Here is a 57,671-nt window from a genome sequence, read left to right as displayed (position 1 = left end):
AGCTGAAGAGCACCGAGGTCGCGCCGGGCGTCTACGGCACCGACCGGGACGAGTCCTTCACGGTCGGCCGCTCGCAGATCTCCACCGCCGACGCCTCCACCGACAAGATGACCGTCACCCGGGACGGCAAGGTCGTGCAGACCATCCCGATCACCGCCGGCAACGACGACAACCCGTCCTACAACGGCACCATGGTGATCGAGGAGAAGGACCGGACCACCCGGATGAACTCCGCCACCGTGGCCAACGTGGTCGGCGGCGAGTACGACGTGCCGGACGTGCCGCACGCGATGCGGCTCACCGACACCGGCACCTACGTGCACGGCAACTACTGGGGCAACGCCTTCGGCGTCTCCAACGCCAGCCACGGCTGCATCGGTCTGCAGGACGCCAAGGGCGGCGACGACAACTCGGTGGCCGGCAAGTTCTTCAACTCCTCGATGGTCGGCGACGTGGTGATCATCAAGAACGCCAAGGGCAAGACGGTCGGCGGCGGCAACGGTCTCAGTGGCTGGACCGTTCCGTGGGGTAGCTGGTAATCCGCTGGCAGTTCGCCGACGCGTGCAACCCGGGGCCCGTACCAGGACGTTCACTGGTACGGGCCCCGGTGTCTTCCGGGGCGGGTGCGGCGGGACCGGTGAGCAGACGAACGGTTCCTCAGGGACCGGTGTAACAATCGGGCGATACGCGCGCCCGGGCGGAACCGGGGCGGGGTCCGCCGCGTGTGGGCAGTTGGGGACCGAACAAGGAGAACGATCGATGCGTGCGATACGCGTGGGCGCGGCGCTGGCGGTGGGCGGGGCGCTGCTCGCGGCCTCCACGGCCTGCAGCAGCGGGGGGAGCAAGGGCGGCACGGACACGCCCGGCAAGGCGGCCGGGGCAGGCCAGAGCAGCCCGGCGGCGGGCGGCGGCCCGGCGAGCAGCGCGGCGGCCTCGCCGAGCGCCTCGACCGCCGTGGTGGACATCGAGCCCAAGGACGGCACCCAGGGGGCCGCGCTGGACGCGCTCAAGGTCGGCGTCAACGGCGGCAAGCTGACCCAGGTCTCGGTCACCGACAAGAGCGGCGCCGCGGTGCAGGGCAGCATCTCGGCCGACGGCGCCAGCTGGGTGCCGGCCGCCGGGCTCTCGGTCGCCGACTCCTACCAGGTGAAGGCCCAGGCCACCGACGCCAACGGGGTCTCCACCACGGCCAGCAGCGCCTTCACCACGCTGACCCCGAGCAGGACCTCGCGCAGCCAGGACAACATCGTCACCGGCACCACCTACGGCGTCGGCATGATCGTCTCGGTGGACTTCGGGATGCCGATCAAGAACAAGAAGGCGGCCGAGGCCGGGATCACCTTCGAGGCCTCGGACGGCTCCCCGGTCAAGGGCCACTGGATGGGCGACAACCGGCTGGACCTGCGCCCGCAGAACTTCTGGAAGCCGGGCACCACGGTCAAGGTGCACTTCCGGCTGAAGAACGTCGAGGTCTCGCCGGGCGTGTACGGCAACTCGGACCGCGACGAGTCCTTCACCATCGGCCGCTCGCAGGTCTCGGTGGTGGACGCCGGCAAGCACACCATGACGGTGACCACCGACGGCCAGCCCACCCAGACCATCCCGATCAGCTCGGGCTCGGACGAGCACCCGACCTACAACGGCACCATGGTGATCGAGGCGCGGGAGGGCACCGCCCACATGACCTCGGCCTCGGTGCCCGGCCTCAAGCCCGGCGAGTACGACCTCCAGGTGCCGCACTCGCTGCGGCTGACCGACTCCGGCACCTACGTGCACGGCAACAACTGGTCCTCGCACGACACCTTCGGCTCGGAGAACGTCAGCCACGGCTGCATCGGCCTGGAGGACGCCCCGGGCGACCAGGGCGGTCCGGACACCCCCGCGGCGAAGTTCTACGCCTCCTCACTGGTGGGAGATGTCGTGAAGGTCGTCAACTCCAAGGGCGGCGCCGTGGCGGCCGACAACGGCCTGAGCGGCTGGAACATGGACTGGGGCACCTGGTAGGGCGACACCGGCTGCTCGGGTCATATGCCAGTTGAATACTGATCGTTTCGTCATTGTCAGTACGCGGGCGGGTGCGAACCGCGATGATGGTGCGCATGGCGGGATGGGGCGAAGTCGATCAGTCATCACCTCTCGGGCTAGGCCTGGCGGCTGACGCCCCATCAGGACCTGGCCGGTCCGCTCTGGCGGACCTGGAACGGCTGTCCGACTGGGAGCTGGAACGGGTCGTGCTGCCCCGGCTGCGCGACCCGGCCGGCGAGGAGGAGGTCCGCCTCCCGGCCCGCGGCGAGTCCGGCCCGCTGGCCCGCCGGCTGGTCCTCTCGGTCCTCCAGTCCTGGGGCCTGCACGCACTGCTGGAGACCGGCGAGTTACTCACCGCCGAGCTGGTCGCCAACGCCGTCCGGCACACCGGCGGCCGCACCATCGGCCTCAAGCTCCACCGCCGCCCCGGCTGGCTGCGGGTCGAGGTCCGCGACTCCTCCCGGGCCCTGCCCTGCCTGGTCCTCGCCGAACCGGGCCTGTCCGAAGGCGGCCGCGGCCTGCACGTGATCGAGGCGCTCGCGGACCGCTGGGGCGCCGACCTGCTGCCGCGCGGCAAAGGGGTGTGGTTCGAGCTGAAGGTGCGGGAGCGCTCCTGAACGCCTGCGGTGAGACACTACGAGGCGGCGCCACCGGACGTGGTCTCGGCGATCGTCGCGTTCCTGGTCGGTCTGCGGGAGACTTTGGAGAGCGGCCGCCACCCGGAGCACGCCGAGGAGATCCCAGGTCTGCCCGGTGCCTACCTCGCCCCGCTGGTGAGGGACCTGGGATTGGTTCAGTACCACTCGACGGAGACCGCTTACGGCCCGGGAATCCATGTGGCCCGGATCGTACGGACCGACGACTACCCGGAGAGCTTCCGAAGCCGCCTGTGCCTGGTGGAGCCCGGGCCGCAGACCCACCAGGCACAGCTCACTGCTCTAGCACTCGATGACGTTGACCGCGAGCCCGCCGCGGCTGGTCTCCTTGTACTTGATCTTCATGTCCGCGCCGGTCTCCTTCATCGTCTTGATCGCCTTGTCCAGCGAGACGTGGTGCCGGCCGTCGCCGCGCAGGGCCATCCGGGCGGCGGTGATGGCCTTGACGGAGGCCATGCCGTTGCGCTCGATGCAGGGGATCTGGACCAGGCCGCCGACCGGGTCGCAGGTGAGGCCGAGGTTGTGCTCGATGCCGATCTCGGCAGCGTTCTCGACCTGCTCCGGGGTGCCGCCGAGGACCTCGGCGAGGCCGCCTGCGGCCATCGAGCAGGCGGAGCCGACCTCGCCCTGGCAGCCGACCTCGGCGCCGGAGATGGAGGCGTTCTCCTTGAAGAGCATGCCGATCGCGCCGGCCGCGAGCAGGAAGCGGACGATGCCCTCGTCGTCGGCGCCCGGCACGAAGTTCTGGAAGTAGTGCAGGACGGCCGGGATGATGCCCGCCGCACCGTTGGTGGGGGCGGTGACCACGCGCTGGCCGGAGGCGTTCTCCTCGTTGACGGCCATCGCGTAGAGGGTGACCCACTCCATCGCGTTGGCCGGGCCGATGCCCTCGGCGCGCAGCGCGCGGGCGCCGGCGGCGGCCCGGCGGCGGACCTTGAGGCCGCCCGGCAGGATGCCCTCGCGGGCCATGCCGGCGCTGACGCACTCGCGCATCACGCCCCAGATCTCCAGCAGCCCGGCCCGGATCTCGGCCTCGGTGCGCCAGGCCTTCTCGTTCTCCAGCATCAGGCCGGAGATCGACAGCCCGGTTTCCCGGGTCAGCCGCAGCAGCTCCTCGCCGGTGCGGAACGGGTAGCGCAGCTGGGTGTCGTCCGGCACCACGCGGTCCGCGCCGATGGCGTCCTCGTCCACCACGAAGCCGCCGCCGACCGAGTAGTAGGTCTTCGCCAGCAGCTCGGTGCCGGCCGCGTCGTGGGCCACCAGGGTCATGCCGTTGGCGTGGTAGGGCAGCGACTTGCGGCGGTGCAGCAGCAGCTGGAGGTCCGGGTCGAAGTCGATCGGGTGGGTGCCGAGCAGCGCGAGCCGGCGGTCCTCGCGGATCCGCTCGACGTCGAGGTCGGCCTTGGCCACGTCGACGGTGCGGGGCGAGTTGCCCTCCAGGCCGAGCAGCACGGCCTTCGGGGTGCCGTGGCCGTGCCCGGTGGCGCCGAGCGAGCCGAAGAGCTCGGCCTTGACCGAGGCCACCCGGCCCAGCAGGTCCTCGGAGCGCAGCCGGCGGGCGAACATCCGGGCGGCCCGCATCGGGCCGACGGTGTGCGAGCTGGAGGGGCCGATGCCGATGGAGAAGAGGTCGAAGACGCTGATGGCCACGGGGGACGTCCTTGTCTGGTCTCGTGGACCGGTGGGTTTGCCGAGCCGGAGGGCGGAGGGTTGACGGGTACGGGCATGGCGCGGGGCACCGGCTCACGATCCAGTGTGCGCGGTGCCCCGGAGGTTGCGGCCGGCCCGACCGGGTGAGGTCGGACACGGCACGCGGGTCGGGTCAGAGCCCGGGGTAGAGCGGGTACTTCTCGGCGAGCGCGGTGACCCGGGCCTTCAGCGCGGCCTTCTTCTCCTCGTCGAAGGAGGGCAGCAGGGCCTCGGCGATGACGTCGGCGACCTCGGTGAAGTCCGCGGCCTGGAAGCCGCGGGTGGCCAGCGCCGGGGTGCCGATCCGCAGGCCGGAGGTGACCATCGGCGGGCGCGGGTCGTTCGGCACCGCGTTGCGGTTCACGGTGATGCCGACCTCGTGCAGCCGGTCCTCGGCGTCCTGGCCGTTGAGCTCGCTGTTGCGCAGGTCGACCAGGACCAGGTGGACGTCGGTGCCGCCGGACAGCACCGAGACGCCGGCCGCCTTGGCGTCCTCCTGGAGCAGGCGGGCGGCCAGGATCTTGGCGCCCTCCAGGGTGCGCTCCTGGCGCTCCTTGAACTCCGGGGAGGCCGCGACCTTGAAGGCCACCGCCTTGCCGGCGATCACGTGCTCCAGCGGGCCGCCCTGCTGGCCGGGGAAGACCGCGGAGTTGATCTTCTTGGCCAGCTCGGCCTTGGAGAGGATCACACCGCCGCGCGGGCCGCCCAGGGTCTTGTGGGTGGTGGTGGTGACCACGTCCGCGTAGGGCACCGGGGAGGGGTGCAGGCCCGCGGCCACCAGGCCGGCGAAGTGGGCCATGTCCACCATCAGGTAGGCGCCGACCTCGTCGGCGATCCGGCGGAACTCGGCGAAGTCGAGCTGGCGCGGGTAGGCGGACCAGCCGGCCACGATCAGCTTGGGCTGGTGCTCCTTGGCGAGGCGCTCGACCTCCTCCATGTCGACCAGGTTGGTCTGCTCGTCCACGTGGTAGGCGACCACGTTGTAGAGCTTGCCGGAGAAGTTGATCTTCATGCCGTGGGTCAGGTGGCCGCCGTGCGCCAGGTTCAGGCCCAGGATGGTGTCGCCCGGCTGGATCAGCGCGAACATCGCGGCGGCGTTGGCCTGCGCGCCGGAGTGCGGCTGCACGTTGGCGGCCTCGGCGCCGAACAGCGCCTTGATCCGGTCGATGGCGATCTGCTCCACCACGTCGACGTGCTCGCAGCCGCCGTAGTAGCGCTTGCCGGGGTAGCCCTCGGCGTACTTGTTGGTCAGGACCGAGCCCTGGGCCTCCATGACCGCCACCGGGGCGAAGTTCTCGGAGGCGATCATCTCGAGGGTGGTCTGCTGGCGGTGCAGCTCGGCGTCGACCGCGGCGGCGATCTCCGGGTCGAGGGTGTGCAGGGATTCGTTCAGAACCGTCATGGGGGCGTCTTCCCATCGATGCGGTCGCGCGTGCCACGCCGGGGCGGGCGACGGGCGAGGGGGTCTCGACACCGGGCGGCCGCCGCGCTGCGGCCGCCCGTCGCTTCGGTCAGGAACCGGTGAGGGCGCTGTACTCGTCGGCGCTCATCAGGTCGGCCTGGGCCTCGGTGACCTTGAGCTTGAAGAGCCAGCCGCCCGCGAAGGCGGCCGAGTTGACCAGTGCCGGCTCGTCTATCACGTCCTGGTTGACCTCGACGACCTCGCCGGAGGCGGGGGAGTAGAGGTCGCTGACCGACTTGGTGGACTCGAGCTCGCCACAGGTCTCACCGGCGGTGACGGTGTCACCGACCGCGGGAAGCTGCACGTAGACGATGTCGCCGAGGGCGGTGGCCGCGTGCTCGGTGATGCCGACGGTGGAGTTGCCGTCAGCGTCGGCCGCGGTCAGCCACTCGTGCTCCTTGCTGTACTGCAGGTGCTGCGGGTTGCTCATGGTGCTCATTCTCCATCAGTGGGAAGCGGGAACCGCGCGGCGTCCGCTGTGCGGGACGTCGCGGGAGGGGAAGGGGCTCTGCCCCAGGATCAGCGGGCGCGCTTGTAGAACGGCAGCGCGACGACCGTGACCGGCTCGTGCTTGCCGCGCACGTCCACCGCGACCTCGCTGCCGGGGGCCGCGTGGGCGGCGTCCAGGTAGGCGATGGCGATCGGCTTGCCCAGGGTCGGGGAGGGCGCGCCCGAGGTGATCCGGCCGATCACGGCGCCCTCGGCGTCCACCACCGAGTACTCGGCGCGCGGGACCCGCTTGCCTTCGGAGACCAGGCCGACCAGCACCCGCGGCGGGTTGGCCTCGGCCTGCGCGGCGGCGGCCTCCAGCGCCTTGCGGCCGACGAACTCGCCGCCGTTGGTCGTCTTGTCGAACCGGACGACCCGGCCCAGGCCGGCGTCGAACGGGGTCAGCGTGGTGTCCAGCTCGTGCCCGTAGAGCGGCATGCCGGCCTCCAGGCGCAGCGTGTCGCGGCAGGACAGGCCGGCCGGGACCAGGCCGTGCGGGGCGCCGGCCGCGGTCAGCGCTGTCCACAGGTGCTCGGCGTCGGCCGGGGCGCAGAAGATCTCGAAGCCGTCCTCGCCGGTGTAGCCGGTGCGGGCCAGCCAGACCTGCCGGTCGGCGACGGTGGCGGGCAGCAGCGCGTAGTACTTCAGACCGGGCAGGTCGGCGTCGGTGACCGAGGAGAGGATGGCGTTGGCCTCGGGGCCCTGCACGGCGAGCAGCGCGTAGGCGTCGCGGTCGTCGCGGACCACGGCGTCGAAGCCGGCCGCGCGCTCGGTCAGCGCGTCCAGCACCACCTGGGCGTTGGAGGCGTTGGCGACCACCATGTACTCGTCCTCGGCGGTCCGGTAGACGATCAGGTCGTCCAGGATGCCGCCGTCCTCGCGGCAGATCATGGTGTAGCGGGCGCGCAGCACGCCGAGCGCGGAGATGAAGCCGACCAGCGCGTGGTCCAGCAGCTCACCGGCCTGCGGGCCGGAGACGGTGATCTCGCCCATGTGGGAGAGGTCGAAGAGACCGGCCTTGGTGCGGACGGCGAGGTGCTCCTCGCGCTCGCTGCCGTAGCGCAGCGGCATGTCCCAGCCGGCGAAGTCGGTCATGGTGGCGCCGAGGGCGCGGTGCAGGGCGTCGAGCGCGGTCAGGCGCGGGGACATGGCGGTACTCCCGGTCTGGAAACAGGCAGGTCAGGGGTGAGTCTCCCCGTCTGTCGTCACAACCTGAGAGCTTCACCGCACATCACCAGGATGACGCGGCTTGCACCGTGGGTGGGCGCACGGCACGGCCGTGTTCCACTTTCCAGATTCGCCTCGCCCACGCGGTATCGGGTGCCTGAGAGATTCCGGGGAGGACTTGCTCCTTCGGCGCCGGTCCGTGCCCTGGGGCACCTCCGGACTCTCCCGCGCGGGTTCGAGCGGCCAGTATGAAGTTCGTAGCGCGGGCACATCATCGCACGTCTGTCCGCCCAGTGGGAGAGGGGTCGGTGGGTCAACCGCAGACCGGTACCCTGCTGCGGTGGAGACTCAGGGGTTGGAGCAGCCGCTCATGGGCGGCGGCTGGCCGGCGAACGAGCTGGAGCAGGTGCTGAGCGCGGCGATCGGCGACCCGGGCGCGACGCCCCGGGTGATCGAGGTGCTGGCCCGCAGCCAGGTCTGGATCCCGCTGCCGGCCGGTGCCGACCCGCAGGGCACGGCGCTCGACCTGCCGACCGTGGAGCTGGCGGGGCGCCCCTACGTGCCGGTCTTCTCCTCCGAGGAGCAGTTCCTGCGCAACGCCCCCGGGCTGAGCTGCGCGGTCGCGCCGGCCTGGGAGTTCGCCCGCGGGCTGCCGCTGGGGATCGGGATCGCCGTCAACCCGGAGGCGCCGGTGGGCATCCCGGTGCCGCCGGAGGGCGTGGGCGAGCTGCGCCGCGGGCCGCGCGAGCAGCGCTGGGACCCGGCCACCGGCGCGCCCATCGGCGACGGCGCCCGGGTGGCGCTGCGCGAGCCGGAGCCGGCCGAGGAGCCCGCGGCCTTCCTGGCGGCGGTGCGGGCCGAGCTGGCCGCGCTGCCCGGGGTACTGACGGCCCGTCGGGCGCTGGCCTCGGTCGAGGGCGAACCGACGGTGCTCTTCCTGGGGGTGCAGCTGGATCCGGCGGCGCCGGCCGACCCGGCGGAGGCGAACGCGGCACTGGGCCGGGCGCTGGGTGTCGCCCCGCTGCCCGGCGGCGTGCACATGGTGCTGCTGGACCTGGCGGCCGACCCGGTGGTGGACTGGATGCTGCACCGGGTCCACCCGTTCTACCAGCGCGGTTGAGCCGGCCGGGCACGGCACGGTGACGGCCGTCGGCCGGGCGCCGTAGGGTGCTGGCGGGAGTGGTACTAGCAAGGGGAGAACGACAGCGGTGACGACGGGAGCGGCGGGCGGCGGCGCGGGGCCGTGGGGCCCGGCACCGGGCGCTGACCCCGGGGCCCTGGAACGGGCCCTGGGCGAGGTCGCCCCGGAGCGGTACGAGGCGTACGAGCAGCTGCTGCGGGAGCTGTCGGCGGGCCGGGTCTGGATGCTGCTCTGGCAGGGCACCCCGGGCAGCCCGGACGCGCAGTACGGGAACATGGACATCGGCGGCCTCGGCTACGCGCCGGCCGTCACCTCGCCCGGTCAGCTGGCGGCCTGCGGGTGGACCAGGGCGCACGAGGTGATCACCGGCCAGGAGATCGCCGGGGCCCTCTACCGGACCCGCTGGGGCCTGTGGCTGAACCCGCACGCCCCGGGCGGCGGGGTCGGGGTGCCCTGGGCCGACCTGCGCCGGGTGGCGGCGGGACTGGACCGGGTGCCGGCCGGGCCGCTGCGGCTCAGCGACCCGCAGCAGCTGCCGGGCACCGAGGCGTTCTTCGCGCTGCTGGCGCACCAGGCGCCGTCGGTGCGGCCGGTCCGGGCGCTGCGCCGGGCCTGGGTGCAGCCGGCCCTCGGCGAGCCGTACCTGGCGATCGGGCTGGAGCTGTACGACACCTCGCCGCCGGCCGTGGAGGCGGTGCGGGCGCTGATGCAGCGGGCGATCGGGCAGGCGCCGCACGGGCTGGCGGTCTCCACGGTGGCGATGAGCGACGACTTCGACCCGGTGGCGCTGTGGATGCGCGCCAACTCCCGGCCGTTCTACCACCGGGAGGCGACCCCGCCGCCGGCCGTGCCGTCCTACCCGACGGGGTACGGCTACCCGGGCCAGGCGTGGCCGCAGCAGCCCTGGACGGGGCGCTGAGCGGATCGGGACGGAGCGCGGGGCGGCGGGAGCCGCCCCGCGCTCCGCTGTTTCCGGTGGGGCCCGGTGCGCGATCTGAGCCTGCGTTGAGCTTGAGTGACATCCCGCCGCGGTGACCGGAGGCCGGGCGGAGGCACCGAACGTTCCGTCGGCCGGGAATCTGATATTCCGTCAAGTTCTGCTGATTCCAAGGAGATTGCTGCCAGGTCGGGCACTTGTCATGCACTCCTTGGTTTAGTGATCTTCGAATTCGGTAGATCACAGTTGGGCATCCTTCACCAATCAGGGCTGGCGCCGCCATGGCGTGTGCGTGAAGAGTTCTGCGCACCGCACCAGCCGAGCAGATCGCAGCGGCCTGGCCCACCGGTCCTGACCTGGACCTGACAGTGCCATGCCTCCCTGCGGACTGCCATGGGCCGACGACCGTCGGCGAGGGGACGCCAACTGCCCATGAGCACACCGATCGACACCACCGAAGCCGCACCCGAGCCGGCTCTCCCGGCCGCGGCCGGCATCCGGATCGAGGGCCGATCGCTCGGCCGGATCGCGTGGATCCGCTTCAAGCGCGACAAGGCCGCCATGGCGGGCGGGATCGTGGTCATCCTGCTGGTGCTGCTGGCCGTGCTGGCCAAGCCGCTCGAGTCGGTCCTCGGACTCGACCCGAACGCCCAGAACCCCGACCTGCTCAACGCCGACCTCGGCGGCCTGCCGAACGGCTCGTTCGGCGGGATGAGCGGCAGCCACCTGCTCGGGGTGGACCCCGGCCTCGGCCGCGACCTGCTGGCCCGGATCGTCGAGGGCTCCTGGGTCTCGCTGCTGGTCGCCTTCGGAGCCACCGTGCTCTCCAACACCATCGGCACCGTGCTCGGCGTGATCGCCGGCTACTACGGCGGCTGGGTGGACACCGCGATCAGCAGGGTGATGGACACCTTCCTGGCCTTCCCGCTGCTGCTCTTCGCGATCTCCATCTCCGCCTCGCTGCAGGGCGGCGCGTTCGGGATGCACGGCCTGCCGCTGCACATCTCGGTGCTGATCTTCGTCATCGGCTTCTTCAACTGGCCCTACATGGGCCGGATCGTGCGCGGCCAGACGCTCTCGCTGCGGGAGCGGGAGTTCGTCTTCGCGGCCCGCTCGCTCGGCGCCCGCGGCCCGTTCATCCTCTTCAAGGAGCTGCTGCCGAACCTGGTCGGTCCGATCCTGGTCTACTCGACCCTGCTGATCCCGACCAACATCCTGTTCGAGGCCGCGCTGAGCTTCCTCGGCGTCGGCATCCAGCCACCGCAGGCCTCCTGGGGCGGGATGATGAACGACGCGATCCACTACTACCAGGTCGACCCGGAGTACCTCGTCGTACCGGGCCTGGCGATCTTCCTCACCGTGCTCGCCTTCAACCTGCTCGGCGACGGACTGCGCGACGCGCTCGACCCGCGCAGCAACTGACTTACCTTCACATCCCTTTCCCCACACGACACTCCAAGGGGTTGATCCTGCAATGCGCCGATCCCGTTCCCTCGCCCTGGCCGCGGTGGCCGCCACCGCCGCGCTGGTGGTGACCGGTTGCTCCAGCAGCAGTAGCGGCAAGGGGTCCAACCCGACAGGCAGCAGCGCGTCCGGTTCGGACGCTGCGACCAAGGGGATCGTCAACGCGTCCGACCACAAGGGCGGCACGGTGACGTACGAGATGAAGGGCACCCCGGACTCGCTCGACCCGGGCAACACCTACTACGCCTACATCTACAACTTCTCGCGGCTCTACGCCCGTCCGCTCACCACCTTCGCCCCCGGCCCGGGCAAGGACGGCACCAAGCTGGTGCCCGACCTGGCCTCCGGCATGGGCCAGTCCAGCGACGGCGACAAGACCTGGACCTACAAGCTGCGCTCGGGCCTGAAGTACGACGACGGCACCCCGATCACCTCCAAGGACGTCAAGTACGCCGTGGAGCGCAGCAACTTCGCGCCCAAGGTGAACTCCAACGGGCCGACCTACTTCCAGGAACTGCTGGTCGACAACCCGACGCCGTACCAGGGCCCCTACGACGACAAGAGCCCCGACGGCCTGAAGTCGATCGAGACCCCGGACGACACCACCATCGTCTTCCACCTGAGCCAGCCGTTCGCCGAGTTCGACTACCTGGTGAGCGCCCCGGAGACCGCCCCGGTGCCGCAGGCCAAGGACGACGGCTCGGGCTACGTGAAGCACATCGTCTCCAGCGGCTCCTACAAGTTCCAGGCGTACGACGAGGGCAAGGGCGCGACCCTGGTCCCCAACACCAACTGGGACCCGACCACCGACCCGATCCGCAAGCAGCTGGCCGACAAGATCGTGCTCAAGGAGAACATCGACCAGGCCACGGTCGACAACGACCTGCTCTCCGGCAACGCCCAGGTCGACCTGGTGGGCGGCGGGGTGGACCCGCAGACCCAGGCGAAGATCCTGCTCGACCCCTCGCTGAAGGCGCAGACCGACAACGCCTACGGCGGCCGGCTCACCTACCTGGCGCTCAACACCAAGGTGGCGCCGCTGGACAACGCGGACTGCCGCAAGGCGGTGCAGTACGCGATCGACAAGGTCGCGGTGCAGACCGCCCAGGGCGGCCCGATCCGCGGCGCGATCGCCAACACCGTGCTGCCGCCGGACATCCCGGGCCAGCAGCCGTTCAACCTCTACGCCAGCCCCGGTGACAAGGGCGACCAGGCCAAGGCCAAGGACGCGCTGAAGGCCTGCGGCCACCCGGACGGCTTCAAGACCACCATCACCGCGCGCAGCGAGCGCACCGCGGAGGTCACCGGCGCGACCGCGATCCAGGGCGCGCTGGCCAAGGTCGGCATCCAGCTGGAGATCCAGCAGTACCCGCAGGGCAAGTACTTCTCCGACTACGCGGGCGTGCCGGACTTCATCAACTCCAAGGGCATCGGCATGATGATGATGCAGTGGGGCGCCGACTGGCCGAGCGGCTACGGCTTCCTGCAGCAGATCACCGACGGCCGGGCGATCAAGGCCTCCGGCAACAGCAACCTGGCCCAGCTGAACGACTCCAGCGTCAACCAGCTGCTCGACCAGGCGGCCGCCAGCGACGACGCGACCACGCGCAACGGCGACTACGCGCAGATCGACAAGCAGGTCATGCAGGACGCGGTCTACGTGCCGCTGACCGACTTCAAGGTCTTCCTCTACCGCCCGTCCAGCGCCACCAACCTGGTCTCCACCTCGGCGTTCAACGGCGAGTACGACTACCTCAACATCGGCTCCACCAAGTAACAGTCGGCTCACCATCCCCTGAAGGCAGGTGAAGGCGAGCGGCGTCCCGCTCCCGGCCGCGGTCCCCACCGGGACCCGGCCGGGAGCGGGAAGTCCCAAGCCGTCCAACCGTGTTGGCCTACATCATCCGCAGGACGCTGGCCGCCCTGGTACTGCTGCTGGTCGTCAGCGCGGTCACTTTCGGCATCTTCTTCCTGCTCCCGCACCTGGCGGGCGAGACCACCGACCAGCTGGCCGCCCAGTACATCGGCAAGAACCCCAGCCCCGAGGCGCTGGCCGCGGTCAAGAAGAACCTCGGCTTCGACCAGCCGGTCTACGTCCAGTTCGCCCGGTTCATCAAGCAGATCTTCGTCGGGGCGCAGTACAAGTACGGCCCGGACGCGACCACCTGTCACGTGCCGTGCTTCGGGTACTCGTTCAAGAACCACGTCGAGGTCTGGCCGGAGATCCGCACCCGGATCCCGGTGACCTTCTCGCTGGCCATCGGCGCTGCGGTGATCTGGCTGGTGGCCGGCGTCGCCACCGGTGTGGTCTCGGCACTGCGGCCGAAGTCCTTCTTCGACCGGTTCTCGATGGGCATCGCGCTGGCCGGCGTCTCGCTGCCGATCTTCTTCACCGGGGCCGTGCTGCACTACCTGTTCAGCTACAAGTGGACCGTGATCGGCAACCTGCACTACGTCAACTTCACCGATGACCCGGTGGGTTGGGCGGTCAACCTGATCCTGCCGTGGATCTCGCTGGCCTTCCTCTACTCCGCGCTCTACGCCCGGCTGACCCGGGCCGGGATGCTGGAGACGATGAGCGAGGACTACATCCGCACCGCCCGGGCCAAGGGCCTGGCGGAGGGCAAGGTGGTGGTCCGGCACGGACTGCGGGCCGCGCTCACCCCGATCCTCACCATCTTCGGCATGGACCTGGGCCTGCTGCTCGGCGGCGCGGTGATCACCGAGCAGGTCTTCTCGCTGCAGGGCATCGGCTTCTTCGCGGTCTCCGCGATCTCCGACAACGACCTGCCGAAGATCCTCGGCGTCACCATGATCGCCGCCTTCTTCATCGTGCTGTGCAACCTGCTGGTGGACCTGCTGTACGCCGTCATCGACCCCCGGGTGAGGCTTTCATGATCGTCGAACCCGTGACCGACAGCCGCGGGACGGCCGGCGACGCCTTCCTCTCGGTGCGCGACCTGCGGATCCACTTCGACACCGACGACGGCCTGGTCCGCTCGGTGGACGGGGTCACCTTCGACCTGGCCCGCGGCCGCACCCTGGGCATCGTCGGCGAGTCCGGCTCCGGCAAGTCCGTCACCTCGCTGGGCATCATGGGCCTGCACCGCTCCAAGCGGGCCCGGATCACCGGCGAGATCTGGCTGGACGGCCAGGAGCTGGTGGGCGCCGACCCGGACGCGGTGCGCCGGCTGCGCGGCCGCTCGATGGCGATGATCTTCCAGGACCCGCTGACCGCGATGCACCCCTACTACACGGTGGGCGCGCAGATCATCGAGGCCTACCAGGTGCACCACCCGAAGGCCTCCAAGCGGGACGCCCGCAGGCGCGCGGTGGAGATGCTGGACCGGGTCGGCATCCCGCAGCCGGACCGCCGGGTGGACGACTACCCGCACCAGTTCTCCGGCGGCATGCGCCAGCGCGCGATGATCGCCATGGCCCTGGTCAACGACCCCTCGCTGCTGATCGCCGACGAGCCGACCACCGCGCTGGACGTCACCGTGCAGGCGCAGATCCTGGACCTGATCCGGGACCTGCAGCAGGAGTTCGGCTCGGCGGTCATCATCATCACCCACGACCTGGGCGTGGTGGCCGAGCTGGCCGACGACATCATGGTGATGTACGGCGGGCGGTGCGTGGAGCGCGGTGCTGCCGAGCAGCTCTTCGACTCGCCCGAACACCCCTACACCTGGGGCCTGTTGGGATCGATGCCGCGGCTGGACCGGGCCCTGCAGGACCGCTTGGTGCCGGTCCGCGGCACCCCGCCGAGCCTGATCAACGTGCCGGCCGGCTGCGCCTTCCACCCGCGCTGCCCGTACGCCGAGCAGACCGCCGGGCGCTCGCACAGCGAGCTGCCGGTGCTGGCCGAGGCCGCCCCCGGGCACTTCGCCGCGTGCCACCTGCCGGCCGCCGAGCGGCACCGGATCTTCACCGACGAGATCGCCCCGCGGCTCTGAACCGACGGCCCTGAACTGGACTGGAACTGATTGATCATGACGGACATTCAGAAGCTGGTGCCGGCCCAGGCACGGCCCGCCGGTGAGCCGCTGCTGCGGGTCACCGACCTCGAGCGGCACTTCCCGATCAGGGGCGGCCTGCTGCGCGGCACCCGGGGCGCGGTCCGGGCGGTGGACGGGATCAGCTTCTCGGTCAACGCCGGCGAGACGCTGGGCGTGGTGGGGGAGTCCGGCTGCGGCAAGTCCACGATGGGCCGCCTGGTCACCCGGCTGGACGAACCCACCGGCGGCAAGGTCGAGTTCGAGGGCCGGGACATCACCCACCTGTCGACCGGCGCGATGCGGCCGCTGCGCCGGGACGTCCAGATCATCTTCCAGGACCCGTACTCCTCGCTGAACCCGCGGCACACCGTCGGCACCATCGTCAGCGCGCCGTTCAAGCTGCAGAAGGTGGCCACCGAGCACGGCGTGAAGCGGGCGGTGCAGGACCTGCTGGAGCTGTGCGGGCTCAACCCCGAGCACTACAACCGCTATCCGCACGAGTTCTCCGGCGGCCAGCGGCAGCGGATCGGGATCGCCCGGGCGCTGGCGCTCAAGCCCAAGCTGATCGTGGCCGACGAGCCGGTCTCCGCGCTGGACGTCTCCATCCAGGCCCAGGTGGTCAACCTGCTGGACGACCTGCAGCGCGAACTCGGCCTGACCTATCTGATCATCGCGCACGACCTCTCGGTGGTCCGGCACGTCTCGGACCGGGTGGCGGTGATGTACCTGGGCAAGATCGTGGAGATCGCCGAGCGCGAGGCGCTGTACGCGGGGCCCGCGCACCCGTACACCAAGGCGCTGATGTCGGCCGTGCCGGTGCCGGACCCGCGGCGCAGGGAGCGGCGGGAGCGCATCCTGCTGACCGGTGACGTGCCGTCGCCGATCAACCCGCCCAGCGGCTGCCGGTTCCGCACCCGCTGCTGGAAGGCCCAGGACGTCTGCGCCGCCCAGGAGCCGCCGCTGGCCGAGCTGCGGCCGGGCCACCTGACGGCCTGCCACTTCCCGGAGCTCCAGGACGCGGCCTGATCAGCGCCTGACGCGCTTCTTCCTGCTGCGGTTCCTCGCGCCGACGACGGCCGCGGCCGGGCCGCCCGGAGCCCTGGGCGCCGGGGCGGCCGCGGCCTCGCGCAGGGCCAGCCCGCGGACCCGGCGGACCAGCAGCTCGTAGAGGCCGACGGCGAGCGCGACGACCGCCAGGCCGACCGGCTTCGGACCGCGGTCGGCGCCGGCGGTCTTCGGCTCCACCCAGCCCGTCCGGTCCACCAGCAGGGTCCGGGTGGTGCCGGCGTCCCGCGAGCCGTCGCAGCCGTCGGTGATCTCGGCATGCGGCAGCGGCCGGCCGTCGGTGCGCTGCAGCAGGCAGGTGTAGACCGGGCCGTTCCGGCCCGAGCTGCGGTGGACCGCGGTGACCCGGACCTCGGTGAGCTGCCCGTTCTGCTGCTCCCAGGCGGACTCGAAGGCCAGGCCGGCGCCGAGCATGACCGCCAGCGAGGCGATCAGCCCGCCGAAGAAGACCAGCCCCCTGGCGGCCAGGCCCATCAGCAGCGAGAGCGCGGCCACCGCCACCACGATGCCGAGGAAGAAGGCGGCCCAGAACCAGTCCGGGCCGGTGCCGAGCACCCCGACGCCCAGCATCGGCAGCGGGGCGAAGGCGGCGTAGCGGGCGAGCCGCCGCACCGTGGGCGCGGGCCAGACGGCGTTCCCGCGGGAGCGGGCCACCGCGCTCACCGCCCGCCGGTGCGGCGCAGGCCGCTGCGCCGGGCCAGCCAGATCAGCAGCTCGAAGAGCAGCACCGCCACCGGGAGGAGGGCGGCCGCGACGTCCACCCCGCCGTAGTCGGTGTCGACGAGCTGCGGGGCGGTCCAGCCGTGCGGGTCGACCAGCACGTCCTCGGTCCGCCCGACATCCAGCGGCCCGTAGCAGGAGTCGCTGCCCAGCTCCGCGTGCGCGAGCGGCTTGCCGTCCACCCGCTCCAGGTGGCAGGTGTACTCCGGGCCGTGCTTGCCCCGGTACTTCGTGACCGAGGTGATCCGCACCTCCACCCGCTGCCCCTGGTGGGCCATCACCTCCGCCTGCAGCAGCGGCCCGGGCACGGCCAGCACGGCGATCCCGACCAGCACCCCGCTGACCACGAGCCACCCGTTGGGCGCCGCGATCAGCATCAGCATCAGCGTGCCGACCAGCGCCAGGGTGCCGAGGATCAGCCCGAGCGCGCCGAAGTCCGGGTTGGCGGCCAGCAGCGCCAGCGCGACGATCAGCGGCGGACCGAAGAAGGCGGCCAGGGTGAGGCGGCGGACCTGACGGGGCGTGGTGGCGTTGGCTATCCGGGACACGGGCGTCAGTGTGACGAACCGAAGGCGGATGCGGAAGCCCAGGGTCCGGGGTGACGGCGGGCCTGTACCGCGAGCCGGTGGGCCAGCCAGACCAGCAGCTCGGCGAGCAGCAGTGCCGTCAGCGCCGCCACCATCGCGGGAGCGCCGTCGCCCAGGTCGTCGCCGGCCGACTGCGGGGCCACCCAGCCGGCCGGGTCGATCAGCACCTGCTCGGTCCGGCCGACCTCGTCCGTGCCGGTGCAGTCGTCCGTCCCGGAGTGCGCCAGCGGCACGCCGTCCACCCGCTCCAGCACACAGGTGAAGGTCGGGTTCCCGTTCCTGGCGTACGCCGTCCGGACCGAGGCGACCCGCACCTCGACCTGCTGCCCGCGGTGCTGCAGCACCAGGTCGGTGAACCCGACGTTCCCGAAGATCAGCACCCCGATCGTGAGCAGCAGCACACCGAAGGGGATCAGCTTGCCCGGCCGCAGCAGGAGGAGGGGAACGGGTGCGGCGCAGGCCAGGACCAGCCCGAGCACCAGGCCCGGCGTCTCCCAGTCGGGATCGCTCATCAGCACCGCGAGGGCGAGGACCACGGGCGGGACGAGCGCGCCGGAGAGGGCGGCCCAGCGGATCGCCCGGCGGCTCTCCAAGGGCGCGGGCGTGGACGGCGGCGGTACGAGTACGGACACGGCGGCCAGTGTGCTCAACGCGTACCCGGCGCGGAAGGCCGGGATCCGGAAACTTCACGACCCCTCCGGTGCCGGGGTCACACTAGGGCGGTGACTTCGCAGATCTTCAGCCATGACGTGCAGCAGACCCTCGACCTGATCGGCATCTTCGTCTTCGCCCTCTCCGGCGGACTGCTCGCGGTGCGCAAGAACATGGACATCTTCGGCATCTGCGTGCTGGCCGAGGTCACCGCGCTGGGCGGCGGGGTGCTGCGCGACGAGCTGATCGGGGCGGTGCCGCCGGCGGCCTTCACCAACCTCGGGTACTTCATCACCCCGCTCGCCGCCGGCCTGGTGGTCTTCTTCCTGCACCCCGAGGTGGAGCGGATCAACCGCAGCATCCAGACGCTGGACGCGCTGGGCCTCGGGCTGTTCTGCGTGGTCGGCACCGCCAAGGCGCACGACTACGGGCTCGGCACCGTCGCCTCGATCGCGCTGGGCATGCTGACGGCGGCCGGCGGCGGGGTGATCCGCGACCTGCTCGCCCAGGAGGTGCCCGCGCTGCTGCGCTGGGACCGGGAGATCTACGCGGTGCCGGCGCTGGTCGGCTCCACCATCGTCGCCCTGCTGATCGCCCACGGGCGGCTCACCACGGTCACCGCGACCAGTGCCGCGATGACCGCCTTCGTGCTGCGGATGCTCGCCCTGAAGTACGGCTGGCGCGCCCCGCGGGCCTGGCACCGCAACGGCTCCCGGATGAGCGAGGACTGAGCCGGGTGGGCCGGCCCAGGTCCCGGCCGCCGGTGTGACGGAAGTGACGGGTGCTGACGGGGGCTCAGGAAGCCTGCACCACGGCCCGGGCGGCGTGCTTGGCGCCGCACCGGTTGTCGCACCAGCGCGGGGTGGGCGAGCCGCCGTAGGCCAGCGAGACCGCCTCCACCGTGCAGAGCAGCTCCGGCAGCAGCCGGTTCAGCTCGGAGACCGGCGCCACCGAGACCGGCACCGAGATGGTGCAGGCGGCGATCGCCTTGCCGTCGTTGCCGCGGATCGCGGCCGCCAGCGAGTTGACCGACTCCGCGTACTCGGCCTGGTCCAGCGACCAGCCCTGGCGGCGCACCGAGGCCAGCTCGGCCCGCAGCTCGGTGGCCGAGCGCAGGCTGCGCGGGGTGTGGACGGGGAACTCGGTGCCGTCCAGCACGGTGGTCAGCTGGTCCTCGGTCAGGTCGGCCAGCAGCACCCGCCCGGCGGCGGTGGCCACCGCCGGCGCGCGCCGGCCGATCCGGGAGGCGGCGCCCAGCCAGCAGTCCGCCGGCGCCGGGTAGCGCGCCTCCACCTTGTCGACGAAGACCACCTCGTCCCGGTCCAGGATCGCCAGGTGCACGGTGTGGCCGTAGCGTTCGCTCAGCGAGGCCAGGTAGGGGGCGGTCACCTGGCGGACGTCGATGCCCTCCAGCGCGGTGTGCGCCAGCGAGAGCAGCCGGCCGCCGAGGCGGTAGCGGTGGTCGGCCTGGCGCTGCACGAAGCCGTGCTCCTCCAGGGTGCGCAGCAGCCGCAGCGCGGTGGACTTGTGCACGCCGATCCGGTTGGCGGCCTGCTCCAGCGAGGCCGGCCCCTCGCCGAGCGAGGTCAGGATGGTCAACGCCCGGTCCACGGTCTGCGACATCGCGGCTCCACCCCTTCAACCCTGACGGCCCCACCCGGCGGCGCCGGGCCACCCCGGCCTCCGTGGAGCAGGAGGCTAACCGCGCGTTGCAGCCCGTGCAATGGCCGAACCGTGACCTGTGCCGCACCGGCCAGGCGTGCTGCGGCCGGTGCGGCCCTACACTGGTGCAGCCATGCCATACCTCGACCATGCGGCCACCACCCCGATGCTCCCCGAGGCGATCGCCGCCATGACGGCGCACCTCGGTGTCACCGGCAACGCCTCCTCGCTGCACGCGGCCGGCCGCCGGGCCCGCCGGGTGGTCGAGGAGTCCCGCGAATCGCTGGCCGCCGCGCTCGGCGCCCGGCCCAGCGAGATCGTGCTCACCGGCGGCGGCACCGAATCGGACAACCTCGCCGTCAAGGGCCTCTACTGGGCCCGCCGGGACGCCGACCCCGCCCGCACCCGGGTGCTCTGCAGCCCGGTCGAGCACCACGCGGTGCTGGACGCGGTGGAGTGGCTGGCCGAGCACGAGGGCGCCCGGGTCGAGTACCTGCCGGTGGACGGCCACGGGCGGGTGCACCCCGAGGCGCTGCGGGCGGCCGTCGAGAGCGATCCCGGCTCGGTCGCGCTGATCACCGTGATGTGGGCCAACAACGAAGTCGGCACCCTCCAGCCGATCGCCGAACTCTCGGCGATCGCCGGTGAGTTCGGCATCCCGATGCACGCCGACGCGGTGCAGGCGCTGGGCCAGGTGCCGGTCTCCTTCGCCGACTCGGGGCTGGCCGCGCTGACCGTCACCAGCCACAAGGTCGGCGGCCCGTACGGGATCGGCGCGCTGCTGCTGGCCCGCTCGGCCGCGCCGGTGCCGCTGCTGCACGGCGGCGGCCAGGAGCGCGACGTGCGCTCCGGCACCCTGGACGTGCCCGCCGCGGCCGGCTTCGCGGCCGCCGCCGCGCTCGCCGTGGAGCGGCGGGCGGAGCACGCGGCGGCGGTCGGGGCGCTGCGCGACCGGCTGGTGGCCGGGGTGCGCGCGGCGGTGCCGGACGCGGTGCTGAACGGCGATCCGGCGCCGGCCGGGCGGCTGCCCGCCAACGCGCACTTCTCCTTCCCCGGCTGCGAGGGCGACGCGCTGCTGATGCTGCTGGACGCGGCCGGTCTGGAGGTCTCCACCGGCTCGGCCTGCTCGGCCGGGGTGCCGCAGCCCAGCCACGTGCTGCTGGCGCTGGGGGCGGAGCCACGGATGGCGCGGTCCTCGCTGCGCTTCTCGCTCGGGCACAGCTCGACGGAGGCGGACGTGACGGCCCTGGTGGAGGCGATCGGGCCGGTGGTCGAGCGGGCCCGCAGCGCCGGCCAGCGGTAGCTCCGCCAGGGGCATTCCGGGGATTGCGTACGCTGGAGTCACTATGACTGACTTCCCAGGTGCCCCCAGCGGCCCCTCCACCGGTCCCCGCCTGCGCGTGCTCGCCGCGATGTCCGGCGGGGTCGACTCCGCCGTCGCCGCCGCCCGCGCGGCGGAAGCCGGCCACGAGGTGACCGGGGTGCACCTGGCGCTCTCCTCCAACCCGCAGTCCTTCCGCACCGGCGCCCGCGGCTGCTGCACCCTGGAGGACTCCCGGGACGCCCGCCGGGCCGCCGACGTGATCGGCATCCCGTTCTACGTCTGGGACCTGGCCGAGCGGTTCCGCGAGGACGTGATCGACGACTTCGTCGCCGAGTACGCGGCCGGCCGGACCCCCAACCCCTGCCTGCGCTGCAACGAGAAGATCAAGTTCGCCGCGCTGCTCGACAAGGCGCTGGCGCTCGGCTTCGACGCGGTCTGCACCGGCCACTACGCGCGGGTGGTCGAACTGCCCGGCGGCGGCCGGGAGCTGCACCGGGCGGCGGACCAGGCCAAGGACCAGTCCTACGTGCTCGGCGTGCTGGACGCCGAGCAGCTGGCCCACTCGCTCTTCCCGCTCGGCGACACCACCAAGGAGCTGATCCGCGAGGAGGCCGAGCGGCGCGGGCTGGCGGTGGCCAAGAAGCCGGACAGCCACGACATCTGCTTCATCGCCGACGGCGACACCCAGGCCTTCCTGGCCGGCCACCTCGGCACCGCGACCGGCGACATCGTGGACGCCGACGGCACCAAGCTCGGCGAGCACGACGGCGCCTACGGTTTCACCATCGGCCAGCGCAAGGGCCTGCGGATCGGCCGCCCGGCCGCCGACGGCAAGCCGCGCTACGTGCTGGACATCTCGCCGGTGACCAACACCGTCACGGTCGGCCCGGCCGAGGGCCTGGACGTGCTGGGGCTCACCGCGATCCGGCCGCGCTGGTGCGGCCCGGCCCCGGTGGGCGCCGGCCGGTACACCGCGCAGCTGCGGGCGCACGGCGAGGAGGTGCCGGTGACCGCCGAGCCGGTGGGCGAGGAGCTGCTGGTCCGGCTGGACCGGCCGGTGCGCGGCATCGCGCCCGGGCAGGCCGTGGTGCTCTACGACGGCACCCGGGTGGTCGGCTCGGCCACCATCTCCGCCACCGAGCGGCGTCCGGTGGGCGCGGAAACCGTGTGATCGTCGGACACCGGTCGTGGTAGACCAGTGACCATCATGAACATCACCGTCTTCTGCTCCGCGTACTCCCTCGACGACCGCTACTCCGCCCCCGCCGCGGACTTCGCCCGACAGCTCGGCGCCGGCGGGCACACCCTGGTCTGGGGCGGCTCCGACGCCGGCCTGATGGGCCTGCTCGCCGACGAGGTCAGGGCGGCCGGCGGCCGGCTGGTCGGCGTGCTGGTCGAGATGCTGGCGCACAAGGGCTACCAGGGCGCCGACGAGTTGGTGATGACCCCGGACCTGCCGACCCGCAAGGCCGAGCTGCTGGCCCGCGCCGACGCCGTGGTGGTGCTGGCGGGCGGGCTCGGCACGCTGGACGAGGTGACCGAGGTGCTGGAGCTCAAGAAGCACGGCCTGCACGGCAAGCCGATCGTCCTGCTGGACAGCGCGGGCTTCTACGGTGGGCTGCGCACCCAGCTGGAGCGGATGGACGCCGAGGGCTTCCTGCCGCTGCCGCTGGCCGAGCTGGTCGCCTTCGCCGACGCTCCCGCCGAGGTCTTCGCCCTGCTCGCCGCCTCCGCCGCGTCCGCCGCCGTCGAGATCTGAGAGGCCGTCATGTCCATCCATCTGCTCACCGGCGCCGGCTCCGGCATCGGGGCCGTGGTCGCCCAGCGCCTGCTCGACCGCGGCGACGAGGTCTGGCTGCTCGCCCGCGACGCCGCCCGGGCCGCCGAACTGCGCGGGCGGTACGCCGGCGCCCGGACCCTGGTCGGCGACCTGGCCGACCCGGCCAAGCTCTCCTGGGCCCTCGGCCACCAGGCCCTGCCCGAGCGGCTGGACTCGCTGCTGCACATCGCCGGCGTGGTCGAGCTGGGCCGGATCGCGGACACCCCGGTCAAGGTCTGGAACGACACCCTGGCCGTCAACCTGGTCGCCCCCGCCGAGCTGACCCGCCTGCTGCTGCCGCAGCTGCGGCTCTCCCGGGGCACCGTGGTCTTCGTCAACTCCGGCGCCGGACTGCGCGCCGACGCGGACTGGGGCTCCTACGCGGCCAGCAAGTTCGGGCTGCGGGCACTGGCCGACGCGCTGCGCGGGGAGGAGCTGGAGCACGGGGTGCGGGTCACCACCGTCTACCCGGGGCGGACGGCCACGCCGATGCAGCAGAAGGTGCACCAGCAGGAGGGCCAGGAGTACGACCCGGCCCGCTGGATCGCGCCGGAGTCGGTGGCCACGGCGGTGCTGACGGCGGTGGACCTGCCGCGGGACGCGGCGCTGACCGAGCTGACGGTGCGACCGGGGCGCTGAGCGGGCTCCGCTGAGCGGGCTCTCCTGACCGGGCCACTGTCAGTGGCCCGGTCAAGGCTGTGCATACTGATGGTTTTATCTGGCTAATGCCCGATGGCCTCCCTCGCCCAGCTCAAGGATCACGATGCTCTCGAACCGGCTCCTCACCTCCGCCGTGCTCTGTGCGGCTCTCGCCGTCGGTGCCACCGCTTGCGGCTCCAAGGGCTCCTCCTCCTCTTCCTCCGCAGGCAGCAGCAAGGCCGCCACGGCGCCGTCCTCGGCCCCGGCGTCCGCTTCTGCCGCCGCCTCCGCTCCGGCCTCCGCCTCGGCCAGTGCGGCCGACGCGGACATCAGCGGGCTGACGGGCGAGCAGATCCTGGCGAAGGCGCACGCCGCGATGGCCTCGCTGACCTCGATGCGGGTGGCGGGCAACGTGACCACCGGCGGGCAGAAGATCGTCCTCGACCTGGTGGGCGACAAGGACAAGAACTGCACCGGCACCGTCACCGTCGGCGCGACCGGCACGGTGCAGGTCATCCACAACGCCCAGGGCACCTGGATGAAGCCGGACACCGCCTTCTGGGAGAACATCTCCGCCGAGAAGGGCAAGGCCAGCGCAGGCCCGGCGATCGCCCAGTTCTTCAAGGACAAGTACCTGACCGGCGGGCAGGACGACGCCTCCATGCAGGAGGTGGCCGGCATGTGCGACATCGTCTCGGGCATCGCGGACGACCAGTCCAAGGAGACGGACGTCGTCAAGGGCGCCACCAGCACCGTCGACGGCCAGAGCGTGATCGGCATCTCGGCGAAGGACGACAGCGGCGAGCCGACCCAGCTGTCCATCGCCACCAAGGGCCAGCCCTACCTGATCCGGATGTCCAGCACCGGGTCCGAGCCGGGCCAGATGGACTTCAGCGAGTTCAACAAGCCGGTGACGGTGCAGGCCCCGCCGGCCGACCAGGTGGTCGACTACACGCAGTTCGAGAAGAAGGTGCAGTCGGTCTGACGACCCGTCGGGCAGGCGGTCCCCCGGCGGTCTTCCGCCGGGGGATATTCCGTTTCGAGGGCGTGGCGGCGATGTGCATACTGATCACCTCATCCTCATTGCTTACTTGTTGAGTTGAAGGAGCGCCATGTTCGCCAGCCGGCTCCTCCCCGCCTCCGTGCTCTGCGCAGCCCTGTTCGCCGGAGCCACCGCGTGCGGAGGGGCGAAGTCGCACACTGGCCAAGCCGCCGCCGCGCCGTCCGCCTCCACCGTGTCCGCCGCCGCTTCCGCTGCTCCGGTCTCCGCCGCGCCGGCGGCGGCCGCGAGCCCGTCGGCCTCGCCCAGCCCGACCGGGATCGACTACGCCAACATGACGGCCGATCAGATCGGCAACGCGATGCAGACGGCGCTGAGCTCGGTCACTTCGATGCACCTCGCCGGGACTTTCAACACCGATGACGGGAAGATGACGCTCGACATCCTGTCGGCGAAGGACGACTGCGACGGGAACTTCTCGGTCGCCCAGATGGGCAGCTTCGAGGTGGTCCACATCGGCAACAGCACCTGGCTCAAGCCCGACTCCGTCTTCTGGCACACCATCGCCACGCAGAAGGGCCACGCGTCCTCCGGCTCGGCGCTCGCGGAGCTGTACAAGGACAAGTACCTGACCGGCGCCGACAACGACCCGAACCTGAAGAGCCTCGCCGCCATGTGCGACATGGTGAAGGCGCTGACCAAGAAGGACGACAGCTCGGGTGGCAGCGCCACCAAGGGCGCCGTCACCACCGTGAACGGCCAGAGCGCGATCGCCATGAACGTCACCCAGGCCGACGGCACGGCCGGCGGCACCATCTACCTCGCCACCCAGGGCCAGCCATACCCCCTGCGGCTGCAGCAGCCGGGTGCCAAGGGAGGACAGGTCGACTTCAAGGACTACAACAAGCCCCTGAACATCCAGGCCCCGCCCGCCGACCGGGTGATCGACTATGCGCAGGTCCAGAAGAAGGTCGACTCCGTCTGACCCTCCTCGCTCCCGTAGGCTGCCGGACGTGACCAGTGAGTACCCCTTCCCCCAGCTGAACGGTGCCGCCACGGGCGTCGGTTCGATGCCCGGAACCGACGCCCGGGAGGCCGCCCGCACCTCGGTCGGCGCGCTGGAGCAGCTGCCGTTCCTGCCCGAACTCCCGGCCCGTGGGCCGGGAGCCGACATGATCGGCCGGTCGGCGGGGATGCTGGCCGAGCTGTTCGCGGAGGTGCAGCCCAGCGGCTGGCGGTTCGCCGACCGCCCGGGGCGGGACACCCGGCGGGCGCACTCGTGGCTGGGCGAGGACCTGGACGCGCTGGAGGAGTTCACCCAGGGGCACACGGGTGCGCTGAAGGTGCAGGCCGTCGGGCCCTGGACGCTGGCGGCGAGCGTAGAGCTGAAGCACGGGGAGAAGGCGCTGGCCGATGCCGGTGCCTGCCGCGACATCGCGGGCTCGCTGGCGGAGGGTCTGCGCCGGCACGTGGCCGAGGTGCGCAAGCGGGTGCCGGGCGCGGAGGTCGTGCTGCAGCTTGACGAGCCGTCGCTGCCGGCGGTGCTGTCCGGGTCGGTGAAGACGGCGAGCGGGTTCCAGCGGCTGCGGTCGGTGGACCGGCAGGTCGCGGAGGAGGCGCTGCGGGAGCTGGTGCGGTCGCTGGACCTGCCGGTGATCGTGCACTGCTGTGCGCCCGGCGTGCCGATTCCGTTGCTGCGGCGGGCGGGGGTGGCGGGAGTGTCGCTGGACTTCGGCCTGCTGACGGAGCGCGAGGACGAGGTGATCGGCGAGGCCGTGGAGGCGGGCACCGCGCTGCTGGCGGGTGTCGTGCCGTCGGTCGACCCGGAGAAGGCGTTCGACCCGGCGGGGGTGGTCGGGGGAGTGCGGACGCTGTGGCGGCGGCTGGGGCTCGGCCCGGAGCTGCTGGGCAGCCGGGTGCTGGTGACCCCGACGTGCGGCTTGGCGGGCGCGAGCCCGGCGTACGCGCGGGCGGCGCTGGTGGGCAGCGCGAAGGGGGCGCAGAGTCTGGTGGACAACCCGGAGTAGGCCGTTGAAGGGCAGCCCGGTGACGGCCCGTCCCCGCACGCTCCGTGACCCCCGGCCAGCACCGCCGCCCACCGCGCCCAATCCAAGGCCCTGTCCCACCTGCCCGGTAGTGTCGTCCCCCTCAGGACGTCGTGGCGCGGGGCTCGCCACCCGGAGTAGTACACAGGGAGGCACAGGGTGGCGGCGGTCGAGGGCTGGGAGGACGTCCCGGCGCAGGCGCGCAGGCGGCACGGGGAGTTGGCGGCCGAGGTGGAGGAGCACCGGGCGCGCTACTACGAGCAGGATGCGCCGATCGTCAGCGATGCCGAGTTCGACGCGCTGATGCGGGAGCTGGAGGCGCTGGAGGCCGAGCACCCGGCGCTGGTGACGCCCGACTCGCCGACGCAGAAGGTGGGCGGCGGCACGGCGGAGGGGTTCGTCAAGGTCGAGCACCGGGAGCGGCTGCTCAGCCTGGACAACGCGATGGACGACGAGGAGCTGGCCGCCTGGGCCGACCGGGTGGCCAAGGAGCTGGCCGGCGTCGAGTACCACTACCTCTGCGAGCTGAAGGTGGACGGACTGGCCGTCAACCTCACCTACGAGCACGGCGAGCTGGTACTGGCCGCCACCCGCGGCACCGGCCGGGTCGGCGAGGACATCACCGCCAACGTCCGCACCATCAAGGACATCCCGCACCGCCTCCAGGGCGAGCACATCCCCGCCCTGGTCGAGATCCGCGGCGAGGTCTACCTGCCCACCGAGGCGTTCGCCGAGCTGAACGCCTCCCTCGCGGCCGAGAACGAGCGCCGCAAGGCGGAGAACGAGGAGCGGGCCAGGGAGGGCAAGCGGCCCCAGGCGCTGCTCAAGCTGTTCGCCAACCCGCGAAACGCGGCCGCCGGTTCGCTGCGGATGAAGGACCCGCTGGTGACCGCCTCGCGCCCGCTGCACATGGTGGTGCACGGCATCGGCGCCCGGGAGGGCTTCGAGATCGACTGCCAGTCGCACGCCTACCAGCTGCTGCGCGACTGGGGCCTGCCGACCGCCAAGCACAACCGGGTGGTCGGCACCCTGGACGAGGTGCGGGCGTTCATCAAGCAGTACGGCGAGCAGCGGCACTCGGTCGAGCACGAGATCGACGGCGTGGTCGTCAAGGTGGACGAGATCGCCCTCCAGGGCCGGCTCGGTGCCACCTCCAAGTCGCCGCGCTGGGCGATCGCCTGGAAGTACCCGCCGGAGGAGGTCACCGCCAAGCTGGCCTCGATCAAGGTGGGCATCGGGCGGACCGGCCGGGCCACCCCGTACGCGGTGCTGGCCGAGCCGGTGAAGGTGGCCGGCTCGATGGTGCAGTACGCCACCCTGCACAACCAGCAGGTGGTGAAGGCCAAGGGCGTGCTGCTCGGCGACACCGTGGTGCTGCGCAAGGCCGGTGACGTGATCCCGGAGATCCTCGGTCCGGTGGAGGACCTGCGGGACGGCACCGAGCGGGAGTTCGTGATGCCCACCGAGTGCCACGAGTGCGGCAGCGAGCTGCGCCCGATGTCGGAGGGCGACATCGATCTGCGCTGCCCGAACGCCGAGCACTGCCCCGCCCAGATCCGCGAGCGGATCGCCTACCTGGGCGGCCGCTCCTCGCTGGACGTGGACGGCCTGGGCTACGTGGCCGCCACCGCGCTGACCCAGCCGCTGGAGCCTGCTGACGCTCCCGTCAAGAACGAGGGGGACATCTTCGGTCTTACCGTGGAGCAGCTGCTGCCGATCCGGGTGCTGGTCCGCGACCAGAAGACCGGCATGCCCAAGCTGGACGACGCGACCGGGGAGGAGAAGGAGGTCTCCTTCTTCGCCAACCTGAGCGGCGAGCCCAAGAAGACCGCCACGGTGCTGCTGGAGAGCCTGGCCGGTGCCAAGGAGCGCGAGCTGTGGCGCTACCTCAACGGGCTGTCGATCCGTCACGTCGGCCCGGTCGCCGCACAGGCGCTGGCCAGGGAGTTCCGCGACCTGGACGCCGTCTTCGCGGCCGACGAGGAGCGGCTGGCGGCGGTCGAGGGGGTCGGTCCGAAGATCGCCCGCTCGATCCAGGAGTGGTACCAGGAGGAGTGGCACTGCGAGATCCTGCGCAAGTGGCGCGAGGCGGGCGTGAAGTTCACCGAGGAGGCGCCCGCCGAGGAGGCCGAGCGCCCGCTGGACGGGCTGACGGTGGTGGTCACCGGCACGCTGGCCGGCCACACCCGGGACGGTGCCAAGGAGGCACTGGTGGTCCGGGGAGCGAAGGTGACCGGATCGGTTTCGAAGAAGACCGACTTCGTGGTGGTTGGTGACAACCCCGGGTCGAAGTACGACAAGGCCGTGCAACTCGGGCTGCCCGTCCTGGACGACGCGGGCTTCGAGGTGCTTCTCTCGGCCGGTCCGGCGGCGGCCCGCGCGCACCTGGGTCTGCCCGCCGGCGAGGAGGAGGCCGGGCCGACCGCCACCGAGGGGGCTGACCAGGACTGACGATTCCCTCTTGTTATCGTGCTGATGCCCCGTCACCCGGGTGCTGGGCGCGTAAAGGGGGCATCGTGTCACTGTGCGGCGCCGGATCCGTGCTGGCGAGCTCCTGGATGACCGAAAGTCCGCCCTCCCCATGAGGGCGGACTTACCCTGGAGCGCAACAGAGTGTCAGCAGGAGCGGGGGCACCGGCCAGTGGGGCGAGCAGATGGCCGGCGCCGACAGGGGCGCTTCCGGGCTGAGACCGACCGGCACTCGATCAGGAGTGGCCAGGCCGACCGCTCTTCGGGTCGGATCCAGCCGCGAGGCGGCCTGGCGGGGGCGGGCCTGACGGAGGACAGGCGTATGGAACGTTCGACCGGCGGTGCGCCGACGCGCCCGCCGCAGGGGGTGGCGGGCGCCGTCCTGCTGCTCGGCGTGCTGCTCGCCGGAGCCGCACCGCTCATCCCGCTGGCCGTGCTGGTCAGCCGGCACGAGCCCGAACTGCTGCCACTGTTCGCCGTTCCCCTGGCGGTGCTCTTCGCCGCCTGGCGGATCGCCCGGGACCGGGCGCGCGACCAGCTCACCGATCCGCTCACCGGGCTGCCGAACCGGCAGGCGCTGGTGCTGGCGGCCCAGGAGGCCATCGTCGAGCACGACGGGCAGCCCGGCTACTCGGTCGGCCTGATCCTGCTCGACCTCGACCGCTTCCGCTCACTCAACGACACGCTCGGTCACGCCGCCGGCGACCGCCTGCTGGTGCACATCGGCCGCCGGCTGCAGCGGGTGCTGCGCGGCGGGCCCGTGGACGTGCCGCAGACCGTCGTGGTCGCCGACCTCCCGCTGCTGCCCACCGAGTGCCGCGGGCTCCAGCTCGGCTCCGGCGGCACCTGCCCGGGCAGCCGGACCAACATCCCCGAGCTCACCCCGACGCTCGCCGCCGAGCGCCGCCGGGAGACCGGCCAGCTGCTGGCCGGCCTGGAGCCGCTGGCCGAGAACGGCCGCCGGGCCGTGGTCGCCCGGATGGGCGGCGACGAGTTCGCCGTGCTGCTGCCCGGCGTCGGCCGGCCCGACCTGCTGCAGCGGCTGGCCAAGGCGCTGATCGCCGAACTCGCCGCGCCGATCCGGCTGGACGGCCTGCTGCTGGTGCTGGAGGCCACCGCCGGCGTCTGCGTCTACCCGATGCACGCCGACGACGCAGAATCGTTGCTCCGCCGCGCCGACGTGGCGATGGCCCACGCCCAGCGCACCCGGACCGGCGTGGAGCAGTACGACAAGTCCCAGGACGTCGACACGCCCTACCGGATCGGCCTGCTCGGCGACCTGCGCCGGGCCCTGGAGACCGGCGAGGTGCAGCTGCACTACCAGCCCAAGGTGGCCTTCGACGGCCGGGTGGTCGGCCTGGAGGCGCTGCTGCGCTGGGAGCGGCCGGGCCGCGGGCGGGTCTCGCCGGACGAGTTCGTCGGCCTGGCGGAGTCCAGCGGCCTGATGCCCCGGCTCACCGACTACGTGCTGGAGGCCGCGATCGGCCAGCTGGCCACCTGGCGCTCGCAGGGCCTCCAGGTGCAGGTGGCGGTCAACGTCTCGCCGCGCGACGTGCTCAACCCCGGCTTCGCCCAGCGGGTGGCCGGCCACCTGAGGCGCCATCAGGTTCCCGCCCACGCGCTGCAGCTGGAGATCACCGAGCGGCTGCTGCTGGACGACTCCCGGCTGGCCGCGGACACCCTGGCCGAGCTGCGCGGCCACGGCGTCGGGATGTCGCTGGACGACTTCGGCACCGGTCACTCCTCGCTGGTCCGGCTGCGCAGCCTGCCGGTCGGCGAGCTGAAGATCGACCGCTCCTTCGTCTCCCGGATGGTGGCCGACCACCACGACGCCGCCGTGGTGCGCTGCTCGGTGGAGCTCGCGCACTCGCTCGGCCTCACCGTGGTCGCCGAGGGGGTGGAGGACGACGAGACCTGGGAGCGGCTGCACAGCCTGGGCGTGGACGCCGTGCAGGGCTGGCTGGTCTCCGCCGCGCTCCCGGCCGACCAGGCCACCGCCTGGCTCCAGGTGCACCGCACCGGCCCGCCGCCCGCCGAGCGGCTGCCCGGCCTGCAGCGCTGGACCGGACAGGCCGAACTCGCCCGCCCGGTGCTGCCCCGGCAGCCGCTCGCACCCCCCGCCGAGGCCCCGACGACCCCTCAGTAACAACGGTCACGCGCTGTGCCCCCTAGGATGGTCGGTAAAGACAGGAGGACAGGCAGCCGCGGTGCGCCGCGAAGCCGCCGTCCTCGCCCGAACTCACCCTGAGGATCGCTGCATGCCTGGGATCACGCGCGAGGAGGTCGCCCACCTCGCCCGGCTGTCGCGTCTGGAACTGCAGGCGGAGGAGCTGGACCACTTCGCCGAGCAGCTGGACGTGATCATCGGCGCGGTCGCCCGCGTTTCCGAGGTCGCCGGACAGGACGTCCCGCTGACCTCCCACCCGCTGCCGCTGACCAACGTCATGCGCGCGGACGAGGTGCGGCCCTCGCTCACCCCGGAGCAGGCGCTGGCCGCCGCCCCCGCGGTCGAGGAGCAGCGTTTCCGGGTCCCGCAGATCCTCGGGGAGGACTGACCAGCATGACCGAGCTGATCAAGTACACGGCGGCCAGGACCGCCGAAGCGATCAAGGCCGGCGAGGTCAGCGCCGTCGAGGTGGCCCAGGCCCACCTGGACCGGATCGCCGCGGTGGACGAGAAGGTCAACGCCTTCCTGCACGTGGACACCGAGGGCGCGCTGGCCGCCGCCCGCGCCGTGGACGCCAAGCGCGCCGCCGGCGAGGAGCTCGGCCCGCTGGCCGGCGTCCCGCTGGCGCTCAAGGACGTCTTCACCACCAAGGGCGTCCCCACCACCTGCGGCTCGAAGATCCTCGAGGGCTGGATCCCGCCCTACGACGCGACCCTGACGTCCCGTCTGAAGGACGCGGGCGTGGTGATCCTCGGCAAGACCAACATGGACGAGTTCGCGATGGGCTCCTCCACCGAGAACTCCGCCTACGGCCCGACCGGCAACCCCTGGGACCTGTCCCGGATCCCCGGCGGCTCCGGCGGCGGCTCGGCGGCCGCGCTGGCCGCCTACCAGGCCCCGCTGGCGATCGGCACCGACACCGGCGGCTCGATCCGCCAGCCCGGCGCCGTCACCGGCACGGTCGGCGTGAAGCCCACCTACGGCTCGGTCTCCCGCTACGGCCTGGTCGCCTTCTCCTCCTCGCTCGACCAGGGCGGCCCGTGCGCCCGCACCGTGCTGGACGCGGCGCTGCTGCACGAGGCGATCGCCGGCCACGACCCGCTGGACTCCACCTCGATCGACGCCCCGGTGCCGGCCGTGGTCGAGGCCGCCAGGCGGCTCGACGTGCGCGGCATGCGGATCGGCGTGGTCAAGGAGTTCGCCGGCGAGGGCTACCAGGCCGGCGTGATGCAGCGGTTCCAGGAGTCCGTGGAGCTGCTGCGCGAGCTCGGCGCCGAGGTGGTCGAGGTCTCCTGCCCGTCCTTCACCCTGGCGCTGCCCGCCTACTACCTGATCGCGCCCAGCGAGGCCTCCTCCAACCTGGCCCGGTTCGACGCCATGCGCTACGGCCTGCGGGTCGGCGACAACGGCAACCGCTCGGCCGAGGAGGTCACCGCGCTGACCCGCGAGGCCGGCTTCGGCCCCGAGGTCAAGCGCCGGATCATCCTGGGCACCTACGCCCTCTCCTCGGGCTACTACGACGCCTACTACGGCTCGGCCCAGAAGGTCCGCACGCTGATCTCCCGGGACTTCGACGCGGCCTTCGCCGGGGTCGACGTGCTGGTCTCGCCGACCACCCCGACCACCGCCTTCCCGATCGGCGAGCGCGCCGACGACCCGATGGCGATGTACCTGGCCGACCTGTGCACCATCCCGTCCAACCTTGCGGGCAACGCGGCCATGTCGCTGCCGGTCGGGCTCGCGCCGGAGGACAATCTTCCGGTCGGCCTGCAGATCATCGCACCCGCGATGGCGGACGACCGCCTGTACCGGGTGGGCGGCGCCGTCGAGGCCGCACTCAACGACAAGTGGGGGCACCCCCTGCTGGAGGAGGCACCGGCACTGTGAGCACCGTCGCGAAGGCCAAGGGCTGGAAGCACAGCAAGCCCGGCCTGCTGCTGTCCATCGGAACCAGCGCTTTCGGCGTCCTGAGCATCGTCAAGGACGTCAAGAAGGCCCGCACCGAGAACGACACCCTGCTGCTGGCCAACGCCCTGGTCGCCGGCCTGGCCCTGGCCACCGGCACCGCCCTGCTGGTGCGCGAACTGCGCCGGCTGGGCAGCGAGGACGTCCTCGCGGACTGAGAGCGGGAGGAGAAGGGGTGCAGGTAGATGATCACGCGCATTGAGATCGACGGCTTCAAGTCGTTCGATCGGTTCGCTGTGGACCTGCGCCCCTTCACCGCTGTCATCGGGACGAACGCCGGGGGGAAGTCCAACCTGTTGGACGCCCTGGCGTTTCTTCGGGGTCTGGTGCAGCGGTCGGAGAACAGCCCGCTGCACGCCGCCGCTGCCGCGCGCGGCGGCCTGAAGCACATGTTCCGTCAGCTCGGTGACGGCACCGTGGTCCGCACCATGCGGCTCGCGGTGGAGGTCCTCCTGGATCCCCGGGAGGGCGGCGCCGGGCTGGGGGAGACCCTGCCCAGCGGGCTGGCTTCCCGCTGGCGGTACGAAGTGGCGCTCGAACGCGGCGCCAAGCGGGTGCAGATCGTCGATGAGCGGCTGCAGCCGATCGACCCGGAGCGGGACACCTGGTTCGACCTCGTCGGCGCTACGCCGACCTGGCGTTCGGCCTTCGCGCTCCGCGAGAAGAGCGCGGCCCCGGCGCCCGCCCCGACCGCTCGGGAACTCTCGCCGACCGAGAACGCGATGGCCGCCCTGGGAATCGCGGAATCAGAGGGCGGGATCCAGCGGACCGGACCGTCTCCGCGCTCGCTGCCGGCCGACGGCCTGGTCAGGCACCAGCCGTTCTACTCCGTGCTCATGGCTAAGGTGCTGCAACTCCACGAGCGGGCGCTGCGGATGGAGTCGGACACCGGTGGTGACGGCGTGTTGGAGAGCGACGGCTTCGGCCTGCCCGGCTTCCTCCACATGCTGGGTGAGGACGACGATGCCCTCCGCACCGGCCCCTGGGTGCTGGCCGCCGTCCGGGCGGACCTGGGGCGGCTGGTCAAGGGCATCACGGGGTTCGAGGTCGTTGAGGACGACCGGCGGCACAAGCTGTGGATCGAGCTGACGGCCCGGGACGAGCCGCCGTTCCCCGCTGAACTCGCCTCGGACGGCACCCTGCGGGCGCTGGCGATCCTCGGATCCCTGCGCGAGCCGGAGTCCGGCCCGCTCATCGTCGAGGAACCCGAGAACGGCCTCTACCCCGAGCGCCTCCTCGACCTCCTGCAGATGATGCGCGACGCGGCCTCGGCCCCCGCGCTCGACGAGCCCGACGATCCGCTGCGGCAGGTCATCATCACCAGCCACTCTCCGCTCGTCCTCGACGTCGTTCCGCCCGAGGACATCGTCTTCCTCGACACGGTGACCGAGGTAAGGGACGGGATCGCCAGCCGGGTCACCCGGGCCCGCCGGGTGCAGAACCCGGACGAGCCGACCCGGCCCGAGGACCACGGCCGCGTGGTCCGTCAGGCCGAGCTCGACGCGTTCCGGACCGGCCGCGGTGTGGCTGCCTGATGCGTTACCTGGATTGCGCCCTGGTGTGCGAGGGAGCCAGCGATCGGGCGTTCCTGCCGGGCCTGATGAGCCGGGCCGTCCGGGACCTGTGCGCGGCCGAGTTCGAGACCGACGTCCAGGTGGAGGTCCGCCCCCTGTGGGCCGACCACCAGCGGACGGACACCGTCCTCGACGCGGCCGCCCGCGACCGGTTCGACCTGCTGCTCTACCACCACGACGGCGCCCCGGAGCAGCAGTGCGAGCGCACGCTGGGCGAACTCCGCCGGGAGTGGGATCGGGCCCGCGGAGAGCCGCTGGTCCCGGTCGTGCCGCTGCGGGAGACGGAGGCATGGATCATCGCCGACCCCGCGGCGGTAGCCTTCGTCCTCGGCGGCGAACGGTACGTCACCGACGCCGGTCTGCCGCCGCGGGCCCGGGAGGCGGAACACGTCACCGATCCCAAGGTGCCACTGCGACGGGCCGTCGAAGCGGCCCAACGGCCGCAGCGACGCTCGCGCAGGGCGAAGACCGGGACGGACACGCAAAGCTATTTCACCGCCTTCGCGGAGCACGTCTCCATCGGAAGGCTCCGGGAAGTACCCTCCTTCGACCAGTGGTGGAAGGACATGATCAAGGTCTTGGAAGGACTCGGATACCGATATGGGTGACACCGTGACTCTCGTCTCCTACGAGGACGCTCTCGCGTCGTACGACCCGGTGATGGGCCTGGAGGTCCACGTCGAGCTGGGCACCAAGACCAAGATGTTCTGCGGCTGCTCGACCGAGCTGGGCGCCGAGCCGAACAGCCAGGTCTGCCCGACCTGCCTGGGACTGCCCGGCTCGCTGCCGGTGGTCAACGCGGTCGGCGTGGAGTCGGCGATCCGGATCGGGCTGGCGCTCAACTGCGAGATCGCCGAGTGGTGCCGGTTCGCCCGGAAGAACTACTTCTACCCGGACATGCCGAAGAACTTCCAGACCTCGCAGTACGACGAGCCGATCGCCTTCAACGGCTACCTCGACGTGCAGCTGGAGGACGGCTCGACCTTCCGGGTGGAGATCGAGCGCGCCCACATGGAGGAGGACACCGGCAAGTCCAGCCACGTCGGCGGGGCCACCGGCCGGATCCACGGCGCGACCCACTCGCTGCTGGACTACAACCGGGCCGGCATCCCGCTGATCGAGATCGTCACCAAGCCGATCGAGGGCGCCGGCGAGCGGGCCCCCGAGGTCGCCCGCGCCTACGTCGCCGAGCTGCGCGAGCTGATCCGCGCCCTCGGCGTCTCCGAGGCCCGGATGGACAAGGGCCAGATGCGCTGCGACGTCAACCTGTCGCTGCGCCCGAACGGCACCGAGACCTTCGGCACCCGCTCGGAGACCAAGAACGTCAACTCGCTGCGCAGCGTGGAGCGGGCCGCCCGCTTCGAGATCCAGCGGCACGCCACCGTGCTCGGCCGCGGCCAGACCATCGTGCAGGAGACCCGGCACTTCCACGAGGAGGACGGCTCCACCACGGCCGGCCGGATCAAGGACAACGCCGAGGACTACCGCTACTTCCCGGAGCCCGACCTGGTGCCGGTGGCGCCGGCCCGCGAGTGGGTCGAGCAGCTGCGGGCCGAGCTGCCCGAGCCGCCCCGGGTCCGCCGGGCCCGGCTGCAGGCCGAGTGGGGCCTGTCCGACAAGGACATGCAGTCGGTGCTCAACGCCGGCGCGGTGGAGCCGATCCTGGAGACCATCGCGGCCGGCGCGCCGGCCGACCAGGCCCGCAAGTGGTGGCTGGGCGAGCTGGCCCGCCGGGCCAACGAGACCGGCACCGAGCTGGCGGAGCAGCCGATCACCCCGGCCCAGGTGGCCCGGGTCTGCGCGCTGGTCGCCGAGGGCAAGCTGAACGACAAGCTGGCCCGCCAGGTGATCGAGGGCGTGCTGGCCGGCGAGGGCGAGCCGGACGAGGTGGTGGCCGCCCGCGGGCTGGCCGTGGTCTCCGACGACTCGGCGCTGGGCGCGGCCGTGGACCAGGTCATCGCCGACAACCCGGACGTGGCGGAGAAGATCCGCGGCGGCAAGGTGCAGGCGGTCGGCGCGCTGGTCGGCGCGGTGATGAAGGCGACCCGCGGCCAGGCGGACGCGGCGCGGGTCAAGGACCTCATCCTCGAGAGGCTGGGCGCCTAAGCACCCGCATAAGCACCCTCGACCCACTGCGGCCACCCCTCCTTAGGGGTGGCCGCAGGCGTTTTCCGGGCCCGTCTAAGGACCCCGGGGCCGCCAAGATCGGGCAAGCTTCCGATGTGCCGCACCCCCCTGGGAGAGGAGTCTCTAGGTATCGCAAACGGAGACGGACACAGGGGAACACCGTGATCGAGTACGAGATCTACCGCCACCGCAGCGCCGAGCTGCAGGCCGCCGCCGCCCACGAGCGGCTGGCCGACGAGGCCCGCCGGGCCAGCCGGGCCGCCCGCACCGCCGACCGGGGCAGCCGGCTCGGCCGCCTCACCGCCGGTCTGCGCCGCACCGCCCGCCAGGCGCACGGCGCGGGCGTGGCCCAGGCGGCCGGCGACCGCGCCACCGCGGTCGGCGAATGCTGATCGGACCGGCCGGTGCCGGCACCGCCGCCGCGAGGGGAGCGGCGGAGCCGGGGACCGGAGCAGGGAAGCAGGGGAGGGTCGCCGCCGGCGCCCTCCCCTCCGGCGTTCCGGGGGCTGCTGACGCGTCGTCGGAGGCCGCTGTTCCGGATGTCGGGATAATGCCTGGGGCCCGGTCGGTGGTCTGTGGCATGCTCGGCGCCGTGGAGCAGATGTCGGTCAGTCCGGTCTTCGTCGGTCGCGGTAGCGAGCTGGCCGCGCTGGACGCGGCACTGCGCAGGGTCGGCGAGGGCCAGCCGCAGGCGCTGCTGGTCGGCGGCGAGGCCGGGGTCGGCAAGACCCGGCTGCTGGAGGAGTTCCTCTGCCGGGTGGACCGGGAGGGCATCACCACCGTGCTCGGCCACTGCCTCGAGGTCGGCGCCGAGGGCCTGCCCTACGCCCCGCTGGCCACCGCGCTGCGCCGGCTGCACCGCTCCCGCGGCGCCCAGCTGGCCCGGGCCGCCGAGGGCATGCAGGGTCAGCTGGCCCGGGTGGTGCCGGAGTTCGGCGAGACCGACCCGGAGCCCAACGACGAGTACGGCCGGGCCCGGCTGTTCGAGCACCTGGCCCGGCTCTTCGAGCGGCTGAGCGCCGACGGCCCGCTGGTGCTGGCGATCGAGGACCTGCACTGGTCCGACCGCTCCACCCGCGAACTGCTCGGCTTCCTGATCGCCACCCTGCGGCACGCCCGGGTGCTGGTGGTCGCCACCTACCGCACCGACGACCTGCACCGCCGCCACCCGCTGCGCCCGTTCCTGGCCGAGCTGGAGCGCCAGCGGACCGTGCAGCGGCTGGAGCTGGACCGGTTCGGCCGCGGCGAGGTGGCCGCCCAGCTGGCCGGCATCATGGGCACCGAAGCGCCCGACGGCCTGCTGGTGGACCGCATCCTGCGCCGCTCCGAGGGCAACCCGTTCTTCGTCGAGGAGCTGGCCCACTCCTTCACCGACGGCTGCTTCGTCGGCCTCAGCGACTCGCTGCGGGACATCCTGCTGGTCCGGGTGGAGGCGCTGCCCGAGCCGGCCCAACGGGTCGTCAGGATCGCCGCCGAGGGCGGCTCCCGGATCGAGCACCAGCTGCTCGCCGCGGTGCTGGACGACTCCGAGGACGAGCTGCTGGACGCGCTGCGCACCGCCGTCGGCGCCAACATCCTGCAGCCGGACAAGGACGGCGAGGGCTACCGGTTCCGGCACGCGCTGGTCCGCGAGGCGGTCTCCGACGACCTGCTGCCCGGCGAGCGCACCCGGATCAACCGCCGGTTCGCCGCCGCCCTGGAGGCCGACCCGGCCCTGGTGCACGGCGACCAGCGCCCGGCCCGGCTGGCCAACTACTGGTACCACGCGCACGATCCCGCCCGCGCCCTGCCCACCGCGCTGGAGGCGGCCCGGGCCGCCCGCCGGCGCAACGCCTTCGCCGAGCAGCTGAGCCTGCTGGAGCGGGCCATCGAGCTCTGGGACGAGGTCGCCGAGGAGGTGCTGGAGCGCACCCTGCGCCCGCACGACTGGGCCGAGACCTACCCGCCCTGCTGCTGCGAGCCGGGCAGCTGCGACGAGTCCTGCGACCGGCTGCGGCTGGTCGACGTGCTGGCCGAGGCCGTGGTGGCGGCCCGCCGGGCCGGCGACCGGGAGCGCGGCCTCTCGCTGGCCAAGCGCGCCCTCAAGCTGACCGACGAGGCCGAGAACCCGCTGCGCGCCGCCTGGTTCCGGATGAACCGGGCCAAGATGCTCGGCCACCTCAACCGGCGCGGCCACACCGAGGAGCTGGGCCACGCGCTGCGCCTGGTCGAGGGCCGCCCGGCCTCCGCCGTCCAGGCCGACGTGCTGGCGCTGGCCGCCGGCCAGGCGATGCTCTACCACCCCACCGCGGCCGACCTGGCCAACGCCGAGCGGGCCGTGGAGATCGCCCGGCAGGTCGGCGCGACCAGCGTCGAGCTGCACGCCCGGATGACCCTGGGCTCGCTCTACACCGACTTCGGCGACCCGGAGCGCGGCACCGCCGAGCTGACCGCCGCCATCGCGGGCGCCCGCGAGCTGGGCGTGCCGGACCTGGTCACCCGGGGCCTGAACAACCTGGCCAGCATGCTGGCGGTGCTGGGCCGGGTGGCCGAGGCGGCCGAGCTGGCCCGGGAGGGGCTGGCGGCCGCCGGCGCCCTCGGGCTGCTGCGCAACACCGGCGCGATCCTGGCGGGGAACCTGGCCGAGTGCCTGCTGCTGCTCGGGCGCGCGCCGGAGGCCGCCGAGGTGCTGGCGAGCTGGGAGAGCGACCGGTGCTCCGAGGCCTACGACCCCTTCCTGCACCGGCTGCGCGGCGAACTCGCGCTGCGGCTCGGCGACCTGGCGGGCGCCGAGAAGTACCTGGAGCTGGCCCGCACCAGCGGGGAGCGGGACCAGCCGCAGCACGCCCTGCCCTCCGCCCGGCTGGAGGTGGACCTGGCCGGCCGCACCGGCCGGCCGCTGCGCGCCAGGGCCGCGCTGCTCGCGGCCCTGGAGGGCGAGACGGCGCCCTTCGACAGCAGCCTGCTGCCGCTGCTGGCCCGGGCCGCCGGGGTGGAGGCGGACTCCCGCGGGCTGCCCGCCGCCGACCGGGAGCGCCCCGCCGTGCTGGCCCGGATCGCCGAGCGGCTGGCCGGCCAGCGGCCGCCGGCCAACCCGCTGCAGCTGGGCTGGACCAGGCTGGCCGAGGCCGAGCTGGCCCGGGCCGAGGGCGTCGACACCCCCGCGCTCTGGGCCGCCGCGGTGGAGCCGCTGCGCTCGCTGGACCTGCCGTACCCGCTGGTGCTGGCGCTGCTCGGCGCGGGCGGCGCGGCCGCGGCGGCCGGCGAGCGGGAGGCGGCGGCCGGGCTGCTGCGCGAGGCGCTGGCGGCCGCCGAGCGGCTGGGCGACGACTGGCTGGCCGCCGAGGCGGTCCGGCTGCTGGAGCGGATCGGCGCGGGCCGGGCCCGGCTCCAGCCGCTTCAGGGGGCGCTCGACGGGGCGCGCGCCGACCGGAGTGAGCCCGAAGGCCCGGCCGCCTTCCACCTCACGCCCCGGGAGACCGATGTCCTGCGGCTGCTGACCGAGGGACGGACCAATCGGCAGATCGCCCAGGAGCTCTTCATCTCGCCCAAGACGGCCAGCGTGCACGTCTCGAACATCCTCGCCAAGCTGGAGGTTTCCGGTCGCGGGGAGGCCGCCGCGCTGGCCCACCGGCTGCGCCTCTTCCCGCCCGTGGCACCGGTGCGGGCAGGCGTTGCGGGCGCGTAGCCGGGCGCACCGACGCACGCGCCCCGGCGCGCGTGCTCCCGCGTGTGCGCTACGGCCAACCGGGCCGATCTGGTGGAAGCGGGTGCATATCCCTACTCTCGGACCATTACTCTAAGTTGAGTGCATGTCTCATTGAGTGACCGAAGTGGTGTAGGGTCCCGGCTGGGACCGCGGCTCCTGATCGTCCGACAGGTCACTGCGTCAGCTCCCCGCGCGGGTGGGGGCGTTCCGGGGGGAGGTGCGGGGTGAGCCCCAGGTCCGACGGCGGACCGGTACAGCCGGTGATCGCCACCCGCCCGCCCCTGCTGGTCGGCCGCCGCCTCGCCCTGCTGCTCGGCGTGCTCTGCCTCTCCTACGGGACCGGCGCCGGCTTCGGCTGGGGCTCGCGCTCGCTGGCCCTCTTCATGGGCGACTTCGGGCTGGCCGGGGCGGCGCTGGCGGCCGCGCTCTCCTGCCTGGCGCACGGCTGCGCCGTGCCGGGCCAGACCCGCGGCGCCTGGCTGCTCTTCGGCCTCTCCTCGGCCACCCTGGCGATCGGCAACGGCACCTGGGGCTGGTACGAGGTGGTGCTCCGCACCGACCTGCCGCAGGACTCGGTGGCCGACTACGCCTTCCTGCCGTTCGCCCCGCTGGCCGTGCTCGGCCTGCTGGCGCTGGCCCAGCGCCCGCGCGGCGCGGCCGGCTGGCTCTGCCTGCTGCTGGACGGCTGGATGGTGGCCGGCTCGCTCTTCACGCTCAGCTGGAGCCTGGCGCTGGGCCGGGCCGCCGAGGGCGAGGTGGACAACCCGCTGCGGCTCGCCCTGGGCCTGGCCTACCCGGTGCTGGACATCCTGATGGTCTCGCTGGTGGTCGGCCTGCGGTTCCGCTGCCGGGACGGCAACCGGGCCCCCGTGCACACCGCGATGCTGGGCCTGGCGGTCACCGTGGTCTGCGACGCGCTCTTCACCTCGCCCGCGCTGCGGGACACCTACCACTCCGGGGAGATCCTGGACGCCGGCTGGTTCACCGGCAGCATGCTGCTCGCCTACGCGCCCTGGTCCTCGCGCTGGCGGCGCGGGCGGCCGAGCCGCGAGCACCCCTCCGCGGCCGGCACCCCGCGCCGCCGGGTGGCCTCCACCTTCAGCGCCCTGACCCCGTACGCCGCCGCCTCGGTCTGCACCGCCGGCATCCTCTACAACGCCCTCGGAGGCCGACCGATGGACCGCGTGGTGATCGTGGTCGCCTGCACCGTGGGTCTGGCGCTGATCGTCCGCCAGGGCATCATGCTGCTCGACAACCTGTCGCTGGCCCAGGAGCTGGCGCAGAAGGAGGCGCACTTCCGGTCCCTGGTCCAGGGCTCCAGCGACGTCATCATGATCACCGGGGCGGACGGCGTGCTCTCCTACGTCTCGCCCGCCGCGCTCGGCGTCTACAGCCGCGACCCGGAGGAGCTGGTCGGCGGCCGGCTGCTCGACCTGGTGCACCCGCAGGACATCGACCGGGTGGTCCGAGAGGTGCACCGGTTCCTCGCCCGCAGCCAGCTGCTGGCCCGCCGGCCCGGCCACCTGCCGGCCGCCGCCGTGCTCGGCCGGCTGGAGCCCAGCGCCCGGGTGGAGTGCCGGATCCGGGCCGGCGGCGGCGAGTGGCTGCACGTCGAGTCCACCGTCAACCGCTACCGGGACGGGCTGATCCTGAACAGCCGCGACGTCACCGAGCGGGTCCGGCTGCAGGCCCAGCTGCAGCACAACGCCTTCCACGACCCGCTCACCGACCTGCCCAACCGGGCCCTGTTCACCGAGCGGCTGCGCGCCGCGCTGGGCGGCCGGGACCCCGACGGCCCGCGCGAACACCCGTACCAGGACGGCGCCGCGGTGGCCGTGCTCTTCCTCGACCTGGACGGCTTCAAGGCGGTCAACGACAGCGCGGGCCACCAGGTCGGCGACCAGCTGCTGGTGCAGGCCGCCCGCCGGCTGCAGGCCACCGTGCGCTCCGGCGACACCGTGGCACGGTTCGGCGGCGACGAGTTCGCGGTGCTGGTCAGCGGCAGGCTGGGCCGGCTGCGGGTGCAGGAGCTGGCCGAGCGGCTGCGCCACGCGCTCTCCGAGCCGTACTGGATCGGCGGCGCCGAGCTGGGCGTGGCGGCCAGCATCGGGATCGCCTTCGGCCCGCGCCCGGCCGAGCCGGACGCCCAGCCCGGCGAGGTCGGCGCGCTGGCCGACGAGCTGATGCGCGACGCCGACCTGGCGATGTACCGGGCCAAGTCGCAGGGCAAGGGCCGGGTGGTGCTCTACACCCCCGGCATGCGGGCCGACCTGGACCGCCGCCGGGAGGTGGACGACCGGCTGCGCTCGGCGGTCCGGGAGGGCGGCTTCGCGCTGCTGCACCAGCCCGTGGTGGACCTGCGCACCGGCGCGGTGACCGGGCTGGAGGCGGTGGCCCGCTGGCGCTCGGCCCAGGGGCTGCTGCTGACCCCGGCCGAGTTCCTGCGCGGCGCCGAGCAGGGCGACGCGGCGACCAGGTTCGCCCGCTGGCTGCTGGAGCACGCGGTGGCCCAGGCGGCGGTGCGCGGGGCCGACGCGCGCGGCTGCGGCCGGCCCGGTTCGGCCGCCGTACCGGTCTCGGTCCGGCTGACCGCCGAGCGACTCTGCGCCCCCGGGGTGTACGAGACCATCGCCGGAGCCCTGCGCGAGACCGGCTTGCCTCCCGGTCGACTGGTGATCGAGCTGGCCAGAATGGGGCCGGACAGCACGGCCGACGAGCTGGGCCGCCGACTGGCCGCGCTGCGCCGGCTCGGGGTGGGCACGGCGCTGGCCGGCTTCGGGGCCGGCGGCGGCTCGCTGGGCGCACTGGTGCAACTGCCGTTCGACGGGCTGAAGCTGGACCGTACCCTGGTGCAGGAGGTGGTGGACTCGCCGCGCGGGCGGGCCCTGGCCGGGCACGCGCTGCGGCTGGGCCGGGAGCTCGGCCTGGTCACCGCCGCCGAGGGGGTGGACCAGCCGCGCCAGGTGACGGTGCTTCAGGAGCTGGGCTGCCGCAACGGGCAGGGGCTGGCCTTCGCCCAGCCGCTGGACGAGTTCCGGCTGCGCCGGGCGCTGGCCCGGCGGCTCTATCCGCTGCCGCGCCCGCTGGGTTCGGTCTCGGCCCGGCACGCCTATCTGGCGGCCGACCGCAGGCCAGCGGGCCGGCCGTCCATCCTGGGTCCGCATGGTGAGACGGCCGTCCCACCTGCTTGACACCAGCTGCGTGGCAGGAGGAAGGTCGGTGCCATGCGCACCCGAATTCTCGTACTTGGCGGGCGCGTCGGCTGAGCGGGCCAGAGCTGCCCTCCACCTCAGGGACCGACGCGCCACCCCTCGCATGCCTTTGGGCACGAGGGGTTTTTTGTTGCAGTCACACCGATGGCAGCACCTCATCAAGCACCGCATGAAACACCGTTGTCCCGCACGCTCGTTCCGCCCGAAAATGGGATGAAGCGGACGCCCGAACCGGCGAAAGAAGACAGGCAGATGACTGAGCACACGGCAACTCCCCGTCGCGGGGACCACCCGGCCGCCCCGTCCCAAGGCACCTCCGCGGTCGTCGAGACGATGACCGGGGCGCAGTCGCTCATCCGTTCTCTTGAGGCCGTAGGCGCGGACACCATCTTCGGCATCCCGGGCGGTGCGATCCTGCCGGCGTACGACCCGCTGATGGACTCGGTGAAGGTGCGGCACGTCCTGGTCCGCCACGAGCAGGGTGCCGGTCACGCGGCGACCGGGTACGCGCAGGCCACCGGGCGGGTCGGGGTCTGCATGGCGACCTCCGGCCCGGGCGCGACGAACCTGGTGACGCCGATCGCGGACGCGTACATGGACTCGGTGCCGATCGTCGCGATCACCGGCCAGGTCGCCTCCGCGGCGATCGGGACGGACGCCTTCCAGGAGGCGGACATCTGCGGCATCACGATGCCGATCACCAAGCACAACTTCCTGGTCACCGACCCGGCCGAGATCCCGCAGGTGATCGCGGAGGCCTTCCACATCGCGGCCACCGGCCGCCCGGGCCCGGTGCTGGTCGACGTCGCCAAGGACGCGTTGCAGGCCACCACCACCTTCCGCTGGCCCGCCGAGCTGGCCCTGCCCGGCTACCGGCCGGTGACCAAGCCGCACGCCAAGCAGATCCGGGAGGCCGCGAAGCTGCTGGTCGGCTCCCGCAAGCCGGTCCTCTACGTCGGCGGCGGTGTCATCAAGGCCAACGCGACCGCGGAACTGCGCATCCTGGCGGAGCTGACCGGCGCGCCGGTCGTCACCACGCTGATGGCGCTGGGCGCGTTCCCGGACAGCCACCCGCAGCACCTGGGCATGCCGGGCATGCACGGCAGCGTCCCCGCCGTCACCGCCCTGCAGAAGGCCGACCTGCTCTTCACCCTGGGCGCGCGCTTCGACGACCGGGTCACCGGCAGGCTGGACTCCTTCGCCCCGTTCGCGAAGGTCGTCCACGCCGACATCGACCCGGCCGAGATCGGCAAGAACCGCCCCGCCGACGTCCCGATCGTCGGTGACGCCCGCGAGGTCCTGGCCGACCTGATCGTCGCCGTCCAGGCCGAGCACGAGGCGGGCCGCAAGGGCGACTACGCGGACTGGTGGGTCAAGCTCAACGAGTGGAAGACGACCTACCCGCTCGGCTACGACCCGGCGCCCGCCGGCGAGCTGTCCCCGCAGCAGGTGATCGAGCGGATCGGCCAGCTGGTCGGCCCCGAGGCCATCTACGCGGCCGGCGTCGGCCAGCACCAGATGTGGGCCTCGCAGTTCATCACCTTCGAGAAGCCCGCGACCTGGCTGAACTCCGGCGGCGCCGGAACCATGGGCTACGCGGTCCCGGCCGCGATGGGCGCCAAGGCCGGCCGTCCCGACACCCCGGTGTGGGCGATCGACGGCGACGGGTGCTTCCAGATGACCAACCAGGAGCTGGTCACCTGCGCGCTGAACAACATCCCGATCAAGGTCGCGGTGATCAACAACGGCTCGCTGGGCATGGTCCGCCAGTGGCAGACGCTGTTCTACAACCAGCGCTACTCCAACACCGTGCTGCACGCCGGCCCGGACCACGACGGTGTCGCGCCGCCGCCGCAGGGCACCCGGATCCCGGACTTCGTGCTGCTGGCCGAGGCGATGGGCTGCGTGGGCCTGCGCTGCGAGCGCCCCGAGGACCTCGACGCGGTGATCAAGCAGGCGATGGAGATCAACGACCGCCCCGTGGTCATCGACTTCATCGTCCACCAGGACGCGATGGTCTGGCCGATGGTCGCCGCCGGCACCAGCAACGACGAGATCCTCTTCGCCCGCGACGTGCGTCCCGACTTCAGCGACGACCTCGACTGACGCCTCCTTCGGACCTAGGGAACCCCAGAACCATGTCCAAGCACACGCTCTCCGTCCTGGTCGAGAACAAGCCCGGCGTGCTGGCCCGCATCGCCGCCCTGTTCTCCCGTCGGGGCTTCAACATCGACTCCCTCGCGGTCGGCCCGACCGAGCATCCGGACATCTCCCGGATGACCATCGTGGTCAACGTCGAGGACCTGCCGCTCGAGCAGGTCACCAAGCAGCTCAACAAGCTGGTCAACGTGATAAAGATCGTCGAGCTCGACCAGTCCGCTGCGATCCAGCGGGAACTGGTCCTGGTCAAGGTCCGGGCCGACAACGAGACCCGGTCCCAGGTCGTCGAGATCGTGCAGCTCTTCCGCGCCAAGACCGTGGACGTGTCGCCGGACGCCGTGACCATCGAGGCGACCGGCAGCTCCGACAAGCTCGAGGCGATGCTGCGCATGCTGGAGCCGTTCGGCATCAAGGAACTGGTGCAGTCCGGACTGGTGGCCATCGGACGCGGTGCCCGGTCGATCACCGACCGGTCGCTGCGCGCGCTGGACCGCAGCGCCTGATCCGCCACGGCTGTCTCATCAGCTGGCGCACCACCGCAAACACCCCTTATCCGCGCGTACGGTTGCCGTAGCACCGACGCGATTCACGCAAGGAGAAGCCCCACCGTGGCCGAGCTGTTCTACGAAGACGACGCCGACCTGTCCATCATCCAGGGCCGCAAGGTCGCGGTCATCGGCTACGGCAGCCAGGGCCACGCCCACGCGCTGTCGCTGCGCGACTCGGGTGTCGACGTGCGGGTCGGCCTGAAGGCCGAGTCGAAGTCGCGGGCCGCCGCGGAGGAGGCCGGCCTGCGCGTGGTCACCCCGGCCGAGGCCGCCGCCGAGGCCGACGTGATCATGATCCTGGTTCCGGACCCGATCCAGTCCGACGTGTACGAGGCGGACATCGCCCCGAACCTGAAGGCCGGCGACGCGCTGTTCTTCGGCCACGGCCTGAACATCCGCTACGGCTTCATCAAGCCCCCGGCGGACGTCGACGTCTGCATGGTCGCCCCGAAGGGCCCGGGCCACCTGGTCCGCCGCCAGTACGAGGAGGGCCGCGGCGTTCCGTGCATCGTCGCGGTGGAGCAGGACGCCACCGGCGGCGCCTTCGCGCTGGCGCTGTCCTACGCCAAGGGCATCGGCGGCACCAAGGCCGGCGTCATCAAGACCACCTTCACCGAGGAGACCGAGACCGACCTGTTCGGTGAGCAGGCCGTCCTCTGCGGTGGCACCGCCGCCCTGGTCAAGGCCGGTTTCGAGACCCTGGTCGAGGCCGGCTACCAGCCGGAGATCGCCTACTTCGAGTGCCTGCACGAGCTGAAGCTCATCGTCGACCTGATGTACGAGGGCGGCCTGGAGAAGATGCGCTGGTCGGTCTCCGAGACCGCCGAGTGGGGCGACTACGTCACCGGCCCGCGGATCATCACCGCCGACACCAAGGCCGAGATGAAGAAGGTCCTCGCGGAGATCCAGGACGGCACCTTCGCCACCACCTGGATCGCCGAGTACAAGGCCGGCCTGCCGAAGTACAACGAGTACAAGAACGCGGACGCCGACCACCTGCTCGAGACCACCGGCCGCGAGCTGCGCAAGCTGATGAGCTGGGTCAAGAACGCCTGATCAGAGGCGCCGCAGACGGATTCGGCACGACGGGGACGGGACCGCGCGAGCAGTCCCGTCCCCGCTGTACAAGCCGTCTGATCACGTGCGGGTGATTTCGCCGCACGGGCACAGGCGACGGCCTTGTCCGTCGATACACTTCCGAGTGCGCGTCAGGCCCACAGCGTCGTGCGTCTATCCACGCGGCATGCCACCACATCCCCCATGCGCCTGCCTGCCTCCGTTGCGGCCGCGCCCACCCTCGCGTGCGGTGGGGGAGACCCGGACAGTAAGGACAACTGTCGTGAGCACTGTCACTTCCAAGACCGCCGTGGTCCTGATCGCCGAAGAGCTGTCGCCGGCGACCGTCGACGCCCTTGGCCCGGACTTCGAGATCCGCCACTGCGACGGGGCGGACCGCACCGAGCTGCTGACCGCGATCGCGGACGTGGACGCGATCCTGATCCGCTCGGCCACCCGGATCGACGCCGAGGCGCTGGCCGCCGCCAAGAAGCTGAAGGTCGTCGCCCGGGCCGGCGTCGGCCTGGACAACGTGGACGTCGCCGCCGCCACCAAGGCCGGTGTGATGGTGGTCAACGCGCCGACCTCCAACATCGTCACCGCCGCCGAGCTGGCCTGCGGCCTGCTGATCTCGGTCGCGCGCAACATCGCCCCCGCCAACGCCGCGCTGAAGAACGGCGAGTGGAAGCGGAACAAGTACACCGGCGTGGAGCTCTCCGAGAAGACCCTCGGCGTGGTGGGCCTGGGCCGGATCGGCGTGCTGGTCGCCCAGCGGATGTCCGCCTTCGGCATGAAGATCGTCGCCTACGACCCCTACATCCAGGCCGCCCGGGCCGCCCAGATGGGCGTCAAGCTGCTCAGCCTGGACGAGCTGCTCGAGGTCTCCGACTTCATCACCGTGCACCTCCCGAAGACCCCGGAGACCATCGGCCTGATCGGCGACGAGGCGCTGCACAAGGTCAAGCCGACCGTGCGGATCGTCAACGCCGCGCGCGGCGGGATCATCGACGAGGCGGCCCTGGCCAGCGCCCTCAAGGAGGGCCGGGTGGCCGGCGCCGGCCTGGACGTCTACGCCAAGGAGCCGTGCACCGACTCCCCGCTCTTCACCTTCGACAACGTGGTGGCCACCCCGCACCTGGGCGCCTCCACCGACGAGGCGCAGGAGAAGGCCGGCATCGCCGTCGCCAGGTCGGTCCGCCTCGCGCTGGCCGGCGAGCTGGTGCCGGACGCCGTCAACGTGCAGGGCGGCGTGATCGCCGAGGACGTGCGCCCGGGCCTGCCGCTGGCCGAGAAGCTGGGCCGGATCTTCACCGCGCTGGCCGGCGAGGTGGCCGTCCGCCTCGACGTCGAGGTCAGGGGCGAGATCACCCAGCACGACGTCAAGGTGCTGGAGCTGTCCGCCCTCAAGGGCGTCTTCGAGGACGTGGTGGCGGAGACCGTCTCCTACGTCAACGCCCCGCTGTTCGCCCAGGAGCGCGGCGTCGAGGTGCGGCTGACCACCAGCAGCGAGAGCCCCGAGCACCGCAACGTGATCACCGTGCGCGGCACCCTGGCCAGCGGCACCGAGATCGCCATCTCCGGCACGCTCTCCGGCCCGAAGCAGCAGCAGAAGATCGTCGGCGTGGACGCCTTCGAGGTGGACGTGGCGCTCACCGACCACATGGCCTTCTTCAAGTACGAGGACCGTCCCGGCGTGGTCGGCACCCTCGGCCGGATCCTCGGCGACGCGGGCATCAACATCGCCGGCATGCAGGTGGCCCGGGAGGCCGAGACCAAGGACGCGCTGGCCTCGATCACCGTGGACTCCGAGATCTCCCAGGAGGTGCTGGCCGAGATCGCCGCCGAGATCGGCGCCAAGTTCGCCCGCTCGGTGGACCTCGGCTGACCCGCCACCCGCTCCACCGGGGCCCGGACCGCGCTGCGGTCCGGGCCCCGACGGCTTTCTGAGGCCTGGTCAGCTGCCTGCGGGATCACCCGGGAGGGTGAGTCCCGTCTCAGATACTAGGAAATCCAACTAAATCTGCAGACAGCCGGTGGACGGCGGCGTACTTTGAAATGGCACCCGGTGTCCCCGCACCCTGGACCCACAGATCGTCCGGTGCCCAAGGGCCGTGCGTGCGCGTACGCAACGCGGCGGGCGATCCCCGCCAGGCGTACCACCCTCCTCCCTCATCCGACGCCGCCCTCGGCGTCTCCTGATCCAAGGAGCCCGGTATGCCCCCCACCGCAGCCATGCTCAGCCGTTCCGACTCCGCCGCCACCGCCGGTTCCGGCCTCCCCGCGGCCCGCCGCCGCCGGCGCGGCCTGCCGCACAGCACCCCCGAGGCGGTCGCGGCCCACGCCGCGCTCCAGCGGGCGCTGGACCGCCGCGACAACGGTGGCGCGACCGGCCACTGAGGCGGCTACCTCCCGCCGGACTCCCGGTGCCGGGCCCAGGCGCCGACCGCGGCCCAGAGTGCGGCGGCCAGCGCCGCCACCCGCAGGCCGGGCGCCAGGCCGGGCTGCCGGTAGGCGCAGGCCAGCCGGCCGGCGCCGGTGCCCAGCGGCACCGCGAGCAGGCCGGCCGGCGTCGCCCCGGCGGGCCGCTCCGGTCCGCCGTCCACCGCACAGCGCCAGCCCGGCACCGCCGGGACGGCCAGCACGGCGGTGCCCCGGCTCCCGGGCGGGAGGTCGGCGCTGACGGTGTGTCCGGTCACCCGTACGGCCGTCGCACCGGTCGCCGCGCGGGCCGCCACGGCCGCCGCCAGCGCCTCCCGGTCCAGGCAGCCGAACGGACGGGCCGGCACCTGGGTGGCCAGCGCCGTCCGCACCGTCACCCGCAGCACGCCGTCGGGCGGCACCGGGCCCAGCGCGAGGACCGGCAGCGCCGTGGCGTTCTGCTGCCCGTCGGCGGCCAGTGAGCCGCCGGGCCAGCTCACCGCGCCGGCCAGGTAGGGCGCGTAGAGGTAGGCGGCGCGCCCCGGCGTGCACCGCGCGGTCAGTTCGGTACCCGGTGCGCCCTCCGGTGTCGCCGGGACCGACCAGCCGCTGCTGCCGTGGTCGGTCGGCGCCGGGCCGGTGCCCGGCACCAGCTCGGGCACCTGGTAGACGGTCGCACCGAGCAGCGCCTGCTGCCGGGCCCAGACCGAGGACTGCGCGGCCGGCTCCGGCGTGCGCTCCAGCACGGCGAGCGGCAGCGCCGGTGCCGTGCGGACCACCAGGTCCGGGCCGAGCGAGGCCGTCACCCCGAACAGCGCCTGGCCCACCTGGTCGGCGGCGCTCAGCGTCTGCCGGCCCTGCAGCAGCCAGCCCGCGCCCAGCGCGTGCAGGGTCTGCGCGGTCCGGGCCGGCAGGTAGTCGCTGCGGTAGCCGCCGCCCTGGCCGCCCAGCAGTATCGGGTCGTTGCCGGTGAACAGGTGCGGCCCCGGGTCGCGGCGCCCGTCCGGCCAGCGCGGCCCGGGTGCCGCCGCCAGCGCGGAGCGGGCGGCCGCCAGGGCGGCACCCGAGGGCGCGGGGGAGCCGGGCCGCCGGTCCCGCAGCGCCAGCACCGAGCCGGTCGCCAGCCCCGAACCCGCCAGTACGGCGCAGCCCAGCACGGCGAGCGCCGCCGTGCGCTTCCGCGCGCCCCCGGCCAGCGCGGGCACCGTGAGCGCGGCGATCGGCACCCCCGCGCCCAGCAGCACCCAGGTGACCGGCCGGGTCGAGCCCCGCCCGTGCACCAGCGCGGCCAGCAGCGCCATCAGCAGCACCCCGCCGGCCAGTGCCGCCGGGCGCGGCCGGTGCGCCAGGCAGACCCAGGCGGCCATGGTCAGCAGGCCGCTCAGCACGAAGGTCGAGCGGTACGGATTGCCCTCGGGCGCCGTCGAGACGTGCCAGAGCAGCACGCTCGGCCGCCAGACGAAGGAGCCCGCCACCAGCGCCGGCACCAGCAGCCAGCCGACCCGCTCGCGCAGCCGGACCCGCCGGTTGAACGGCAGCGCGGCCACCAGCAGCAGGCCCAGCACGCCGACGAAGACGTCCGGCAGCGCCCGTGCCGCCAGCCCGCCCGGCAGCAGCTGGCCCAGGTAGTCGGTGACGCCGGGGGCGGTCGGGTGCACCACCGCGGCCGGCTGCGCGCTCCGCCCGGCCTCGAAGGTCACCAAGAGCACCGGCGCGGCCGCCGCGATCCCGACCGCCGTCATCGACACCGCGCGCAGCAACGCCCGCCACCCGCCGCGGCCCACCGCCAGGCGCAGCAGCAGCACCAGGCCGGCGCCCAGCGAGGCGGTGGCGGCGGTGTAGAAGTCGCCCAGCCAGCAGGCCGCCACCGCGGCCGCGCCCAGCGGCCAGCCGGTGCGCCGCAGGCAGCGGTCGTAGGCCAGCCCGAGCAGCGGCAGCGCCACCAGCCCCCAGAGCCAGGCCGGCCGCCCCACCCCGGCCACCAGCACCCAGGCGCAGAGCCCGTACCCCACCCCGAGCAGCCCGCGCACCGCCACCGCCCCCGGCGCCAGCCGCCCCAGGAAGTGCGTCATCAGCGCGGTGGCCAGCCCCAGGCTGAGCAGCACCGCGAGGAACACCCCGAACGCCTGCTGGGACCGGGGGAGCAGCAACCCCGGCCAGCCGCACGGATTGAGCAGGTCGGTCGCCAGGTCCGGCAGGAACGGCACCCCGTACCCGCTGTTCCAGTTCACCACCAGGTCCCCGGACCCCGGCGCGCCGCGCAGCACGTCCCACAGGTGCGTCTGCAACGGCACCACCTGCTCGGTCAGCGGCGTCCCGCCCCGCACCACGGCGCCGAACGGCCATCGCCCGTCCCAGGCGAGGGCGGCGCAGTAGGTCCCGGCGGCCGCCGAGCCGGCGAGCGCGGCACCCGTGAGTTCACGCATGCGCCCATCCTCGACACGTTCGGGTGATTACCCGTCAGGACCCGCCGGGTACGGTGGAGAGCACTGCAGACTCTCGCGCATGGGAGTGATGATGAGCGCCGAACCGTTCCCGGACTGGCTCCGTCCGCCGGTGGGGGGATGGACAGCCGAAGACCTCGACCGGCTCCCGGACCTGCCTCCGCACACGGAGCTGATCGACGGGAACCTGGTATTCGTGAGTCCGCAGGCCAACTTCCACATGCGCACCATTCGACTACTGGAGTACGCCTTGCTGGCGGCGATTCCGGACGATCTGGATGTCTGGCGCGAGTTCTCCGTCGTCCTGGGCAAGCGGAACAGGCCCGAGCCCGATCTGACGGTGACGCGGAGGGACGCGGACCGCGGCCCCAGGCAGACGGCGCTGAACGCCGAGGACATCGTGCTCGCCGTTGAGGTTGTGTCCGAGGAATCCGAAGAGCGTGACCGGGAGATCAAGCCGGTCAAGTACGCCGCTGCCGGTATCCGCTACTTCTGGCTGGTGGAGAGTGACGACGATCATCCCGTCGTCCACACCTACGAGTTGGATCCGGTGCACCGCACCTATGCCCTCACGGGGATCTTCCATGATCGGTTGAAGGTCGACCACCCGTTCCCGCTCGATGTCGACCTCTCCTGCCGTCCGCATCCTGGACGGTAGATGTCAACCCCCGAGACCCGGAGTACCGTCACCTCCATGTCTCGCAGCCTTCGTCTCGCAGTGATCCCCGGTGACGGCATCGGCCAGGAAGTGGTGGCCGAGGGCCTCAAGGTGCTGACCGCCGTCCTCCCCGCCGACGTGAAGCTGGAGACCACCGAGTACGACCTCGGTGCCCGGCGCTACCACGCGACCGGCGAGACCCTGCCGGACGAGGTGCTGGCGGAGCTCAAGGAGCACGACGCGATCCTGCTCGGCGCGATCGGCGACCCCTCGGTGCCCTCCGGGGTGCTGGAGCGGGGCCTGCTGCTGAAGCTGCGGTTCGCCTTCGAGCACTTCCTCAACCTGCGCCCGGGCAAGCTCTTCCCCGGGGTCGCCTCGCCGCTGGCGGGCAACCCGGAGATCGACTTCGTGGTGGTCCGCGAGGGCACCGAGGGCCCGTACGTCGGCAACGGCGGCACGCTGCGCACCGGCACCCCGCACGAAGTGGCCACCGAGGTCAGCCTCAACACCGCGTTCGGCATCGAGCGCGTGGTCCGGGACGCCTTCCGCCGGGCCGCCGCCCGCCCGCGCAAGAAGCTCACCCTGGTGCACAAGAACAACGTGCTGGTGCACGCCGGCCACCTGTGGACCCGGATCTTCCAGCAGGTCGCCGCCGAGTACCCCGAGGTGACCACCGACTACCTGCACGTGGACGCGGCGACGATCTTCTTCGTCACCCAGCCCGAGCGCTTCGACGTGATCGTCACCGACAACCTGTTCGGCGACATCCTGACCGACCTGGCCGCCGCCGTCACCGGCGGGATCGGCCTGGCCGCCAGCGGCAACATCAACCCGACCGGCGACTTCCCGTCGATGTTCGAGCCGGTGCACGGCTCGGCCCCGGACATCGCCGGCCAGGGCAAGGCCGACCCGACGGCCACCGTGCTCTCGGTCGCCATGCTGCTCGAGCACCTCGGATTCACCGCCGAGGCCGCCGCCGTCGAGGCCGCGGTCGGCGCGGACCTGGCCGAGCGGGGCAGCACCGCCCGCTCCACCTCGCAGGTCGGCGACGCGATCGCCGCCCGAGTATCCGGCTGACGGGCCGGCTGGAGGCGCACCAACAACCCCACAGCTGTTCGGCACGGCCCCTGAGATGCGACTATCAACAGTGGGCCGTGCCGTCATGTGCTTGAGCACCGCGGCGGGTCGGCCCCGACCAACCCCACGGTGAAGGACAGAAGCCATGACCACGCCCACCCAGGCGCCCATCACGTTCGAGCTCAAGCCCTCCGCGCACCCGCTGCCCGCGGTCGAGCGCGAGGCCCGGCTGACGAACCCCGGTTTCGGTCGGATCTTCACCGACCACATGGTCACCATCCGCTGGACCGAGGGCCGTGGCTGGCACGACGCCCAGCTCACCCCGTACGCGCCGCTCGAGCTCGACCCGGCGAACATGACCCTGCACTACGGCCAGGCGATCTTCGAGGGCCTGAAGGCCTACCGCCAGCCCGACGGCTCGATCGCCACCTTCCGCCCGGAGGCCAACGCGGCCCGCTTCCAGGCCTCGGCCCGCCGGCTGGCGATGCCCGAACTGCCCGCCGAGGCCTTCGTGGAGGCGGTCGAGCTGCTGGTCCAGCAGGACCGCGACTGGGTGCCGAACGAGCCGGAGCAGACCCTCTACCTGCGCCCGTTCATGTTCGCCACCGAGGTCGGCCTGGGCGTCCGCCCCGCCAACGAGTACCTCTTCATCCTGATCGCCTCGCCGGCCGGCGCCTACTTCCCGGGCGGCGTGAAGCCGGTCTCGGTCTGGCTCTCCGAGGAGTACGTGCGGGCCGCGCCCGGCGGCACCGGCGCCGCCAAGTGCGCGGGCAACTACGCCGCTTCGCTGGTTGCCCAGGCCCAGGCCGCGGCCCAGGGCTGCGACCAGGTGGTCTGGCTGGACGCCGCCGAGCACAAGTGGATCGAGGAGATGGGGGGCATGAACCTGTACTTCGTCTTCGGCGAGGGCGACAGCGCCCGGATCGTCACCCCGGCCCTCTCCGGCGCCCTGCTGCCCGGCATCACCCGCGACTCGCTGCTCGCCGTCGCCGCCGACCTCGGCTACGCCGTCGAGGAGCGCAAGATCTCCACCGACGAGTGGAAGCAGGGCAACGCCGACGGCACCCTCACCGAGGTCTTCGCCTGCGGCACCGCCGCCGCCATCACGCCGGTCGGCTCGGTGAAGTCCGCCCGCGCCGACTGGACCGTCGGCACCGGCGAGCCCGGCCCGGTCACCATGCGCCTGCGCGAGACCCTGCTCGGCATCCAGGCCGGCAAGGTCGCCGACACCCACGGCTGGCTCCACCCCATCGCCTGAGGCCCTTCCCCGGGCGCCCCGCCACGGCGGGGCGCCCGGCGTGGGCGGCGGCCTGCCCGAGGGCGTCCTGATGGTCCTCGAGGTCACCTCCTGCACCCTGGACACCGGCGACCTCTTCCGAACACGCACGTCCCGCATCCCGAGACATCCGTTCGCTCCGGCTGCCCGCTGTGCCAGACTGCAAGCGTGTCCTCGCTTTCGCTGATCATTAGCAGCAGGCGCGCCGGTCCGCAGTGACCGTTCCGCAGTGAACCCCGCGGGACGACCACCGTGTCACACGACCCGCGCGCAGACCTCTCGCACCCGCGAGGGGTCTTTTGTTTTGCCCGGTCAGGCCCACCCCACGCCGACCGGGCAGGATCCGGAGCACCGCAGCCGCCGACCGGGCGGAGACGGGTTCCGGATGGCGCGCGGGAGGGTGGACAGTGGAGCCGGGTATTCGATACCGGCAGCAGCAACTCTCCCGAACGGAGAAACCAGGGCCATGACCGACGGCAGTACTCCTCGCCTCGACGACGGATTCCACGTGTTCGACACCACCCTGCGCGACGGGGCGCAGCGTGAGGGCATCAACCTCACGGTGGCCGACAAGCTGACCATCGCCCGGCACCTGGACGAGTTCGGGGTCGGGTTCATCGAGGGGGGCTGGCCCGGCGCCAACCCCCGGGACACCGAGTTCTTCGCCCGGGCGGCGACCGAGCTGGAGCTGAAGAACGCCCAGCTGGTGGCCTTCGGGGCGACCCGGCGGGCCGGCGGCAGCGCGGCCGAGGACCCGCAGCTGGCGGCGCTGCTGGACTCCGGCGCGCCGGTGGTCACCCTGGTGGCCAAGGCGCACGACCGGCACGTGGAGCTGGCGCTGCGCACCACGCTGGAGGAGAACCTGGAGATGGTCCGGGACAGCGTGAGCCACCTCAAGGCCCGGGGCCGACGGGTCTTCATCGACTGCGAGCACTTCTTCGACGGGTACCGGGGCAACCCCGAGTACGCCCTCTCGGTGGTCCGCACCGCGCACGAGGCGGGCGCCGACGTGGTGGTGCTCTGCGACACCAACGGCGGCATGCTGCCCGCCGGGGTACGGGAGATCACCGCCGAGGTGCTGGCCGCGACCGGCGCCCGGCTGGGCATCCACGCCCAGGACGACACCGGCTGCGCGGTGGCCAACACGCTGGCCGCGGTGGACGCCGGGGCGACCCACGTGCAGTGCACCGCCAACGGCTACGGCGAGCGGGTCGGCAACGCCAACCTCTTCCCGGTGGTCGGCGCGTTGGAGATCAAGTACGACCGGCGGGTGCTGCCGGCCGGCCGGCTGGCCGAGATGACCCGGATCTCGCACGCCATCGCCGAGGTGGTCAACCTCACCCCGTCCACCCACCAGCCGTACGTCGGCGTCTCGGCCTTCGCGCACAAGGCCGGCCTGCACGCCTCGGCGATCAAGGTGGACCCGGACCTCTACCAGCACATCGACCCGGAGCAGGTCGGCAACACCATGCGGATGCTGGTCTCCGACATGGCCGGCCGGGCCTCGATCGAGCTCAAGGGCAAGGAGCTGGGCTACGACCTGTCCAGCGACCGCGACCTGGCGGGCCGGGTGGTGGCCCGGGTCAAGGAGCGCGAGCTGGCCGGCTACACCTACGAGGCCGCCGACGCCTCCTTCGAGCTGCTGCTGCGCGACGAGGTGCACGGCCGGCCGGCCCGGTTCTTCTCGCTGGAGTCCTGGCGGACCATCAGCGAGCAGGGCCTGGGCTCGGCGGCCTCCAACGAGGCCACGGTGAAGCTCTGGGCCAAGGGCGAGCGGATGATCGCCACCGGGGAGGGCAACGGCCCGGTGGACGCCCTGGACCGCGCGCTGCGCGGCGCGCTGGAGCGGATCTACCCGCAGCTGGCCAAGCTGGAGCTGTCGGACTACAAGGTCCGCATCCTGGAGGGCCAGCACGGCACCGGCTCGAAGACCCGGGTGCTGATCGAGAGCACCGACGGCTCGGCCGCCTGGTCCACGGTCGGCGTGGCCGACAACGTGGTCGCCGCCTCCTGGGTGGCCCTGCAGGACGCCTACACCTTCGGCCTGCTCAGGGCCGGCCTGCAGCCCGAGGACTGAGCGGCCGAGGACTGAGCGGCCGGGAACCGGGCATCCGAGGACTGGCGGAGCGACAGAAAGCTCAGGGCCCCGCCGACTTGCGCGGGGCCCAGGGGCGTCTGCTCCGGGTCAGCGCAGCCGCGCCAGGAGGGCGTGTTCGACGAGGGTGATGAGGGCGCTTTTGGCGCTGTCTCGTCGGCGTGCGTCGAGGGTGATGATGGGGGTGTCGGGGCCGA

The 57,671-nt window shown here is 72.5% G+C and carries 47 protein-coding genes, 1 pseudogene and 1 riboswitch (1 of these 49 running past the window's edge); of the genes and pseudogenes, 38 read left to right on the top strand and 10 right to left on the bottom strand.

What is annotated here, in order from left to right:
* The 3 genes from ACFYNO_RS07365 to ACFYNO_RS07355 form a co-directional block, all read left to right on the top strand.
* Positions 1–539, top strand: partial view of an Ig-like domain-containing protein gene (locus ACFYNO_RS07365; protein WP_388006742.1) — the final stretch only. It extends 664 nt beyond the left edge of the window; the window shows 539 of its 1,203 coding nt (coding positions 665–1,203); its start codon lies beyond the left edge, outside the window; the stop codon is at positions 537–539.
* Between the two features lie 220 nt (positions 540–759).
* Positions 760–2,004 carry an Ig-like domain-containing protein gene (locus tag ACFYNO_RS07360; RefSeq protein WP_388006739.1) on the top strand — a complete coding sequence of 415 codons (1,245 nt, stop codon included), beginning with the start codon at positions 760–762 and terminating at the stop codon, positions 2,002–2,004.
* A 227-nt stretch (positions 2,005–2,231) separates the two neighbouring features.
* Complete coding sequence (locus ACFYNO_RS07355; protein ID WP_388006736.1) at positions 2,232–2,642, top strand: ATP-binding protein; 411 nt, start codon at positions 2,232–2,234, stop codon at positions 2,640–2,642.
* Between the two features lie 321 nt (positions 2,643–2,963).
* Here ACFYNO_RS07355 and ACFYNO_RS07350 read toward each other — a convergent pair whose 3' ends face one another.
* From ACFYNO_RS07350 to gcvT, 4 genes are all read right to left on the bottom strand, one after another.
* Complete coding sequence (locus tag ACFYNO_RS07350; protein ID WP_388006733.1) at positions 2,964–4,331, bottom strand: L-serine ammonia-lyase; 1,368 nt, start codon at positions 4,329–4,331, stop codon at positions 2,964–2,966.
* Positions 4,332–4,503: 172 nt separating this feature from the next.
* Positions 4,504–5,772, bottom strand: a complete 1,269-nt coding sequence (gene glyA / locus ACFYNO_RS07345) for a serine hydroxymethyltransferase (protein ID WP_388006731.1) — start codon at positions 5,770–5,772, stop codon at positions 4,504–4,506.
* 109 nt (positions 5,773–5,881) lie between these two features.
* Positions 5,882–6,262: a glycine cleavage system protein GcvH gene (gene gcvH, locus ACFYNO_RS07340; protein ID WP_388006728.1), complete on the bottom strand. Its 381-nt coding sequence runs from the start codon at positions 6,260–6,262 to the stop codon at positions 5,882–5,884.
* An 89-nt stretch (positions 6,263–6,351) separates the two neighbouring features.
* Positions 6,352–7,470, bottom strand: a complete 1,119-nt coding sequence (gene gcvT, locus ACFYNO_RS07335) for a glycine cleavage system aminomethyltransferase GcvT (protein ID WP_388006725.1) — start codon at positions 7,468–7,470, stop codon at positions 6,352–6,354.
* Between the two features lie 152 nt (positions 7,471–7,622).
* Positions 7,623–7,726: riboswitch (glycine riboswitch) on the bottom strand.
* Between the two features lie 132 nt (positions 7,727–7,858).
* Here gcvT and ACFYNO_RS07330 point away from each other — a divergent pair.
* The 7 genes from ACFYNO_RS07330 to ACFYNO_RS07300 all read left to right on the top strand — a co-directional run bounded on the left by ACFYNO_RS07330 (position 7,859) and on the right by ACFYNO_RS07300 (position 16,054).
* Positions 7,859–8,608: an enhanced serine sensitivity protein SseB C-terminal domain-containing protein gene (locus tag ACFYNO_RS07330; protein WP_388007535.1), complete on the top strand. Its 750-nt coding sequence runs from the start codon at positions 7,859–7,861 to the stop codon at positions 8,606–8,608.
* Positions 8,609–8,696: 88 nt separating this feature from the next.
* Complete coding sequence (locus ACFYNO_RS07325; protein ID WP_388006722.1) at positions 8,697–9,548, top strand: enhanced serine sensitivity protein SseB C-terminal domain-containing protein; 852 nt, start codon at positions 8,697–8,699, stop codon at positions 9,546–9,548.
* Positions 9,549–9,998: 450 nt separating this feature from the next.
* Positions 9,999–10,988 (top strand): ABC transporter permease, encoded by a 990-nt coding sequence (locus ACFYNO_RS07320; protein WP_388006719.1) that lies wholly within the window; start codon positions 9,999–10,001, stop codon positions 10,986–10,988.
* A gap of 52 nt (positions 10,989–11,040) precedes the next feature.
* Entirely contained in the window at positions 11,041–12,807 is a 1,767-nt protein-coding gene (locus ACFYNO_RS07315) for an ABC transporter substrate-binding protein (RefSeq protein WP_388006716.1), read from the top strand.
* A gap of 110 nt (positions 12,808–12,917) precedes the next feature.
* Complete coding sequence (locus tag ACFYNO_RS07310; RefSeq protein WP_388006713.1) at positions 12,918–13,928, top strand: ABC transporter permease; 1,011 nt, start codon at positions 12,918–12,920, stop codon at positions 13,926–13,928.
* On the top strand, positions 13,925–14,986 hold the full coding sequence (locus ACFYNO_RS07305) for an ABC transporter ATP-binding protein (RefSeq protein WP_388006710.1): 1,062 nt from the start codon (positions 13,925–13,927) through the stop codon (positions 14,984–14,986). The genes ACFYNO_RS07310 and ACFYNO_RS07305 overlap by 4 nt, the downstream gene beginning before the upstream one ends.
* A 36-nt stretch (positions 14,987–15,022) precedes the next feature.
* Positions 15,023–16,054 carry an ABC transporter ATP-binding protein gene (locus tag ACFYNO_RS07300; protein ID WP_388006707.1) on the top strand — a complete coding sequence of 344 codons (1,032 nt, stop codon included), beginning with the start codon at positions 15,023–15,025 and terminating at the stop codon, positions 16,052–16,054.
* On the opposite strand, the gene ACFYNO_RS07295 is transcribed toward ACFYNO_RS07300, so the two are convergent.
* The 3 genes from ACFYNO_RS07295 to ACFYNO_RS07285 are packed head-to-tail and all read right to left on the bottom strand — an operon-like array spanning position 16,055 to position 18,032.
* Positions 16,055–16,747, bottom strand: coding sequence for a hypothetical protein (locus tag ACFYNO_RS07295; protein WP_388006699.1), 693 nt, complete (start codon positions 16,745–16,747; stop codon positions 16,055–16,057).
* A gap of 5 nt (positions 16,748–16,752) precedes the next feature.
* Positions 16,753–17,361, bottom strand: coding sequence for a hypothetical protein (locus ACFYNO_RS07290; RefSeq protein WP_388006696.1), 609 nt, complete (start codon positions 17,359–17,361; stop codon positions 16,753–16,755).
* A gap of 5 nt (positions 17,362–17,366) precedes the next feature.
* The gene (locus ACFYNO_RS07285; RefSeq protein WP_388006693.1) at positions 17,367–18,032 is read right to left on the bottom strand and encodes a hypothetical protein; all 666 of its coding nucleotides are present in this window, start codon (positions 18,030–18,032) and stop codon (positions 17,367–17,369) included.
* 90 nt (positions 18,033–18,122) lie between these two features.
* On the opposite strand from ACFYNO_RS07285, the gene ACFYNO_RS07280 reads away from it, so the two are divergent.
* Positions 18,123–18,782 carry a trimeric intracellular cation channel family protein gene (locus ACFYNO_RS07280; RefSeq protein WP_388006690.1) on the top strand — a complete coding sequence of 220 codons (660 nt, stop codon included), beginning with the start codon at positions 18,123–18,125 and terminating at the stop codon, positions 18,780–18,782.
* 64 nt (positions 18,783–18,846) lie between these two features.
* On the opposite strand, the gene ACFYNO_RS07275 is transcribed toward ACFYNO_RS07280, so the two are convergent.
* Positions 18,847–19,674, bottom strand: a complete 828-nt coding sequence (locus ACFYNO_RS07275) for an IclR family transcriptional regulator (RefSeq protein WP_388006687.1) — start codon at positions 19,672–19,674, stop codon at positions 18,847–18,849.
* Between the two features lie 172 nt (positions 19,675–19,846).
* Between ACFYNO_RS07275 and ACFYNO_RS07270 the strand changes: the two genes are divergently transcribed.
* From ACFYNO_RS07270 to ACFYNO_RS07160, 23 genes are all read left to right on the top strand, one after another.
* Positions 19,847–21,016 carry a cysteine desulfurase family protein gene (locus ACFYNO_RS07270; RefSeq protein WP_388006684.1) on the top strand — a complete coding sequence of 390 codons (1,170 nt, stop codon included), beginning with the start codon at positions 19,847–19,849 and terminating at the stop codon, positions 21,014–21,016.
* A gap of 43 nt (positions 21,017–21,059) precedes the next feature.
* Positions 21,060–22,208 carry a tRNA 2-thiouridine(34) synthase MnmA gene (gene mnmA / locus ACFYNO_RS07265; protein WP_388006681.1) on the top strand — a complete coding sequence of 383 codons (1,149 nt, stop codon included), beginning with the start codon at positions 21,060–21,062 and terminating at the stop codon, positions 22,206–22,208.
* A 36-nt stretch (positions 22,209–22,244) separates the two neighbouring features.
* Positions 22,245–22,796, top strand: coding sequence for a TIGR00730 family Rossman fold protein (locus tag ACFYNO_RS07260; protein ID WP_388006678.1), 552 nt, complete (start codon positions 22,245–22,247; stop codon positions 22,794–22,796).
* A gap of 9 nt (positions 22,797–22,805) precedes the next feature.
* The gene (locus tag ACFYNO_RS07255) at positions 22,806–23,495 is read left to right on the top strand and encodes an SDR family oxidoreductase (RefSeq protein WP_388006675.1); all 690 of its coding nucleotides are present in this window, start codon (positions 22,806–22,808) and stop codon (positions 23,493–23,495) included.
* A 124-nt stretch (positions 23,496–23,619) separates the two neighbouring features.
* Positions 23,620–24,480: a hypothetical protein gene (locus ACFYNO_RS07250; protein ID WP_388006673.1), complete on the top strand. Its 861-nt coding sequence runs from the start codon at positions 23,620–23,622 to the stop codon at positions 24,478–24,480.
* A 127-nt stretch (positions 24,481–24,607) separates the two neighbouring features.
* Positions 24,608–25,480 (top strand): hypothetical protein, encoded by an 873-nt coding sequence (locus ACFYNO_RS07245; protein ID WP_388006670.1) that lies wholly within the window; start codon positions 24,608–24,610, stop codon positions 25,478–25,480.
* A 28-nt stretch (positions 25,481–25,508) separates the two neighbouring features.
* Entirely contained in the window at positions 25,509–26,522 is a 1,014-nt protein-coding gene (locus ACFYNO_RS07240; RefSeq protein WP_388006667.1) for a methionine synthase, read from the top strand.
* A gap of 177 nt (positions 26,523–26,699) precedes the next feature.
* Positions 26,700–28,991 carry an NAD-dependent DNA ligase LigA gene (ligA, locus tag ACFYNO_RS07235; RefSeq protein WP_388006664.1) on the top strand — a complete coding sequence of 764 codons (2,292 nt, stop codon included), beginning with the start codon at positions 26,700–26,702 and terminating at the stop codon, positions 28,989–28,991.
* 340 nt (positions 28,992–29,331) lie between these two features.
* Complete coding sequence (locus ACFYNO_RS07230; protein ID WP_388006661.1) at positions 29,332–31,155, top strand: putative bifunctional diguanylate cyclase/phosphodiesterase; 1,824 nt, start codon at positions 29,332–29,334, stop codon at positions 31,153–31,155.
* 112 nt (positions 31,156–31,267) lie between these two features.
* A complete protein-coding gene (gene gatC / locus ACFYNO_RS07225; RefSeq protein ID WP_388006658.1) occupies positions 31,268–31,564 on the top strand; it encodes an Asp-tRNA(Asn)/Glu-tRNA(Gln) amidotransferase subunit GatC in 297 nt (98 codons plus the stop codon).
* Between the two features lie 5 nt (positions 31,565–31,569).
* Positions 31,570–33,063, top strand: coding sequence for an Asp-tRNA(Asn)/Glu-tRNA(Gln) amidotransferase subunit GatA (gatA, locus tag ACFYNO_RS07220; RefSeq protein ID WP_388006655.1), 1,494 nt, complete (start codon positions 31,570–31,572; stop codon positions 33,061–33,063).
* Positions 33,060–33,299 (top strand): hypothetical protein, encoded by a 240-nt coding sequence (locus ACFYNO_RS07215; protein WP_388006652.1) that lies wholly within the window; start codon positions 33,060–33,062, stop codon positions 33,297–33,299. The genes gatA and ACFYNO_RS07215 overlap by 4 nt, the downstream gene beginning before the upstream one ends.
* Before the next feature lie 27 nt (positions 33,300–33,326).
* Positions 33,327–34,676: an AAA family ATPase gene (locus ACFYNO_RS07210; RefSeq protein WP_388006649.1), complete on the top strand. Its 1,350-nt coding sequence runs from the start codon at positions 33,327–33,329 to the stop codon at positions 34,674–34,676.
* On the top strand, positions 34,676–35,323 hold the full coding sequence (locus ACFYNO_RS07205; protein ID WP_388006646.1) for a DUF4276 family protein: 648 nt from the start codon (positions 34,676–34,678) through the stop codon (positions 35,321–35,323). Before ACFYNO_RS07210 ends, ACFYNO_RS07205 begins: the two co-directional genes overlap by 1 nt.
* Positions 35,316–36,821, top strand: a complete 1,506-nt coding sequence (gatB, locus tag ACFYNO_RS07200) for an Asp-tRNA(Asn)/Glu-tRNA(Gln) amidotransferase subunit GatB (protein WP_388006643.1) — start codon at positions 35,316–35,318, stop codon at positions 36,819–36,821. Before ACFYNO_RS07205 ends, gatB begins: the two co-directional genes overlap by 8 nt.
* 182 nt (positions 36,822–37,003) lie before the next feature.
* Entirely contained in the window at positions 37,004–37,234 is a 231-nt protein-coding gene (locus ACFYNO_RS07195) for a hypothetical protein (RefSeq protein WP_388006640.1), read from the top strand.
* 209 nt (positions 37,235–37,443) lie between these two features.
* Complete coding sequence (locus tag ACFYNO_RS07190) at positions 37,444–40,509, top strand: AAA family ATPase (protein WP_388007532.1); 3,066 nt, start codon at positions 37,444–37,446, stop codon at positions 40,507–40,509.
* 245 nt (positions 40,510–40,754) lie between these two features.
* The gene (locus ACFYNO_RS07185) at positions 40,755–43,721 is read left to right on the top strand and encodes a putative bifunctional diguanylate cyclase/phosphodiesterase (protein ID WP_388006637.1); all 2,967 of its coding nucleotides are present in this window, start codon (positions 40,755–40,757) and stop codon (positions 43,719–43,721) included.
* A gap of 273 nt (positions 43,722–43,994) precedes the next feature.
* On the top strand, positions 43,995–45,848 hold the full coding sequence (locus ACFYNO_RS07180; RefSeq protein ID WP_388006634.1) for an acetolactate synthase large subunit: 1,854 nt from the start codon (positions 43,995–43,997) through the stop codon (positions 45,846–45,848).
* Positions 45,849–45,880: 32 nt separating this feature from the next.
* Positions 45,881–46,405, top strand: coding sequence for an acetolactate synthase small subunit (ilvN, locus tag ACFYNO_RS07175; protein ID WP_280668460.1), 525 nt, complete (start codon positions 45,881–45,883; stop codon positions 46,403–46,405).
* Positions 46,406–46,510: 105 nt separating this feature from the next.
* Complete coding sequence (ilvC, locus tag ACFYNO_RS07170; RefSeq protein ID WP_388006630.1) at positions 46,511–47,506, top strand: ketol-acid reductoisomerase; 996 nt, start codon at positions 46,511–46,513, stop codon at positions 47,504–47,506.
* Between the two features lie 283 nt (positions 47,507–47,789).
* Positions 47,790–49,391: a phosphoglycerate dehydrogenase gene (gene serA, locus ACFYNO_RS07165; RefSeq protein ID WP_388006627.1), complete on the top strand. Its 1,602-nt coding sequence runs from the start codon at positions 47,790–47,792 to the stop codon at positions 49,389–49,391.
* Between the two features lie 329 nt (positions 49,392–49,720).
* The gene (locus ACFYNO_RS07160; RefSeq protein WP_388007592.1) at positions 49,721–49,903 is read left to right on the top strand and encodes a hypothetical protein; all 183 of its coding nucleotides are present in this window, start codon (positions 49,721–49,723) and stop codon (positions 49,901–49,903) included.
* Positions 49,904–49,908: 5 nt separating this feature from the next.
* Here ACFYNO_RS07160 and ACFYNO_RS07155 read toward each other — a convergent pair whose 3' ends face one another.
* Entirely contained in the window at positions 49,909–52,350 is a 2,442-nt protein-coding gene (locus ACFYNO_RS07155) for a YfhO family protein (protein WP_388006624.1), read from the bottom strand.
* Positions 52,351–52,429: 79 nt separating this feature from the next.
* On the opposite strand from ACFYNO_RS07155, the gene ACFYNO_RS07150 reads away from it, so the two are divergent.
* The 4 genes from ACFYNO_RS07150 (at position 52,430) to cimA (ending at position 57,456) form a co-directional block, all read left to right on the top strand.
* Entirely contained in the window at positions 52,430–53,026 is a 597-nt protein-coding gene (locus tag ACFYNO_RS07150) for a Uma2 family endonuclease (RefSeq protein ID WP_388006621.1), read from the top strand.
* Between the two features lie 36 nt (positions 53,027–53,062).
* Positions 53,063–54,103 carry a 3-isopropylmalate dehydrogenase gene (locus tag ACFYNO_RS07145; protein WP_388006618.1) on the top strand — a complete coding sequence of 347 codons (1,041 nt, stop codon included), beginning with the start codon at positions 53,063–53,065 and terminating at the stop codon, positions 54,101–54,103.
* 145 nt (positions 54,104–54,248) lie between these two features.
* Positions 54,249–55,361 carry a branched-chain amino acid aminotransferase gene (locus tag ACFYNO_RS07140; RefSeq protein WP_388006615.1) on the top strand — a complete coding sequence of 371 codons (1,113 nt, stop codon included), beginning with the start codon at positions 54,249–54,251 and terminating at the stop codon, positions 55,359–55,361.
* Between the two features lie 484 nt (positions 55,362–55,845).
* A complete protein-coding gene (cimA, locus tag ACFYNO_RS07135; protein WP_388006612.1) occupies positions 55,846–57,456 on the top strand; it encodes a citramalate synthase in 1,611 nt (536 codons plus the stop codon).
* A gap of 108 nt (positions 57,457–57,564) precedes the next feature.
* Here the strand turns inward: cimA and ACFYNO_RS07130 are convergent.
* A pseudogene (locus tag ACFYNO_RS07130) lies at positions 57,565–57,671 on the bottom strand (ATP-binding protein); the annotation flags it as partial.

Origin of the sequence: Kitasatospora sp. NPDC006697 (assembly GCF_042869935.1) — a bacterium.
In the GTDB taxonomy this organism is placed as follows: domain Bacteria; phylum Actinomycetota; class Actinomycetes; order Streptomycetales; family Streptomycetaceae; genus Kitasatospora.
This window is presented reverse-complemented; position numbering and strand designations above follow the sequence as displayed.

What these genes read in the sequence shown, in the direction of transcription:
- ACFYNO_RS07360 (WP_388006739.1), top strand. Translation starts at nt 760, where the DNA reads ATGCGTGCGATACGCGTGGGCGCGGCGCTGGCGGTGGGCGGGGCGCTG.
- glyA (WP_388006731.1), bottom strand. Translation starts at nt 5,772, where the DNA reads ATGACGGTTCTGAACGAATCCCTGCACACCCTCGACCCGGAGATCGCC.
- gcvH (WP_388006728.1), bottom strand. Translation starts at nt 6,262, where the DNA reads ATGAGCAACCCGCAGCACCTGCAGTACAGCAAGGAGCACGAGTGGCTG.
- gcvT (WP_388006725.1), bottom strand. Translation starts at nt 7,470, where the DNA reads ATGTCCCCGCGCCTGACCGCGCTCGACGCCCTGCACCGCGCCCTCGGC.
- ACFYNO_RS07330 (WP_388007535.1), top strand. Translation starts at nt 7,859, where the DNA reads ATGGGCGGCGGCTGGCCGGCGAACGAGCTGGAGCAGGTGCTGAGCGCG.
- ACFYNO_RS07320 (WP_388006719.1), top strand. Translation starts at nt 9,999, where the DNA reads ATGAGCACACCGATCGACACCACCGAAGCCGCACCCGAGCCGGCTCTC.
- ACFYNO_RS07315 (WP_388006716.1), top strand. Translation starts at nt 11,041, where the DNA reads ATGCGCCGATCCCGTTCCCTCGCCCTGGCCGCGGTGGCCGCCACCGCC.
- ACFYNO_RS07305 (WP_388006710.1), top strand. Translation starts at nt 13,925, where the DNA reads ATGATCGTCGAACCCGTGACCGACAGCCGCGGGACGGCCGGCGACGCC.
- ACFYNO_RS07300 (WP_388006707.1), top strand. Translation starts at nt 15,023, where the DNA reads ATGACGGACATTCAGAAGCTGGTGCCGGCCCAGGCACGGCCCGCCGGT.
- ACFYNO_RS07275 (WP_388006687.1), bottom strand. Translation starts at nt 19,674, where the DNA reads ATGTCGCAGACCGTGGACCGGGCGTTGACCATCCTGACCTCGCTCGGC.
- ACFYNO_RS07270 (WP_388006684.1), top strand. Translation starts at nt 19,847, where the DNA reads ATGCCATACCTCGACCATGCGGCCACCACCCCGATGCTCCCCGAGGCG.
- mnmA (WP_388006681.1), top strand. Translation starts at nt 21,060, where the DNA reads ATGACTGACTTCCCAGGTGCCCCCAGCGGCCCCTCCACCGGTCCCCGC.
- ACFYNO_RS07260 (WP_388006678.1), top strand. Translation starts at nt 22,245, where the DNA reads ATGAACATCACCGTCTTCTGCTCCGCGTACTCCCTCGACGACCGCTAC.
- ACFYNO_RS07255 (WP_388006675.1), top strand. Translation starts at nt 22,806, where the DNA reads ATGTCCATCCATCTGCTCACCGGCGCCGGCTCCGGCATCGGGGCCGTG.
- ACFYNO_RS07250 (WP_388006673.1), top strand. Translation starts at nt 23,620, where the DNA reads ATGCTCTCGAACCGGCTCCTCACCTCCGCCGTGCTCTGTGCGGCTCTC.
- ACFYNO_RS07245 (WP_388006670.1), top strand. Translation starts at nt 24,608, where the DNA reads ATGTTCGCCAGCCGGCTCCTCCCCGCCTCCGTGCTCTGCGCAGCCCTG.
- ACFYNO_RS07230 (WP_388006661.1), top strand. Translation starts at nt 29,332, where the DNA reads ATGGAACGTTCGACCGGCGGTGCGCCGACGCGCCCGCCGCAGGGGGTG.
- gatC (WP_388006658.1), top strand. Translation starts at nt 31,268, where the DNA reads ATGCCTGGGATCACGCGCGAGGAGGTCGCCCACCTCGCCCGGCTGTCG.
- gatA (WP_388006655.1), top strand. Translation starts at nt 31,570, where the DNA reads ATGACCGAGCTGATCAAGTACACGGCGGCCAGGACCGCCGAAGCGATC.
- ACFYNO_RS07210 (WP_388006649.1), top strand. Translation starts at nt 33,327, where the DNA reads ATGATCACGCGCATTGAGATCGACGGCTTCAAGTCGTTCGATCGGTTC.
- ACFYNO_RS07205 (WP_388006646.1), top strand. Translation starts at nt 34,676, where the DNA reads ATGCGTTACCTGGATTGCGCCCTGGTGTGCGAGGGAGCCAGCGATCGG.
- gatB (WP_388006643.1), top strand. Translation starts at nt 35,316, where the DNA reads ATGGGTGACACCGTGACTCTCGTCTCCTACGAGGACGCTCTCGCGTCG.
- ACFYNO_RS07190 (WP_388007532.1), top strand. Translation starts at nt 37,444, where the DNA reads ATGTCGGTCAGTCCGGTCTTCGTCGGTCGCGGTAGCGAGCTGGCCGCG.
- ACFYNO_RS07180 (WP_388006634.1), top strand. Translation starts at nt 43,995, where the DNA reads ATGACTGAGCACACGGCAACTCCCCGTCGCGGGGACCACCCGGCCGCC.
- ilvN (WP_280668460.1), top strand. Translation starts at nt 45,881, where the DNA reads ATGTCCAAGCACACGCTCTCCGTCCTGGTCGAGAACAAGCCCGGCGTG.
- ACFYNO_RS07160 (WP_388007592.1), top strand. Translation starts at nt 49,721, where the DNA reads ATGCCCCCCACCGCAGCCATGCTCAGCCGTTCCGACTCCGCCGCCACC.
- ACFYNO_RS07155 (WP_388006624.1), bottom strand. Translation starts at nt 52,350, where the DNA reads ATGCGTGAACTCACGGGTGCCGCGCTCGCCGGCTCGGCGGCCGCCGGG.
- ACFYNO_RS07150 (WP_388006621.1), top strand. Translation starts at nt 52,430, where the DNA reads ATGGGAGTGATGATGAGCGCCGAACCGTTCCCGGACTGGCTCCGTCCG.
- ACFYNO_RS07145 (WP_388006618.1), top strand. Translation starts at nt 53,063, where the DNA reads ATGTCTCGCAGCCTTCGTCTCGCAGTGATCCCCGGTGACGGCATCGGC.
- ACFYNO_RS07140 (WP_388006615.1), top strand. Translation starts at nt 54,249, where the DNA reads ATGACCACGCCCACCCAGGCGCCCATCACGTTCGAGCTCAAGCCCTCC.
- cimA (WP_388006612.1), top strand. Translation starts at nt 55,846, where the DNA reads ATGACCGACGGCAGTACTCCTCGCCTCGACGACGGATTCCACGTGTTC.